The sequence below is a fragment of the Vibrio sp. OPT24 genome, assembly GCF_015163545.1.
In the GTDB taxonomy this organism is placed as follows: Bacteria; Pseudomonadota; Gammaproteobacteria; order Enterobacterales; family Vibrionaceae; genus Vibrio; species Vibrio cyclitrophicus.
In genome coordinates this window covers 834,910-892,580 of the sequence record NZ_JADDYI010000053.1, presented here as the reverse complement: position 1 = coordinate 892,580, position 57,671 = coordinate 834,910, and the positions used below count along the sequence as shown (strand labels likewise).

Annotated in this window: 40 protein-coding genes and 3 pseudogenes (1 of these 43 running past the window's edge); 21 read left to right on the top strand and 22 right to left on the bottom strand. The window is 43.7% G+C overall.

Annotated features, from left to right (window positions below):
* From IQO02_RS17625 to IQO02_RS17615, 3 genes are all read left to right on the top strand, one after another.
* Positions 1 to 493, top strand: partial view of a sensor histidine kinase gene (locus IQO02_RS17625; RefSeq protein WP_102282488.1) — the final stretch only. 1,379 nt of this gene lie to the left of the window's left edge; only the last 493 of its 1,872 coding nucleotides appear in the window; its start codon lies beyond the left edge, outside the window; it ends in the stop codon at positions 491 to 493.
* 11 nt (positions 494 to 504) lie between these two features.
* Positions 505 to 1,107, top strand: coding sequence for a response regulator transcription factor (locus IQO02_RS17620; RefSeq protein WP_016787240.1), 603 nt, complete (start codon positions 505 to 507; stop codon positions 1,105 to 1,107).
* A gap of 319 nt (positions 1,108 to 1,426) precedes the next feature.
* Positions 1,427 to 2,677 (top strand): tetratricopeptide repeat protein, encoded by a 1,251-nt coding sequence (locus IQO02_RS17615; RefSeq protein ID WP_029189544.1) that lies wholly within the window; start codon positions 1,427 to 1,429, stop codon positions 2,675 to 2,677.
* A 184-nt stretch (positions 2,678 to 2,861) separates the two neighbouring features.
* On the opposite strand, the gene sstT is transcribed toward IQO02_RS17615, so the two are convergent.
* The 7 genes and pseudogenes from sstT to malT all read right to left on the bottom strand — a co-directional run bounded on the left by sstT (position 2,862) and on the right by malT (position 10,734).
* A complete protein-coding gene (sstT, locus tag IQO02_RS17610) occupies positions 2,862 to 4,076 on the bottom strand; it encodes a serine/threonine transporter SstT (protein ID WP_010431627.1) in 1,215 nt (404 codons plus the stop codon).
* 381 nt (positions 4,077 to 4,457) lie between these two features.
* Positions 4,458 to 4,582, bottom strand: a pseudogene (locus IQO02_RS22485) (GTPase RsgA); the annotation flags it as partial.
* Positions 4,583 to 4,683: 101 nt separating this feature from the next.
* Positions 4,684 to 5,142 carry a copper chaperone PCu(A)C gene (locus IQO02_RS17605; protein WP_010431625.1) on the bottom strand — a complete coding sequence of 153 codons (459 nt, stop codon included), beginning with the start codon at positions 5,140 to 5,142 and terminating at the stop codon, positions 4,684 to 4,686.
* 87 nt (positions 5,143 to 5,229) lie between these two features.
* Complete coding sequence (locus IQO02_RS17600; protein WP_010431623.1) at positions 5,230 to 5,826, bottom strand: SCO family protein; 597 nt, start codon at positions 5,824 to 5,826, stop codon at positions 5,230 to 5,232.
* The gene (locus IQO02_RS17595; RefSeq protein ID WP_010431620.1) at positions 5,823 to 6,263 is read right to left on the bottom strand and encodes a hypothetical protein; all 441 of its coding nucleotides are present in this window, start codon (positions 6,261 to 6,263) and stop codon (positions 5,823 to 5,825) included. Before IQO02_RS17595 ends, IQO02_RS17600 begins: the two co-directional genes overlap by 4 nt.
* 204 nt (positions 6,264 to 6,467) lie before the next feature.
* Positions 6,468 to 7,388: a DUF368 domain-containing protein gene (locus tag IQO02_RS17590; RefSeq protein ID WP_010431618.1), complete on the bottom strand. Its 921-nt coding sequence runs from the start codon at positions 7,386 to 7,388 to the stop codon at positions 6,468 to 6,470.
* A gap of 637 nt (positions 7,389 to 8,025) precedes the next feature.
* Positions 8,026 to 10,734: an HTH-type transcriptional regulator MalT gene (malT, locus tag IQO02_RS17585; protein ID WP_010431616.1), complete on the bottom strand. Its 2,709-nt coding sequence runs from the start codon at positions 10,732 to 10,734 to the stop codon at positions 8,026 to 8,028.
* Between the two features lie 569 nt (positions 10,735 to 11,303).
* On the opposite strand from malT, the gene IQO02_RS17580 reads away from it, so the two are divergent.
* From IQO02_RS17580 to glgB, 3 genes are all read left to right on the top strand, one after another.
* Positions 11,304 to 13,757: a glycogen/starch/alpha-glucan phosphorylase gene (locus IQO02_RS17580; RefSeq protein WP_010431613.1), complete on the top strand. Its 2,454-nt coding sequence runs from the start codon at positions 11,304 to 11,306 to the stop codon at positions 13,755 to 13,757.
* Between the two features lie 174 nt (positions 13,758 to 13,931).
* On the top strand, positions 13,932 to 16,112 hold the full coding sequence (gene malQ / locus IQO02_RS17575) for a 4-alpha-glucanotransferase (protein ID WP_016784323.1): 2,181 nt from the start codon (positions 13,932 to 13,934) through the stop codon (positions 16,110 to 16,112).
* Positions 16,113 to 16,287: 175 nt separating this feature from the next.
* Positions 16,288 to 18,468, top strand: a complete 2,181-nt coding sequence (gene glgB, locus IQO02_RS17570; protein WP_102282455.1) for a 1,4-alpha-glucan branching protein GlgB — start codon at positions 16,288 to 16,290, stop codon at positions 18,466 to 18,468.
* Positions 18,469 to 18,525: 57 nt separating this feature from the next.
* On the opposite strand, the gene IQO02_RS17565 is transcribed toward glgB, so the two are convergent.
* From IQO02_RS17565 to IQO02_RS17540, 6 genes are all read right to left on the bottom strand, one after another.
* The gene (locus tag IQO02_RS17565; protein ID WP_010431603.1) at positions 18,526 to 19,002 is read right to left on the bottom strand and encodes a TetR/AcrR family transcriptional regulator; all 477 of its coding nucleotides are present in this window, start codon (positions 19,000 to 19,002) and stop codon (positions 18,526 to 18,528) included.
* A gap of 217 nt (positions 19,003 to 19,219) precedes the next feature.
* On the bottom strand, positions 19,220 to 20,059 hold the full coding sequence (locus IQO02_RS17560) for an energy-coupling factor transporter transmembrane component T family protein (protein ID WP_016793217.1): 840 nt from the start codon (positions 20,057 to 20,059) through the stop codon (positions 19,220 to 19,222).
* Entirely contained in the window at positions 20,056 to 21,750 is a 1,695-nt protein-coding gene (locus IQO02_RS17555; RefSeq protein WP_010431598.1) for an ABC transporter ATP-binding protein, read from the bottom strand. The genes IQO02_RS17560 and IQO02_RS17555 overlap by 4 nt, the downstream gene beginning before the upstream one ends.
* Positions 21,751 to 21,756: 6 nt before the next feature.
* The gene (locus IQO02_RS17550) at positions 21,757 to 22,305 is read right to left on the bottom strand and encodes an ECF-type riboflavin transporter substrate-binding protein (RefSeq protein ID WP_010431596.1); all 549 of its coding nucleotides are present in this window, start codon (positions 22,303 to 22,305) and stop codon (positions 21,757 to 21,759) included.
* Positions 22,306 to 22,607: 302 nt separating this feature from the next.
* On the bottom strand, positions 22,608 to 23,738 hold the full coding sequence (locus IQO02_RS17545; RefSeq protein WP_016767392.1) for an HlyD family secretion protein: 1,131 nt from the start codon (positions 23,736 to 23,738) through the stop codon (positions 22,608 to 22,610).
* Entirely contained in the window at positions 23,738 to 24,133 is a 396-nt protein-coding gene (locus IQO02_RS17540; RefSeq protein WP_010431581.1) for a DUF3302 domain-containing protein, read from the bottom strand. The genes IQO02_RS17545 and IQO02_RS17540 overlap by 1 nt, the downstream gene beginning before the upstream one ends.
* Positions 24,134 to 24,446: 313 nt before the next feature.
* Here IQO02_RS17540 and IQO02_RS17535 point away from each other — a divergent pair, with 313 nt between their 5' ends.
* Positions 24,447 to 25,355, top strand: coding sequence for a DMT family transporter (locus tag IQO02_RS17535; protein WP_010431578.1), 909 nt, complete (start codon positions 24,447 to 24,449; stop codon positions 25,353 to 25,355).
* 11 nt (positions 25,356 to 25,366) lie between these two features.
* Here the strand turns inward: IQO02_RS17535 and IQO02_RS17530 are convergent, their stop codons facing one another.
* The 4 genes from IQO02_RS17530 to deoD all read right to left on the bottom strand — a co-directional run bounded on the left by IQO02_RS17530 (position 25,367) and on the right by deoD (position 30,900).
* Positions 25,367 to 26,947, bottom strand: a complete 1,581-nt coding sequence (locus tag IQO02_RS17530) for a GGDEF domain-containing protein (RefSeq protein WP_010431576.1) — start codon at positions 26,945 to 26,947, stop codon at positions 25,367 to 25,369.
* Positions 26,947 to 28,416: a hypothetical protein gene (locus IQO02_RS17525; protein WP_016767394.1), complete on the bottom strand. Its 1,470-nt coding sequence runs from the start codon at positions 28,414 to 28,416 to the stop codon at positions 26,947 to 26,949. Before IQO02_RS17525 ends, IQO02_RS17530 begins: the two co-directional genes overlap by 1 nt.
* Before the next feature lie 186 nt (positions 28,417 to 28,602).
* A complete protein-coding gene (locus IQO02_RS17520) occupies positions 28,603 to 30,072 on the bottom strand; it encodes a hypothetical protein (protein WP_010431571.1) in 1,470 nt (489 codons plus the stop codon).
* Positions 30,073 to 30,189: 117 nt separating this feature from the next.
* A complete protein-coding gene (deoD, locus tag IQO02_RS17515) occupies positions 30,190 to 30,900 on the bottom strand; it encodes a purine-nucleoside phosphorylase (RefSeq protein ID WP_010431568.1) in 711 nt (236 codons plus the stop codon).
* A gap of 347 nt (positions 30,901 to 31,247) precedes the next feature.
* Here deoD and IQO02_RS17510 point away from each other — a divergent pair, with 347 nt between their 5' ends.
* Positions 31,248 to 32,219: a L,D-transpeptidase family protein gene (locus tag IQO02_RS17510; RefSeq protein WP_016789924.1), complete on the top strand. Its 972-nt coding sequence runs from the start codon at positions 31,248 to 31,250 to the stop codon at positions 32,217 to 32,219.
* Positions 32,220 to 32,401: 182 nt separating this feature from the next.
* Here the strand turns inward: IQO02_RS17510 and IQO02_RS17505 are convergent, their stop codons facing one another.
* Entirely contained in the window at positions 32,402 to 32,668 is a 267-nt protein-coding gene (locus IQO02_RS17505) for an Lpp/OprI family alanine-zipper lipoprotein (RefSeq protein WP_016767397.1), read from the bottom strand.
* Between the two features lie 361 nt (positions 32,669 to 33,029).
* On the opposite strand from IQO02_RS17505, the gene IQO02_RS17500 reads away from it, so the two are divergent.
* Positions 33,030 to 34,361 (top strand): DEAD/DEAH box helicase, encoded by a 1,332-nt coding sequence (locus IQO02_RS17500; protein ID WP_010431556.1) that lies wholly within the window; start codon positions 33,030 to 33,032, stop codon positions 34,359 to 34,361.
* A 153-nt stretch (positions 34,362 to 34,514) separates the two neighbouring features.
* Here IQO02_RS17500 and IQO02_RS17495 read toward each other — a convergent pair whose 3' ends face one another.
* Positions 34,515 to 35,765 (bottom strand): SGNH/GDSL hydrolase family protein, encoded by a 1,251-nt coding sequence (locus IQO02_RS17495; RefSeq protein WP_016791062.1) that lies wholly within the window; start codon positions 35,763 to 35,765, stop codon positions 34,515 to 34,517.
* A gap of 523 nt (positions 35,766 to 36,288) precedes the next feature.
* Between IQO02_RS17495 and IQO02_RS17490 the strand changes: the two genes are divergently transcribed.
* The 7 genes and pseudogenes from IQO02_RS17490 to IQO02_RS17460 all read left to right on the top strand — a co-directional run bounded on the left by IQO02_RS17490 (position 36,289) and on the right by IQO02_RS17460 (position 47,046).
* Positions 36,289 to 37,230 carry a lipase family alpha/beta hydrolase gene (locus tag IQO02_RS17490; protein WP_010431550.1) on the top strand — a complete coding sequence of 314 codons (942 nt, stop codon included), beginning with the start codon at positions 36,289 to 36,291 and terminating at the stop codon, positions 37,228 to 37,230.
* A gap of 38 nt (positions 37,231 to 37,268) precedes the next feature.
* Complete coding sequence (locus tag IQO02_RS17485; protein WP_010431547.1) at positions 37,269 to 38,156, top strand: lipase secretion chaperone; 888 nt, start codon at positions 37,269 to 37,271, stop codon at positions 38,154 to 38,156.
* A gap of 341 nt (positions 38,157 to 38,497) precedes the next feature.
* Positions 38,498 to 40,519, top strand: a complete 2,022-nt coding sequence (locus IQO02_RS17480; protein WP_016784318.1) for a prolyl oligopeptidase family serine peptidase — start codon at positions 38,498 to 38,500, stop codon at positions 40,517 to 40,519.
* Positions 40,520 to 42,660: pseudogene (locus tag IQO02_RS17475) on the top strand (TonB-dependent hemoglobin/transferrin/lactoferrin family receptor).
* 9 nt (positions 42,661 to 42,669) lie between these two features.
* On the top strand, positions 42,670 to 44,997 hold the full coding sequence (locus IQO02_RS17470) for a proprotein convertase P-domain-containing protein (RefSeq protein WP_016791064.1): 2,328 nt from the start codon (positions 42,670 to 42,672) through the stop codon (positions 44,995 to 44,997).
* A gap of 4 nt (positions 44,998 to 45,001) precedes the next feature.
* Positions 45,002 to 46,486 (top strand): DUF1566 domain-containing protein, encoded by a 1,485-nt coding sequence (locus IQO02_RS17465; protein WP_016767402.1) that lies wholly within the window; start codon positions 45,002 to 45,004, stop codon positions 46,484 to 46,486.
* 2 nt (positions 46,487 to 46,488) lie between these two features.
* Positions 46,489 to 47,046: a DUF1566 domain-containing protein gene (locus IQO02_RS17460; protein WP_010431524.1), complete on the top strand. Its 558-nt coding sequence runs from the start codon at positions 46,489 to 46,491 to the stop codon at positions 47,044 to 47,046.
* A 115-nt stretch (positions 47,047 to 47,161) separates the two neighbouring features.
* Here IQO02_RS17460 and IQO02_RS17455 read toward each other — a convergent pair whose 3' ends face one another.
* Complete coding sequence (locus tag IQO02_RS17455; protein WP_016784315.1) at positions 47,162 to 48,805, bottom strand: methyl-accepting chemotaxis protein; 1,644 nt, start codon at positions 48,803 to 48,805, stop codon at positions 47,162 to 47,164.
* Positions 48,806 to 49,288: 483 nt separating this feature from the next.
* Here IQO02_RS17455 and IQO02_RS17450 point away from each other — a divergent pair, with 483 nt between their 5' ends.
* From IQO02_RS17450 to IQO02_RS17430, 5 genes are all read left to right on the top strand, one after another.
* On the top strand, positions 49,289 to 50,110 hold the full coding sequence (locus tag IQO02_RS17450; RefSeq protein WP_010431515.1) for a phosphate ABC transporter substrate-binding protein: 822 nt from the start codon (positions 49,289 to 49,291) through the stop codon (positions 50,108 to 50,110).
* Positions 50,111 to 50,221: 111 nt separating this feature from the next.
* Positions 50,222 to 51,151: a phosphate ABC transporter permease subunit PstC gene (pstC, locus tag IQO02_RS17445; protein ID WP_010431512.1), complete on the top strand. Its 930-nt coding sequence runs from the start codon at positions 50,222 to 50,224 to the stop codon at positions 51,149 to 51,151.
* A gap of 65 nt (positions 51,152 to 51,216) precedes the next feature.
* Entirely contained in the window at positions 51,217 to 52,080 is an 864-nt protein-coding gene (gene pstA, locus IQO02_RS17440; protein WP_010431509.1) for a phosphate ABC transporter permease PstA, read from the top strand.
* Positions 52,081 to 52,155: 75 nt separating this feature from the next.
* The gene (pstB, locus tag IQO02_RS17435; protein ID WP_010431506.1) at positions 52,156 to 52,905 is read left to right on the top strand and encodes a phosphate ABC transporter ATP-binding protein PstB; all 750 of its coding nucleotides are present in this window, start codon (positions 52,156 to 52,158) and stop codon (positions 52,903 to 52,905) included.
* Positions 52,906 to 53,252: 347 nt separating this feature from the next.
* Positions 53,253 to 55,397 carry a GGDEF domain-containing protein gene (locus IQO02_RS17430; protein ID WP_010431504.1) on the top strand — a complete coding sequence of 715 codons (2,145 nt, stop codon included), beginning with the start codon at positions 53,253 to 53,255 and terminating at the stop codon, positions 55,395 to 55,397.
* A 174-nt stretch (positions 55,398 to 55,571) separates the two neighbouring features.
* Here IQO02_RS17430 and IQO02_RS17425 read toward each other — a convergent pair whose 3' ends face one another.
* Both IQO02_RS17425 and IQO02_RS17420 read right to left on the bottom strand, forming a co-directional pair.
* Positions 55,572 to 57,254, bottom strand: coding sequence for a BatD family protein (locus tag IQO02_RS17425; protein WP_016767406.1), 1,683 nt, complete (start codon positions 57,252 to 57,254; stop codon positions 55,572 to 55,574).
* Positions 57,255 to 57,256: 2 nt separating this feature from the next.
* A pseudogene (locus tag IQO02_RS17420) lies at positions 57,257 to 57,671 on the bottom strand (hypothetical protein); the annotation flags it as partial.

Sequence of the window (57,671 nt, the reverse complement as noted above, 5' to 3'; positions counted from 1 at the left end):
CATTGAGCAATTACTCACAGACACCATTGAGTTGCTGCAATTTCGATTACAGAAACACAAGATAACCATTGAGCGCCACGCTGTAGGTAAGTCTATCCAACTGCATGTCGATCCTGTGGGATTGCAGCAAGTGATTGTAAACCTGATCAACAATGCGACCGACGCATGTAATGCACAGATGCATCGTGAACAAAGCGCTGCGTCTGATATTGATAACAAAAACAGCGAACCACCAACAATTAAAGTGATTACCGAGTATCAACCGGATAAAATGATGCTGTCGGTTATCGATAACGGCACGGGCTTAGATTTCACCGAGCAACAAGTCACTCAAGCCTTTGTGAGTAGCAAAGAAAACGGCTTGGGTTTAGGGCTTGCGATTTGCCAAGACGTGATTGAAGACCACAGCGGCCAAATGGCCATCAAATCATTGACTCCTCATGGCTGTCACGTCTCAGTGACGTTACCTTTTTCTCTTTCAAATGATTCATAAGGAATCTTGTTATGTCTGAACTTCATCAAATGTTGCCTGTCTATGTGGTTGATGACGATGAATCGATGAGAGACTCATTGGTGTTCCTATTGGAAGAGCATGATTTTACGGTGTTAGCTTATGAAGATGGTCTGAATTTTCTGGATTCAGTGGATTTGAGTGCGCCGGGGTGCGTGGTGTTAGACAGTCGAATGCCTGAAATGAGAGGACAACAAGTTCACGAATTAATGATGAAAGCGCAGAGCCCATTGTCGGTGATCTACCTGACGGGCCATGGTGATGTACCAATGGCGGTCGAAGCCTTACAAGCCGGTGCGGTGAACTTTTTCCAAAAACCGGTGAAAGGCAGCGAGCTGGCTGAGGCAATCAAGCAAGGACTAGAGGCCTCTGAAAAGCATTTACATATGAATGTGTATCGCCAAGCTTATGCTTCGTTAACCGAGCGCGAAGTAGACATCCTCAAGCAGATCATTGATGGCAAGCGCAACCAGAAAATTGCCGATGAACTTTGTATTGCAGTGAGAACGGTGGAAGTACATCGAGCGAGTTTGATGAAGAAATTCTCTGCGAAAACAGTTGCCGAGCTTGCTTACGTTTATGGAAAGTTGAACTAACGATGTGACGACAGTATGTGAAGCTACGAAGAGAAACACACCAAGCTTGCTACCGTTTTACAGATTTTTCTGATACTCGGTTCTTCAATATCACTCTATATTGAAGCAAGATCACACCATTTGGGGAGCGCATAACGATAGGTCTCTGCAGGCTTTTTATCGCTATGTATTCCTGAGATACTGAACTAAGTTCATTTTGGGGCGGAACGTGTCAATAACGACGCTTTTCCCTATAATTCGAAACATTCACTATGGTTGATGACACCTCGATATAGAGATTTGTATCAGCCGAGTTAGGTTAATATATTTTATGAGTACAATGGGAATCGCAATTGGTGCGACGGCTCTTTCGTTAATACTTGTGGCCGTTTGGCTGATTTCTTTATCGCTAAGAAAGCAACGGTTAGAGCAAGAACGAAAAGCGCGAGCAGTTGCTTACCGAAAGGCGATTGAAAAGGCTCGAATACAAGAACAAAAAGAACGCCACTTTAAGGCTGAAACAGGCCATACGCCATCGATTCTGTATTTAGCGAAAGAGGCTGAACGTAACAATATTAAAGAAGCTTTGTATTGGTATGACAAAGCGGCTCATTTAGATAATATCAACGGTATGTATGGCGTTGTGCGACTCAGTATGAAGCGCAAAGAAGACCTGATTTTAAGAGAAAAAGCCAATTTTTGGCAGCTTGCGATATCCGCACTGGATAATGATTTGGTTGCGAAATTTGAGATGGGTAAAGCGCTCGTGTTTGGTCGCGGTACGGATAAGAATATCCCTAAAGGTTACACTTACATCGAAGAGTCAGCTGCAGGTGGAAATACCGAAGCAATGCTGTTTATGGGCGACTGGTGTTTGGATAAAGAAAATTCAGACTATTCAGCAGAAAGTGCCGTTGAGTGGTATCGCAAGGCAGCAGAAAAAAACAGTTTAGATGGCAAGATCAAACTGGGTACATGTTATTTGAACGGCGTTGGTATAGAACCTAATCATGGTGAGGCTGTGTACTGGTTTGAAACCGCAGCTGAAAAAAACAGCGCAGAAGCCATGTTTAGAGCCGGCGAAGCTTGGATAGACCATGGTGAACATGGCAGTGCAATTGCTTATATCTGGCTGTTTTTATCAGCACACTTTGGCTACTCAGATGCGAAACAATTACGAGACAAAGTTGGGGGCGATCTTGGTGTGGATGCGGTCGTGGGTCTACAGGCTCTGACTAAGCCGATAATGACCAAGCTAACGCAAGAGGCGATAACTAAGCATTCAATCGTCAAAGCGCTCAATAAGCTCTACAAGCGTAATGTGCCTATCCCTAAGAAAGTAAAAGAAGCTTCAGATGAAGATATTGATGAGTTAGGTGTAGAGAGTGGTCACCCAAAGACAGAGGCTTCGAGTGAGCATGTTTCTAATATGGATTACAGACAACAGGCGACAGCCAACCATAATGGTGCGATGACAGAACAAGAACTTAACGTGAATCAGCCATCATCAGATAAGCCATCAAGCGTTAACAGTGGTTCTTTGGACTTTAGTCAGTCTGCAGTCGAGCCTAGTTGGAAGAATAACCACTAAGCAAGCTCTAGTGCATCTGTTCAAGAAGTCATCGACAAGATAGGTGTAGATTGAGTGATAAAAATGGTCAACTAGCTAAAGCTTTAACGATAATCTGGAAGATAAGAACAACAAAAAAAGGGAAGCATCTGCTTCCCTTTTTGTTTATGTGCTATTTACTTTAGAGCTTAGAGCTTAGAGCTTATTACGCTTTGTTTTGCTCTGCTTTACATACAGCAGCAGTGAACACAACGTCTGTTGAGCTGTTAAGTGCTGTTTCAGCAGAATCTTGAATCACACCAATAATGAAACCAACCGCTACAACCTGCATCGCTACATCGTTCGAAATACCGAATAGGCCACATGCTAGCGGGATAAGCAGTAGTGAACCGCCAGCAACACCCGATGCACCACACGCTGAAATCGCAGCAACTAGGCTTAGTAGGATTGCTGTGAAGATATCAATCTCGATACCCATAGTGTGCACAGCTGCAAGTGTTAACACAGTGATAGTGATTGCAGCACCCGCCATGTTGATCGTTGCGCCTAGAGGGATAGATACAGAGTAAGTATCTTCATCTAGGTTTAGCTTCTTACAAAGGTTCATGTTAACTGGAATGTTTGCAGCACTTGAACGAGTGAAGAATGCTGTTACGCCTGATTCACGGATACATTGAAGTACAAGTGGGTATGGGTTCTGCTTTGTCTTGATAAATACAAGTAGTGGGTTAACCACAAGCGCAATAATCAGCATTGAGCTTAGTAGAACAGCTAGCAATTGACCGTAGCTTGCTAGAGCATCGAAACCCGTTGTTGCGAAAGTAGTCGAAACAAGGCCAAAGATACCGAATGGTGCAAGACGGATAATGAAGCGAACAATGTGCGAAACACTGTGGCTTAGGTCTTCGAAAACCGCTTTAGTTGTTGCAGATGCGTGGTGCAGAGCAAGACCAAGGCCGATTGCCCAAGCTAGAATACCAATGTAGTTTGCGTTCATTAGCGCGCTTACTGGGTTATCTACAAGCTTGAATAGAAGAGTATGAAGAACTTCAGCAATACCTTGTGGAGGGTTCGCACCTTCAGCGCCAGCAACCAGTGTCAAAGTGGTTGGGAACATGAAGCTTAGAACGACTGCCGTTAAGGCTGCAGAGAAAGTACCAATCAGGTAAAGCACAATGATTGGACGCATATGAGTATGCTGACCTTTCTTTTGGTTTGCGATAGAAGCTGCAACAAGAATGAATACTAAAATTGGGGCAACAGCTTTCAGAGCACCAACAAACAGACTACCGAGTAGGCCTGCGTCTTGAGCTGCTGAAGGAGAAACCATGGCGAGAACGACACCGAAAACAATACCAGCAAGGATCTGTAGGACTAGATTCCCACGAGCGATGCGGGCGAGTATGTTGTTGTTTTGCATAAAATACCTGCAATTGTTAAATTATTATAGTGATGTATCTTTTTATAAAGTTGTACCAAATCCAACTATACACTAGTGGAATGGGCGGTAATATTAGCGAGATCTAAGAGAGTGTCTAGGAATAGTTTACTTTTAGGGTGATTGTTTGCGTCCAGTGGCGTTTTTGGAGCTAAATGTTAAATAAATGTGTTAATGTTGGTCTATAAGTCTACATGTTTATGTTTGTAAGGGGCAATATTCTGGTTGTTGGGGTATGTAAACTGTTATTGGCAAAATCATTGTATTCAGAAATAGTTATACAGATACCAAATTGAAATAAAAAAGCCCCACCTGATTAACAGGGTAGGGCTAAGTCGTCTTATAGTCGTTAACCTAAAAGGCTTAATCGGAGGCTTTCTTAAGGTTGCGGCTCTCTGATTGTACAGTTTATATATCTTAGAAAGCGGATTTCTATTAGCGCGTTGTTCGGCTAACGAAGCGCCATTTCTAGCTTGTTCCTTCAACAACTATTGATTTTTGGCGAGATCAAAAAGCGAGCTCAGTTTAAAAAAGCCACGATGGCAAAAAGTCATCGTGGCTTAAATTATTCCATCAATTGTGAATGCGATTAATGATGGTCGTGGTTCATCTTTTTCATGCCGCTCATCACTTTCTTCACTGGTGCATCGAAGGTTTGTGTTTCACCGTTGGCGAAGGTTAATGTCATCTCGATTTGATCACCTTCTTTTAAGCTGCTTTTTAGGTCGAACAACATGATGTGTAGGCTACCTGGTTTCAGTATCGCTTCCCCATTCGCAGGGATTGTGATCTCTTGAACTTGGCGCATCTTCATTACGTCGCCATCAACGATAACATCATGAAGCTCTACCTTTCCTGCTGCTGGTGTTGCTGCAGAAACAATAGCGCGATCTTTATCGCTGTGGTTCATCAGAGTCGTGAATACCGCGCTGTTCACTGCTGAAGGCGGTGTTGCACGAGCGTACGCATCATGAACCATAATATCGCTATTAGCGTGAGCAAGAGGAGTGAGCAATAAGCCTGCTAGAGCGAGTGCTTTTAACTTCATGTTGTTGTCCTTATTTTTTATGTTCTTTGGTCTGGGACCTGACTTTTTTGATCGAACTTTATTCATTAAGTTCTTTGTTTTTACGTTTTATTGCGTCAATTTGTTGATGGCCTCAACAATTGGCGCTGGCGTTAACGTATGCGGCACTTTGGTAATCAGTGTGCCATCGGGCTTTAAAAAATAAAAATATGAGCTGTGGTCTAGGGTGTATTCCAACTCTGAACCTTCCAGCTTTGTTTTTCTAAAAATAACACCGTAATTGTGTGCAAGCGTTGTTGTCACATCCAATGGACCACTTAGCCCTTCCATCATTGGGTGGAAGTATTGTGCGTATTCGTACGATGCTTCTGCAGCATCACGTTCAGGATCAAGTGAAACAAACATCGGCCGAATTTTGGCTTTTGCTTCGTCAGAGACTTGGTTAAGTGCACCGGCTAGCATCGCTAAAGAAGTCGGGCAGACATCTGGGCAACGAGTGAAACCGAAGTAAACGATGCGAATTCTGTCATCGGTTTGGTCAAAGATTTCCGTTGGCTGGTTATCTTTACCGAAAAGCGTGGTCATTGAAAACTCTTGCTTTGCTGCGTGTTGTTCTTGAGCTTCGTTTTGCCCATCAAGATAGCTTTTGACACCAAAACCAAGTACAAACGCTACCACTAATGCTAACGACCAATTCTTACTCATCTTGCCATCCTTATTGCAGGGTTTACGGTTTCAACACCATCGGTGAGTTCGCCAAGCCAAGTCATTTTATCCATGGTGCACACAGGTAAAATCACATCCCCTTCGTAGATATTATTACCAATATTTTTTAACTGAAAACGTGCTGAACCCATGTCCATTTCTAAGCCCGTGAGTGACAACATTAATGTTTCAGATGCCGCTCCTTCCCAAACTACTTTCATTTTAGTAGGAACGAGTGGTTGGGCGGTCTCGCTATCAAGAGACATAGAAATCTCCTGTTGCTTACACGACGCTGTTGAAAGCATGCAATAGTCGTCTAAGTTAACGTCAGCTGAGGTGTGTTCCATGGTTGTTTTAAATTGCTGGATCGCTTGTGGTCCATAAAAGCCTGCCACGAGAGCGACTCCAAGAGCTGCCACCTTTAATGCCGGGTGCATGTCGTGTTCTCATTTAATTTTATAAGAGCGGCGATGTTATCATACCCGTCAATACGTGCTTGTATCAAAAAGCAATTTTGTGCGTATGGTAGAAGTAAAAAAGCGAAGCCACAGGCTTCGCTTTTGTCTATATAAGAGGGTCGTTGAGTTTAGTATTTCTTACACTCATCGGTTTGTCATGCTAAACAAAGGTTCGCTGAATGATTAGTCAGCATTGCACTCTGCAAACTTTTCCAACCCGAGAACCAATGCAATGGCAACAAGCATCATCACAATCGCCATAACCAGTTGAGATGGTTGAGAAGTGACCGCTTCGAAATCGAAAGGCGATAGATTTTCCTGAATCAAAGGAACTTGCTCACCTTTGGAGTTTGTACGCCAGCTGATGGTCTCTTTCCAAGGCCAGATCTTTGGTAGCGTACCAATCATCAAGCCAGTTAAGAATACTAATGTGAAATCGCGGAATGAGCGCAATAACCAAGAGAGAATGTGTGAGAAAGTCAGTAGACCGATCACACAGCCACCTAAAAATAGGGCAAGCACATCAATTTGAAACTCTTTGACCGCGCCAAGTACTGGGCCATACATCCCAATCAATAGCAGGATAAAGCTACCTGAGATACCTGGTAGGATCATCGCACAGATCGCAATCGCACCCGCAATGAGAACATTGATACTAGTAGGTTCCATCTGCAGTGGCTTAAGCACGGTAATACTATAAGCGAAGGCAATACCGAGCAGTAAAAATACGAAGCGAATTACATCGCGTTTCTCTACTTGTTTAAGAATATGGAAAACAGATACCAAGATAAGGCCAAAGAAGAAAGACCATAAAGGGATTGGATGTGTAACCAATAACCAAGAGATGAGTTTCGCGAATGTTGCAATGCTGGTGAACACGCCCGCGAACAGTGAAATTAGGAAAAACCCATTGATATGGCTAAACGCAGCCTTGAAGCCTTCACGTTTCCATAAGCCAAGCACGCTAGGGTTAATTCTTCGAATGCTTTCTAGCAAGGTATCGTAGATACCTGTGATGAATGCGATGGTTCCGCCAGACACACCAGGAACAACGTCGGCTGCGCCCATTGCCATGCCTTTGAAAAAAGTACTTAAGTAATTCATTGCTTCATAGAGTTGAGGATGATTTTGTGCAGTATACAAACTTTAGTGTAAAAAAAGTATGAATATGCCATCAATGAAAGGGCTTTTATCCCCTTTTAAATTGTAAGGCAATAAGTTGAAGTGAACATGTGCCTAATATTTAGAATACAACCACTTAGTGTTTTATCACTAGTGCTTAATGATGAAACTGATCTCTTATCAATATTGCATCTTAGTTGCATTATGCAAGTGCACTTTGCAATTCGCATGATGAATTAGCAGTTTTTATGCGATGCAGGGCTTATAAAACGTCTTTTTAAAGTTGGCACGCTAACTGCATTGTAGTACTTGACCCTTCTTAAGCCGAGGGTCACCTAGCCAACTGACGTTGTTAGTGAACCTATTGATTTGTTCACAAATATATAGAGCCAATCGCGATTATTGCGGTTGGCTATTTTTTTATCTGTCGTTTGGTTATCTGTGATTTCTTCCTGCTATTTCCTTCATGCCAAGAAAAAAAAGCCAGCCACTATGGGTGACTAGCTTATGCTTTATCTCGAATCTCGAATCTCGAATCTCGAATCTCGAATCTCGAATCTCGAATCTCGAATCTCGAATCTCGAATCTCGAATCTCGAATCTCGAATCTCGAATCCGCTTTAATACCCCATTAACTGCAGCAAGTTCTCGGCAGTACTGATTGCTTCTTTACGGTTGGCAATATTGAGCTTTTGATAAAGATTTCGAATGTGTGTTTTGATGGTGGTCCCTGCTACATCGAGCTCTTGAGCGATCTGTTCATTACTGAATCCAGAATAGATCAGGCCAAGCACCTGCCATTCACGTTGAGTGAGTGGGCTAGTACGCACAAGCTCCGGGATATTAGGGTGATTAACCAAATTCTCAACAAAGTCTTCATCGAAGTGAACCGATCGGCTACGCTGAGTCGTCGAGATATCTTTCATAATCTGCTGCGCACGATGACGTTCTAAATCACCTAAGCCCGGCTTGTTGCTCAACTTATCTAAGATATGACCAATTGTGCCACCGTCTACTAAGAAGTTACCAACCATACCGGTTTGGTTAGTCATGTGTAAGGCTTCTTCAAGAAGTACGCGAGCACTGTCTTCGTCGTTAATTTGGGTGCGCAGTACCGCTTCCACGATTAAGTTTCGGTTGGTATCCGTCACAAGGTGAGAGCGTTGAGCTTCACTCTTCAAGAATGCCAATGCTTCTTCTGCGTCTTCGTATTGCTCAAGGATGATATGAGCGCGAACAATGTTTCTCCATTGAAGCTGACAGAAGTGGTTACTCGCTGATTCAGGTCGAACCGCCACATTTAACCAATCACGAATGGCTTCTTTATCGCCTTTTACTTGCCAAAATAGGATCAGAGAAAGAGAAGCGTTCGCCGTCCAGTCTACATGGTAGGTGGATTGGCGTAATAGGTGTTGAATTTGGTCGATAAACTTTGATGCTTTATCAATCTCTCCACGGCTCAGTGAAATACGAGCCAGCATTGAATAGCTGTGCAGGTGCTTACTTGGTGAATGGTGACCAAGAATATCTAAACCTTTGTAGCAACACTCTTCTGCTTCATCTAATCGGTTCCAACACCAGAATATCTGGGCACGTACACGCAATAGAAACTCATGTAGAGGTACGTATTGTAATTGATGCTCTTCGATCAATTTGAACGCACTGTCTTGCAGTTCGAACGCCGCTTGAACGTAGCCTTGAGCAATCAAAATTTCACTCTGTTGCAGAATGGCCCACAAGGCTTGATGGTAAACCTGATATTGGCGCGCGAGTTTCTCTGTTTGTTGCATCATTGGTAACGCACGACTGAGGTTGCCCATTACGTGATTCACTTCACCAACAACCGAGGTTGCTACAATGCGGCTACGATAAACTGTTGTGTTTAACTGACTCAACGAAAGTTCAGCAAGTTCTAATGCTTTTTCAGGTTCATTACTGTTGATGGCGACTTGGGCGCGCAAGGCATTGTATTGGCCTTGTTGTTGAGTATCGAGCTCGATGTTTCGATCTTGATATTGAGTTTCAGCCTCTTCCAACAAAGTACCCACTTGATCATAGCGGTGCTGGCTTTGTGCAAGCCACGCGCGCAGCATTGATAGCTTAGGCTCGCTGTAAAGCTGATCGGTGGTCAGTTGCTTGATCGCCATTTCTAACGAAGACAACTCACCTTGGTTGAACATCGGCCAGCCGTGCTCTGTAAGAATTTGAATGATCAGGTCCGGGTCTTCAGCACGTTGTGCATGTCGTAGTGCTTGGTGAGGCGTTTTCTGTTTGATCCACGCTTTAGCGGCACTTCGATGCAATTCAGCTTCTTGCTGAGGAATTCGCGCCTGACGTTCGTGTGCTAGAAATTCACCAAACAGATTATGGAAGCGGTACCAGTTTTTTTCGCCCTCAAGCGGGTAGATGAATAAGCCAAAACGGTTGAGTGATTCAATCATTCCGAGTGCGTCTTCACGTTGTGTCAGTGCGCAGACTAATTCGTCATTGAAGTGATCAAGCACAGAACATTGCATTAAGAAGTGTCGAGTTTCTTTGTCTAATAGATCGAACACTTCTTCAACCAAATAGTCCCAAAGGTGGGCATGGTTAAAGTGAGAGAACGACTCGGCTGACTGGGCAAGTGTGCGTTTTTGGTGTTGTGCTTGAAGCGCGATAAGTTGCAGTGCAGAAGGCCAACCTTCTACATAGCTACAAATACTGTCTGCCGTTGTGTCATCAATGCCATCGGCAACACGTTGATTGAAAAAGCGTGTGGTTTCTTCGGTATCAAACGCCAGCGAGTCATTACCTAATTCGATCATTAAGTCACGAACGCGCAGGTTTGCTGTGCCAAGTGGTGGTGTACCACGACTGGTTACCACAAGCGTTAAATTGTCGGGCATGTGTTTGAGGAAAAAGCGCATCGCTTCATGAATGTCATCATTATTAACCAAGTGATAGTCATCCAACACAAGGAAACATTCGTGATGGAATTCAGACATCTCAGCAAACACTTCACTTAATAAAGAATGCAGTGATGAAAACTGTCGTTTTTCTGCCAATTTTTGGGCGTTAGGACAGGCATTTTGAGTCGCTTTATTGAGTGATTGTAGGAGGTAGTTGATGAACCGGAATGCATCGTTGTCACTATCATCGATGCTGTACCAACCTACATTGGGTTTATCTACCAGCCACTGCGCAGCCATGGTGGTTTTGCCGTATCCCGCTGGAGAGCGAAACAATACTAGCTTATAGCAATCTGCATGTTGTAGCAGATCGAGAACTCTCGGTCGCAAGATTGCGTTATGTAGGCGGCCGGGACGAGTCAGTTTCGAAGGGATCCACATGTTTAAGTTTTTCACCTATTCCGTGGCTTATGCTATGGATTATCTCAATCTATCGTTGAGTACATGTCCAATGACATTCGCCTGATTACTTAAGTCTTCAGTCATAGTACGTGATGCCAAACGATACCGACTATGATCCTCCTCAGAAACCTTGCACTCCTGCAGGTTTTTGATGTTCTACGCCCTTTATTTGTGACATATCTCACTTAGTGGGGCGTTTTTTTAATGTGACCTTGTCCTCCCCTGTACAAGGTTTTATGTAAAAGATGAGACGAGAGAAATTTTTTCGTGATCTAAATATCAGATTTGGCAATAACTTCAAATGGGTTAAATAAAAGTCACATCAATTGAAGTTAAGTTATCGAACGGGACCTTGTGATCTCAGTCACTCCAAGTTTTTGTTCTAAGTCAGAACATGAGAGTCAGATCACTAACCCCATGTCGGTACGCCCCCTACGCCCTCTCATCTACTCCTAGTTAGTCGTACGGGCGGGAGGATGTTTAGTTAATGGTGACCATGCACGATATGTCACAGATGAATTAGAACTATTAAAAGCGAGATTTCTGAAATGAAACCAACTCAGCAAAAAACTTTCGATAAAGTGTCGTTCCAAGAAAGCGTTAAGAAGCATTTATCTGCAACCTACGCAACAACGATTGAAAACGCAGATAGCCGCGCATGGTACCTAGCAATGGGGCGTGCGCTAGCAGAACTCACAACATTTGATCTGTTAGAAACTGAAAATGACGAAAAAATTAAGAACGCGAAGAGCGTTAACTACCTTTCACTAGAGTTTTTGATTGGTCGTTTAACCGGTAATAACCTGATCAGCATGGGTCTGTACGAACAGATCACTCATGCAATGGAAGAGCTAGGTCAAAACCTAACGGATCTTCTAGAAGAAGAACGCGATCCATCACTAGGTAATGGTGGCCTTGGTCGTCTAGCTGCTTGTTTCATGGATTCTTGTGCCGCTCAAGAATACCCAACAGTAGGCTACGGTCTTCACTACGAATATGGTCTATTCAAACAGTCTTTCCAAGACGGTCGTCAACAAGAAGCACCTGACGCATGGCGTGGTGTTGAAGGTTACCCATGGGAAGTGGCTCGTCCAGAACTAGCACAACACATTGGTTTTTACGGTCATGTAGAAGTTGAATACATCGACGGTAAAGAAGTTCGTACTTGGGTTCCGGGTATGGAAGTAAAAGCAATGCCTTGGGATCTACCTATCGTAGGTTACGAGTCAAACACGGTTTACCCGCTGCGTCTTTGGGAATGTCAGGCAATTGCACCATTCTCACTAGCAAGCTTTAACAACGGTGACTACTTCGAAGCGCAACACTCGCTAATCGATGCAGGTAACATCACTAAAGTACTTTACCCGAATGACAACCACGAGAAAGGTAAGACTCTGCGTCTAATGCAGCAGTACTTCCACTCAGCAGCGTCTGTTCGCGATATTCTACGTCGTCACGAAGCAGCAGGTTTCTCTCTAGAAGACCTTCCTAAACAAGAAACGATTCAACTGAACGATACGCACCCAACTATCGCTATCCCTGAATTGATGCGCATCCTGATCGATGAGAAAGGTTTAACTTGGGACCAAGCTTGGGAAATCAGTGCTCACACGTTCGCGTACACGAACCACACACTGCTTCCAGAAGCACTAGAGACTTGGTCTGAATCTTTGATCAATCGTCTTCTTCCACGTCACATGGAAATTATTTTTGAAATTAACCACCGCTTCATGCAAGAAGTTCGCAAGATGTGGCCTGGTGATGGTGAGAAACAAGCGAAGCTTTCTATCATTCAAGAAGGTTTCCACCGTATGGTTCGCATGGCAAACCTATGTGTGATTGGTTCTTACAAAGTAAACGGTGTAGCTGCACTTCACTCACAACTGGTTAAGAAAGACTTGTTCCCTGAGTTCAACGAAATCTTCCCTGGCAAATTGACTAACGTAACGAATGGCATCACGCCACGTCGTTGGTTGAAGTTCTGTAACCCAGGTCTATCTACGTTAATCACAGGTAAGATCGGTACTGAGTGGCCTGCAAAACTTGAGCAGCTAGAAGGCATCGCTAAGTTTGCAACAGACGCGAAATTCCAAAAAGAATTCATGGCTGTTAAGAAAGAAAACAAACAGCGTCTTGCTGATTGGGTTCAAGAAAACATGGGTATCGAGCTAGATACTAACGCTATCTTCGACGTGCAAATCAAGCGTCTACACGAATACAAGCGTCAGCACCTAGACTTGCTACACATTCTATCTCTGTACCACCGTATTCTAAACGAACCTGGTTTCGAGTGTGAGCCACGTGTATGTTTCTTCGCAGCGAAAGCAGCTCCAGGTTATCACCTAGCCAAAGAAATCATCTTTGCGGTTAACAAGATTGCAGAGAAGATTAACAACGATCCTCGTATCGGCAACAAGTTGAAAGTGGTATTCATCCCTGACTACCGAGTGAGCATGGCTGAAATCATCATTCCAGCAGCAGACGTTTCTCAGCAAATTTCATTAGCTGGTAAAGAAGCATCAGGTACGGGCAACATGAAGATGGCTCTAAACGGTGCTCTAACTATCGGTACGATGGATGGTGCAAACGTTGAGATTCGTGAAGAAGTTGGCGATGAAAATATCTACATCTTCGGCCTAGACGTTGATGGTGTTGTGGCGTTGCAAGCTCAAGGTTATAACCCTTACGACTACTACAATGCTGACCCACTACTGAAAGCTTCTCTAGACCTACTGACAGGCGATGAGTTCTCTCCAGGTCAACCAGGCCTCCTGCGTGCAACGTTTGATAGCCTGCTAGACGGTGGTGACCCATACCTATGTCTTGCTGACTTCGCATCTTATGTGAAAGCACATGAAGACATGGGCAAGCAGTACAAAGACCAAGCCGGTTGGGCTAAGAAAGCAATTCTTAACACAGCATTGGTTGGTAAGTTCACATCAGACCGCTCAATCCGCGACTACGTGAATAATATTTGGAAACTTGAAGCGGTTAACCGTTAATAAACCCAAAAGCAGCCAAGGCAGTTTCTGCCTTGGCTCAATTGACTTGTGCACAAGCCAGTAGTTTCAAATTAACGGCTTATAAACTGAATCGTTCACAAGCTGATTGATGAACAACAGATTAAATAACAACCCTACAAAATTGAAAGCGTTAGAACGTTTTCGGAGAGAGCGATGAAAGAACAGACCGTATTAAAACAAGTCGCAGAAATGGCAAATATTGCCGACAGTTACGTTAGTGCGTGGGGCGATGAAGCACAAGTATCAGACGAGACGATTACGTCTCTATTGGCTTCATTGGGCTACGATACAAGCAGCGATGATGCACTGCTAAAATCAGCAGAAAGAAAACACAAAAAAGATGTACTAGACCCAGTTCTTGTCTTGCGTGACGGTGAGCCAGTAGAAGTGGCGCTTAATCTAGGTGTAAGTGCTCGTGAAAGTGAGTTCAGCTGGCGCTTAGAAACCGAGCAAGGAGAGGTACTTGAAGGCTATCTTCAATCTCAAGTCGTTCGTGATGAGCGTGCAGAGGGTGGCCCTTTAGTGTTTGCATTGCCAAGTGATTTGGCATGGGGTTACCACAAGCTAATTGTGAGCCGTAAGCGCCGTAAGAAGCCTTACGAGATGACATTAATCATTACGCCAAAAGCGTGTTTCAAGCAATCACCAATCGAGCAAGGCAAAAAGCTTTGGGGACCAAGCGTTCAACTCTACACTCTCAGAACTCAGCACAACTGGGGCATTGGTGATTTTGGCGATCTAAAACAACTTGTTGCCGATATCGCGTCTCGCGGTGGTGATTTTGTTGGTCTAAACCCAATCCACTCATTATTCCCAGCGAACCCAGAAGGCGCGAGCCCATACAGCCCGTCCTCACGTCGTTGGTTGAACATATTATACATTGATGTGAGCTCAGTACCTGAATTCGCGTTAAGTGCTGAAGCACAACAAACGGTAGGCAGTGCTGAATTCCAACAGCGCCTACAGAAAGCTCGTGAAGCACACTGGGTGAATTACACTGAAGTGTCCGAGCTTAAGATGAGCATCTTGCCTCTGTTATTCGCAGAATTTAAGACTCGTCATTTAGATAAAAACAGCGATCGTGCACAAGCGTTCTTAGCGTTTGTTGAAGAAGGCGGTGAAAGCCTGATGCATCAAGCGGCGTTTGATGCTCTGCATGGTGAGTTACATGCTGAAGATTCAGGTATGTGGGGCTGGCCTGTATTCCCTGAGAAATACCGCACATTCGAAAGCCCAGCAACACAGAAATACATCAAAGAGAACCTAGAAAACGTTCATCTGTACATGTACCTGCAATGGTTAGCGGATTGCCAAATCAACGATGCCCAGTCTCTTGCAGAAGAGAAGGGGATGGCTGTTGGCCTGTACCGTGACTTAGCGGTAGGCGTTGCGGATTCAGGTAGCGAAACGTGGGCAGATGAAGGCAACCTAGTGATGGATGCGAGTATCGGTGCTCCACCGGATGTTCTTGGTCCTTTAGGTCAAAACTGGGGTTTACCACCGCTGAACCCTGAAGTACTTCAAGAAACCAGCTACGACGCGTACATTAAATTGCTTCGTGCCAACATGAAACATTGTGGTGCACTTCGTATTGATCACGTTTTAGGTCTGCTGCGTTTATGGTGGATTCCAAAAGGTGAGAACGCAACCCAAGGCGCGTACATCTACTACCCAGTGCAAGATATGCTTTCGATTCTGGCGCTTGAATCTCACCGTTACCAATGCAGCGTTATCGGTGAAGATTTAGGCACCGTGCCAGACGAAATCGTTGATATCCTAGCGGATGCGGGCGTACATTCTTACAAAGTGTTCTTCTTCGAAACATCGGAAGACGATGGTGGTTTCATTTCACCGAAACACTACGCACCACAATCGATGGCAGCATTGTGTACTCACGATATGCCAACGCTTCGCGGCTTCTGGCACTGTGATGACTTGAAAATGGGTCAAGAGATTGGTTTATACCCAGATGCAGAACAGCTAGAAACCTTGTTCGATGACCGTCTGGAGTGCAAACAAGGTATCTTAGATTCAGTGGCATGGCATGGCTTCTTACCTGAAGGTGTTGGTCGTGATGCAAGCCAAGTACCGATGGACTCTTATCTTGCTGAAGCACTTCAACTACACGTTGCGGCTGGTGGTTCAACATTATTGAGTGTTCAGTTGGAAGATTGGTTAGAGATGGACAAGCCAGTAAACATCCCTGGCACTGTAGATGAATACCCGAACTGGCGTCGTAAACTATCCATGAACTTGGACGAAATTTTCGCTCATGAAGGCGTCAATCGTATCGCTTCTAAGCTGACAGACGTTCGAGAAAAAGCAGGTAAGTAATGACGTTGAGTGACTTGAAAATAAGTGGTTTTTTGCTTACGGCGTACGAAACTACAACCTCGGTCACTCAATAATGAATGCTCATCTGGTAGAATAAATTGTCGTTATATTGCCCGCACTAATAGCGGGCATTTTTGTATTATATTTTTTGGATGTTTGGTTAGGGAGAAACGTTTTGGAACTAAGTTCGATTTCAAAGCAAAAACAAATATATACCCAACTATCACAGGCTTGTTTCACTGACCCGTTTGCGTTTTTAGGGCCGTACTTACCTGCAGATCAAGGTGCATTAAGAGTATGGATTCCAGGGGCAGATAAAGTAGAGTTGATCGTTGGAAAGGAACCTCGTATTGAGTTAGCGCGAGAGGGTGAAAGTGGCTTCATCCTTAAGCAAAAAAGAGACCTACGTTTCACTCACTATAAACTTGCGGTTGATTGGGCTGGGGTAGAGCAGATCATCGATGATCCATACCAGTACCACGATCTGTACGCGAGTTATGAAGATCTTCATACACCTAAAGATATGTATCATCACATGGGGGCTCAGTTTATTACGCTAGAGCGTGATGAACAGACGATTTCAGGTACGCGTTTCTTGGTGTATGCACCGCATGCAACGGCGGCAAGTTTGGTGGGTAACTTCAACGCTTGGGATGGTCGTCGCCACCCAATGCAACGCCTAGATTACGGTATGTGGGGCCTATTTATTCCTGAACTGGAAGAAGGCGCTCAATACAAGTTTGAATTAAAAGGGCCAAATGGTGAAGGCTTACCACATAAAGCTGACCCATGGGGCTTCTACTCAGAGCAATACCCATCGTTCTCATCAGTGACTTACGACCACGCTCGTTACGAGTGGCAAGATAGTCAATGGCAGAATCGCCCTGTTACGCAAAAGCGCAAAGAAGCACTTTCGTTCTATGAACTGCATGCAGGTTCTTGGAAGCGTAACGCCGAAGGAGAGTTCTTAAATTATCGCGAGCTTGCTGCAGAGCTAATTCCATACTTGACGGATCTTGGCTACACACACGTTGAGCTAATGCCAGTTTCAGAGCACCCATTCTACGGTTCTTGGGGTTATCAACCTGTTGGTCTATTTGCACCGACTAGTCGTTTTGGATCTCCTGATGATTTCAAATACTTTGTCGACCAATGTCACCAAGCTGGCTTAGGTGTGGTACTAGATTGGGTTCCTGCTCACTTCCCAAGTGATGATCACGGCCTAGCAAACTTCGATGGTACGCCATTGTTCCACGATCCAGATCCACGTCGTGGTTGGCATCAAGACTGGAACTCGTACATTTATGATTTAGGCAAAGAGCATGTTCGTCGTTTCTTGGTAGCAAACGCTTTGTACTGGTTCGAACAATTCCATATCGATGGCATCCGTGTTGATGCGGTTGCTTCGATGCTGTATCTCGATTATTCGCGTAGCCATGACCAATGGATTCCGAACGCAGATGGCGGCAACGAAAACTATGACGCTATTGCTACCCTTAAGTGGATGAACGAAGAAGTTTATAAACACTTCCCGAATGCGATGACGATTGCTGAAGAATCGACTGCTTTCCCTGGTGTTTCGGCACCGACCTTTATGGGCGGCTTAGGCTTCGGCTTTAAGTGGAATATGGGCTGGATGCACGACAGTTTATCTTACATCCAAGAGGACCCGATTAACCGTAAATATCACCACGATACGATTACTTTCCCGCTGGTCTACGCACACAGTGAAAATTATGTATTATCTTTGTCACACGATGAGGTGGTTTACGGTAAGGGGTCTATCCACAACAAGATGCCTGGTGATGAATGGCAACAAACAGCCAACTTACGTGCTTATATGGGTTACATGTATGCACAGCCAGGTAAGAAGTTGAATTTCATGGGTGCTGAATTTGGTCAGACGGCTGAATGGAACCACGATGATCAACTGCAATGGTTCTTGCTGGATTACGATCGTCATCAAGGTGTTCAGCGCTTAACCAGAGACCTGAATAACCTATACCGCTCTGAAGCTGCAATGCATGACCTTGATTTTGACCCGAAAGGCTTTGAATGGCGTCTACAAGATTCTGCAGAAGCGAGCATTCTTGCGCATGAGCGTATCAGTGAGTCAGGTGAGCGTGTATTGGTAGTTTCTAACTTTACACCAGTCCCTCACGAGCATTTCCGATTAGGTGTTCCAGCAAAAGGGAAGTATTCACTATTGTTGAATACAGACTCGGTTGATTACGCAGGTAGCGGTTTTGAAGTGAAGAAAGTCGCTGAGATTGAATCAGTAGAAAGCGAAGGGCTAGACACATCGATTGAGCTACGCCTACCACCGTTATCGACGGTTTTTTATAAACTGAATTAACCGATTGTTAAAATAAAAAAATGGGAGCTTTAAGCTCCCATTTTTATTGCTTCGAAACTAATTTGATGGTGTTCCAAGGTTAGTTAGGTAGAACATTGAACGTCCTATTACCGTTTCAAGGATGCGAGCAGAGTCGGTCCCGAAGCTATTCAGCATTTTTTCGCGAAACAGACCATCTGAACTGACATTGAATGCTTCGGGACTTTTGACCTGTGAGGCATGAAAAAACATCAGTTTGATAACGTATCGGAATTGTTCATTGTCTAAAGCATTTTGCCATGATTGAAGAAAGACCTCTTCCGAAGCGAAGTCTAGGTTTTCTATAACAATCGATAACATGTGCTTGTGAAGCACTGTTCGGATAGCACGTGTCGATGGATAATAGCCCTGAAGCGTTGTTAAACTAATGCCAATTTCCTGAGCAATCCTTGCATAAGTTAGAGCTTCATGTCCTTCAGCCAGAAAAAGGTTCAATACGATTTCATCGTAGTTTTTTTGATTTTCTAGTTTCTGTAATTGAGTTATTCGAGCCATTATAAATCCCACATTAGGTGTGACATTCTGTATAGAAATTACGGATTGAGGATGTTAACAAAATATTCCGTAATAGACCTTAAAAAACAAAAAATTACGCATAAAAAGATATAATTAATCGATAATTTATACATAAACTACTGTTTAGTGTGAAAAAAGGCCACTTAACTAAGTGGCCTTTGATTTTTTAACAGTGTTATCTTATGACTTTGCAAGGCTAGAAAGGGTACCAGAACAGCTGCTCTTCAAGTACTCGCTTTGTGATGGCGAGTATTACGACTAATGCGATAACGGCTAAACAAACAAAATCGACACGTTTCAAAGGTGCATAGCTATACCAAGTACGCGCTTTGTGTCGACCAAAACCTCGCAACGTCATTGCATTAGATATCTCGTCTGCGCGGTCCAAGCTAGAGAAAATAAGCGGGCCTAGGACCTTAGCTACATTTTTGATTCGAGTAATTAGGGGCGCTTTCTTCGAAAGCTCTACACCACGAGCCTGTTGGGCGTGCATGATATTGACGAAATCTTTCTTAACTTCTGGCAAGTAACGTAGCGTTAAGCTCACCGCATAAGCTATTTTGTAAGGAACACCGATACGGTTGAGGCTGGCAGCAAATTCAGTTGGATGCGTAGTAAATACGAATATCAACGCAACCGGGAACATGCTCATGTATTTAAGCGTTACCGTGACTAAGTAAAACAGGGTCTCTTGGCTTAACGAGTAGTTGCCAGGTAGCGTTAACAATATGTTCTCGCTACCGATAAGCTCAGTACCTTGCTGTGGCGCAAGGAGGTACATGAATAAAGCATTTAGGCTTAATACACTCGCCGTACCCAATAACAAAGGCTTATACACGCGTACAGGGACATTGGTAAGCTTCAACAGGTATAAACCAGTCACAATAAGCAGCGTAATCAATCTTAGGTCAAACGTAGTTAACACCACGGTTACCCAAGCCAAGAAGAGTGCAAATTTGGTGATGCCGTTGAGTGCGTGAAGCGGTGATTTTGTATCAATGTAATTGATGCCGAATTTTACTTTTGATGCGTTCATTGAGCACTTCTCTCGTAGTCGATGAAGTATTGCATGAACGCATTAGTATCGTCGATTTTCATCATGGTCGCGAGTTCATAAATGCTGGTGGTACAAAGATTTGCGCGTTCTAGAAGTGATGGTTGGCTAAATACTTCTGTCATCGCCGCATTAGCGATGAGTCTGCTGTCTGCAATCACAATTGAACGCGTGGTGTATTCTAAAACGAGGTGCATGTCGTGTGAAATGATCACAACGGTGATACCTAGGTCGCGGTTGAGTTTTTGGATGAACGCTAACATTGACGTGTAGTTTCGGTAATCTTGGCCAGCTGTTGGTTCATCCAAGATGAGAAGTTCAGGTTCCAACACTAAGATAGAAGCGATGGTTACACGTTTTTTCTGGCCGTAGCTTAGTGCTTCGATCGGCCAATGGCGGAACTTACTCAGCCCACACAACTCAAGAACATGCTCTACTTTTTCTGTGATCAGTTCTTCTGCAATGTTGCGGTTACGAAGACCAAAAGCAATCTCATCAAAAATCATATGATGCGAGATCATATGATTTGGGTTCTGCATCACGACACCAACTTTCTGGCTTCTTTCAAAGATAGAAAGTTCAGATAGGTCTTCACCATTTAGATAGGAAGAGCCTGAATCGGCATCGATCACACCCATGATGAGTTTGGTTATGGTAGATTTACCCGAACCGTTTTTGCCTAGAATCGAAACAAACTCACCTTTGCCAATCTTGAAGCTCACATCTTCGAGTGCGTTTTTCTCGCCGTCGTAAGAATAAGTCAGACCATGAACTTCAAGTAAAGGTGGATATTGCTTATCTGCTACTGGGGCAGGGCGCTCAGCAAACCAAGCTTGAACAGCAGGGCGGAACCTTTTGTAGTCTAAAGCTTTGAGGTTTGACAGCTTATCTTCGCAGGTTAGTGGGGCTTTCGCCGCCTTAAGCGCCGACAAGTAAAGCGGTTCACGAATACCGTGTGTATCAAGTAATTCAGAAGCTAAGATTTCATCGGGTGTCGTGTCAGCGACGATTTCACCACGTTCCATTAAGATCACGCGATCGATATCGCGATGCAGGACATCCTCAAGGCGGTGCTCGATAATCACGATGGTCTTGTTGGTTTCTTTATGCAGCTGATCAATGATCTCAATCGTTGCCTTACCTGTTTTCGGGTCAAGGCTTGCTAGAGGTTCATCGAACAGCAATATATCAACGTCATCAACTAAGATACCCGCTAAGGACACTCGCTGTTTTTGACCACCTGAAAGGTCATGAGGTGAACGTTCAAGCATGTCCGCTAGATCGACCATTTTTGCAGTCGACTTAACTAACGGGTACATGTCAATGTTCGACATCAACTGGTTTTCGAGTGCGAAAGCGATGTCTTCACCGATACTCAAACCTACAAACTGGCTGTCAGTATCTTGTAATACCGTGCCGACTTGCTCGGTATAATCGTGCATCGAAAACTCAGAGATATTCTTGCCGTTTATCTCTAAAGAGCCGGTTACCTCACCTTTGATTGCATGAGGTATCAAGCCATTGAGACACTGACCTAGGGTAGATTTACCACTACCACTTGGCCCAATAATGACGATTTTCTCTCCTTTCTCTATCCTTAGATTGATATTTTTTAGCGTCGGTTTGTCCAGCGACTCATATCTAAAAGAGAAGTTCGAAAATGCTATAGTCATTATCGCTTATGCCTCAGTCAGGTTGCGGCTTTGTTTGTTGCGTTTAGCGACTGATTTTAGGATCAGGAAGCCCACAACAGCGATCAGAACTGTGTTACCCGCTGCGATGATAGACAGTTGAGTGAAGACTTTAGTAAACGGTTCAGCGTATAGGATGGTGTCTAGGAACGCAGAGCAGCCATAGCCTACAACGTTACCTGCAAGGGCAAGTATCACGAACAATACAAAATCTTTCATTGGAAGCTCGCCTTGCTGAAGGCGATTTTTGGTTATTATTGGGAAAAGACCGATAACCATACCTACGATACCTGAGCCTAATACCCAAGTTAGCCATACGCCCCAACCTGCAAATAAGTCGGTAACCCAGTGGCCAATAAAACCAACCAAGAAGCCAACAATAGGGCCAAATAGAACCGAAAACAGTGCAAGGACGGCCATTGCTGGTTTCAATGTCGTGTTCGCAAACACTGGGACACCAAACATAGGTAAACCACCAATGCCGTACAGCGCCGCGCCAATGGCAATAACGACGACTGTTTTAGCTGAAAAGTTCATAGATAACCTCGAATACAGAAAGATAAAGCATGATAAAGAACGAATATTCGCCATTAGTAATATGCGTCTCAATGAGAACATTTTTTGGGCAAATATAAAAAATAAGGCGCGCATTATACAGTAGAACCCTTCCATAAGGGAAGATAAGTGTCTAGATGTCTAAAATTCCACCTTAGTAGGCTAATGTGGCGTAAAAAGCACAACTTTATGGTTAATCAAGCAACAAAAAAGCCAGAACAGATCTGGCTTTTTCATTCATATTAACAATGTGTTAAGTAGTTTTCTCTTTGTTCCACTACAGTTTAGTGGTCAAGGTATAGATAATTTTGCCAACTTTTCATACGAATAAGCACTTTACGCATAATAGATACATGAGTGAAACTGTCAGAATAAACGGCAACTTCAACCGCGGTACCCATAGGTAAATGGTATTCCGATAGATCATCGGTGATGCTTAATTTAACAAACACACGACCACTGGTACGCAATGCATCAGTACCTAGAAGCGCGCCTCTAGCTTGGAATTGGCTCTCACCGATAGCTGGAATCACCTCATCAATGCGCCCTTTGAATACTTCCCCTGGTAGCGCTCTAAACAAAAATTCTGCTTCGTAACCAGGTTGTAGGCGTTGTAAGGAGTTTTGTCTGAATGCTGCAGTATAGAACTGTTCTTCGGTGTGAACAAAAGTCATAACGGGTGCTAGTGGAAGTGGCACAGCCATTACACCAGGGCGCAGAGCAAGTTGAGTTACGTAACCATCGGTCGGTGCTCGTACCACGGTTTGCTCTAGATCGAACTGAGCTTTACGCAATTCGGCCAATAAACTCAAAACCGCGGTATTCTCGCCACCAATTTCAGAGTCCAAGGCGATTTTTGCTTGTTCTAGATTTGCATCTGCCACTTTCACGGCGGCTTCCGATGCTTTGTAAGCTTGTCTGCGAGTGTCTAATTGTTGCTCAGTAAAGGCGCCACTGTCATAACCACGTTTATAACGAGAGAATTCACGTTGGGCTTTATCTCGCTCTGCGATGGCTTTGATTCTTGCGGCTTCGGCTTCGGTTACTTCCGATTCCATACCGAGAGCGCCTTGGCTCGCCTCTTTTACTTTCGCCTCTAATCGTGCGACTTCAGCTTCAAATGGAATAGGGTCGATCTTGAAAAGAATATCCCCTTGCTTAAGAGGTTTATTTGCCTCTACAGGCACTTCTATAACTTTACCTCTTACACCAGAAACAACCGGCGTTGTTGAGTAAACTTGGTTACCAATTTGAGTAAAAGGGTGGTTGTAGTTCATCAATAGGATCAATGTACCTATGATGATAACACCACCAAGAACGGCGGTAGGTACAGTCCATTTGTTTAGCGGGATATTAAACACTTTGAAAATAGTGATACAAAGTGCCGCGTAGGTCATTATCAGCAGTAAATCCATTACTTAACCTCCTGATCTTGATCGTTGTTTTGAACTTTGTCTGTATTCACTTCTACGGAATTTGCCTGTTTGAGTTGAGCAATTTCTTCCTGAAGCGTGCTAACCTGGTCGATCAAAATATCAACACGATGATGAATGTCGTGTTGTTCTTCTTCTAATTTAGCGAAGCCCCAGCCACGATCTTTACGCCATAGCGTTGCCCAGATCCAAAGGAAGGGCCAAATAGCATGTAAGGTGAATAGGCTAACCCAGCCTGAGACGTGAATAGCATCTTGATGAGGGTGATTGCGTTCTTTTGCTATTTCGTAGGGAATATCGTGAATAACGATGATGCCGTAAAAGATTACTAATGCTACGAAAATAAGTAGGCCGAGCGCAAAGTAGTCTAAAAACATAACAGATCCTTGTAATGTTAGATATTAGTTATAAATATACTACGCTATCATCCAAGTAATTGTTATAAAAATGATTTATCGAGTTGAAAATAATGTGTGTTCGCTTCTAATGTGAGCATAATAGTTATTGGTTTTTATAAAATCCAGTTAGAGGCAAGGTGAGTCGGTGGCTAATTTTAGGTTCGATTAACGCCAAAAAGTGGGTGTTAATATGAAATTTTCAGAATGACAAACCGTAATTAGCCGAATCATCGTAACAGAAATCATGCAGGCTAGGTTGAAATGGCATACATATCACTGAGGATAAATACGGATGTATATAGGTGAACTTGCCGCGATAGGTGCGGCTATTGTGTGGGCGTGTGCGACATGGATTTACGGACAGTTCGGTCATCGCTTCTCTGCGATGCAGTTGAATATTGTTAAAGGCGTCGTGGCTTCTGGCATGATGTTACTTGTGATGCCCCTTATTCCAATGCCAGAGTTTGAAATGAGTGCGAATCACTTTTGGATACTGGCCATTTCTGGTGTCATTGGCATCGCGATTGGAGATAGCGCGTATTTTGCGGCATTAAAAAGAATTGGCGCGAATAAAACCTTGTTGCTTGAATCTTTGGCTCCACCTCTTTCTGGTGTATTGGCATTAATGTTTTTAGGTGCTGCATTGACGTTGCAAAGTTGGCTCGGTGTTGTTATCACGACTTTAGCCGTGACATTTGTCGTTTTTCAGCCGTCTCAGTCTGTGAATGGGGAGGCCGATTCTAAAAACAAAGCACAATGGAGTGGTATTGGATTTGGGCTTGTGGCGAGTGTTTGTCAGGCTTCTGGAGTAGTGATTTCCCATTATGCTTTGGTGGCTGGTGATATTCCCCCATTGTTAGGAGCGCTGATTCGCCTCACGATAGGTGTGTTTGTCGTGATGCTGATTATCCCTTTTGTTGAGAGTAAGCCTTACTCGTCTATGAAAAAAGATTTATGGGAGATGACCAAATTCGACAAGCTGTGGCTTTTAGGGGCAATATTTGTCGGAACATTTTTGGCGCTGTGGCTTCAGCAGGTTGCGTTGAAAAATGCCAACCCAGCAATTGCACAAACATTAATAGCGACCAGCCCTGTCTTTATTTTGGTGATCTATGTGCTCAAAGGGGAAAAGATCTCGAAGCAAAGTGTCATCGGGACACTTGCTGCGTTAGGTGGAATCTCTCTTTTTTTCTATCAGTAGTTTGGCTTAAATTATTCGGTACAAGTTTGATTACGACCGTTAGCTTTAGCTCGGTACAAGGCTTTGTCTGCTCGGTAGAAGGTACGTTGAGTATTCTCTCCCTCGCGGTGTATTGTGATACCAATACTTACGGTTAGACCGCGCTCTCCTAAGATCTCATGCCAGCCGAATTGGAAAATACGTTCTCGATAATTCTCAGAGTGCATTTCCGCTTTATCAAGGTTAGTGTTTTCAAGGATAACTAAGAATTCTTCTCCACCAAACCTAACACATGAAGCTCCTCTAAATTTAAAGTAAGAACGCAGCTCTTGAGAAACGCTAACAATCGCTTTATCACCCACTAAGTGACTGAGTTCGTCATTGATTGATTTAAAGTGGTCAATATCGACAACCATCAATGCGAAAGGTGTCTCGTGTAGGAGCAAGTCTTTGAGTTTTACGTCTAGCCAACGACGGTTGTGTAAACCTGTCAGTGGGTCGGTGAAAACATCTTGTTGTAGTTGAGCCACTGCGTTTTTGTGCTGTTCGGTGGTTTCTTTCAACTCACGATTTTCTTGTTCAGAGAGAATTAGCTTCAGTTGTAGTTCAAATCGCGAAAGACGACGTAGTTGGCTCGAGCCCAGTTCGCTGATAGGGATCTGTTTCATGAGATCCGTTTCAATGCGGTAGCCCTTTTTCTCATAGTTCAATGCTTCTTGAAAGCGGCCTTGGTTCATACACACATCACTCAAGGAGTCGTAGAAGCGCTTTGCGAGAACGGGGGATGAGTATTCATTCACACGTTTGTCTGTGCTCGATAAGATCATGCTTGCGTATTCTTGTTTACCAATAGCACTTAAACAATATGCCGTCTCTAAGCGAGTCATCGTAGCAAGCCAATTTGCTTGAGTATTATTGACTGGATACTGAATCTTAGTCAGACAACGCAGTGCGTCGTGATGTTTCTTCTTAGCGCGAAGCACTTTTGCTTGGTAAAGCAGTATTTGAGCTGTGAGTTGTTTGTCGCTGACGAGAATACTGAGTTCATCACACTCGTTAAGCAAATCACTGGCCGCAGTAATACGATTAAGCAACAGCAAACTTGCCACCATATGAAGCTTAAACTTGAGTCGAAGTGAGCGACTACTTATGGCATGGTCAATACTGTTGATTTTCTGGTAGTAGCGAAGGGCTCTACTGTGATCTCCGTAGGCATCACAGAGGTTGCCCATACCCAAAATAGCCATGACGTATTCATCAATGTAACCGTGTTCAACGGCGATTGACGATGAGCTCACGAATTCATTCAATGCTGAGGTATAATCGCCAATTTCAACCAAGCGGTCACTTAAGCTGGTTTTTACCGTAAGAATGTCTTCGATATCAACAGGCAAGTGCAGAAGGTTTAGTGCATGCCTTAATTCTTCGATACTGGTTTGATTTTGTTGTAATTCAGCGCGATATTCAGAACTGATGATATAACAGTGCGCTTGCTCCGTTTTGGTTGTCGAAACGTGTTGGCGAATATGGTTCCAGAAGATGATCGCTTCTTCACCTGAGACCGATGAAGGATCTAAACCGGCATCGGTGATCTTGCTTAATAGAGTTTCCATCAATTTAGCACCTCGGCATCGTCTTCTTCTAGTTGTTCAAGAGTGAACGGGAACGTCAATATGTCATTGAGGCTGACGGTTGGCTTCGAACCTTTTAGTCCTTTTCTATGCCACGGATAAATTTCAAGCATGGTGCTGAGAGTTTGGAAAGTTTTCTCTGCAGCTTCCCCTTTTTCAGAAAGCATAAGAGCGACTCGCTCTGAACTCAGTCTTGAAATGAAGTCATTCTGATTACACAAGGTATGAGCAATCTCGGTGCAGACATCTAAGTAATCGGTATCGATGTGCTGAAACATAATAATGCTGTGGTTTGAACGTTTGAGCTCTGTTTTAAAGAGCACCAGTTGTTCCCACCAAAAGGTTTCGGAAACGACATGAGAGAGGTGCTTTTCAGGGTCGTATTCGTGTTGGCCACGGATACGGTTAATCAATTTTCTTGCTCGCTGTTCAAGTTGGCGCTTTGAATTGCGTGCTTTATCTAGGCCAACGCGGTTGGTTTGCTCTCGAAGCATACCGATAGAATATTGGCGGTATTTTTTAAAGGCGATTAAAGCTGCGTTAAAATCTTGGTTTTCTTCAGCGACTAACGATTGTTGATAACAAATTTGACTGAGTAGTTCACCGTTATCGAATTCGTTTGCAGATTGTTCAGCGAGTTTAAGCAATTCAGCGGCATGTTCGGGCCTTTTTCTCAGAAGCTCTAATCGAGCTCGACTGATATAGGAATGCGCTTTCATCCATACGAGGTTATGCTCAACAGCTAGGCTGTGCGCTTTGGCTGTTGCCTTTTCTGCATCATCTAAACGCTCTAAACCAAGAAGCGCAAGACCTCTGAAATCCCACACCTCGGCATGCCAGGTATTATCTTTATGATCTTTTAAGGCTTCTTCCGCACCATCGAGTACCGACAGCATTTCAACATAGTTATTGAGTAAGTAGTAATCCCACGCGAGCAATATTCTTGCTTTGCCTTCTAACCAACCGATACGACTGTTGTTTGCAACTTTTACGGCAAGTTGGTGTGTAGAGCGCGCTAGCTTGTATTCGTGGGTCATTCGCCAAATGTTGCCAAGACCAATGAGGCATTCGATTTGTATCTCTACCTCATCAACTAGCGCAGATTGTTCTAAGGCGTTGATCCAGAATTGTTGGGCAGAGTAATACTTGGCTTGCCCCCAGAATTGGAGTGCGTGCAGGTGGAGAATTTCAGGGAGAAAAAGATCGGTGTCTAATCGGCTTTGTCGCTTGTAGGCTTCCTTGATGTATTTTAAACCTTTTTGGTAGTCCATTAGGTTCCAGCAACATCTGGCCATCAACATTAATGACTGGATCGCCCCCTCTTCAAACAAAACTTGTTCTGACCTGACGAGACATTGTTGAGTAATCTCAAGGATCACTAACGGTTCAGAATCGACGCGAGTTTTGAGTTGTTCTAATTCTGTTTCAAGAAGGTACTGATTTTTGTCCAAGGCTTAGATCCATAATTATCGAGCATATTGATAACACAATCATTATAAGAGTGTGATTTAGGATAAGCACCAATTATCTTTCCTAGAGCGTCAAAGAAACATCTATCTTTTCCAATTATGGGTGTTACCTCATGTTGTTGCTTTAAAATCAATGAGTTCCCGAATAAATATCTATATGCTTCGCTGCTATGAAAGTAGTTGCTTTAGGGTTAATGGCTGCTCCGCGACACCTAAGCGCTGCGCGGCTGTAAGGCCCTGCTTATCTTGGTAGCACAGATTGTGCCAAGCTCTGAATATATCGAGCAATGGAAGGATGCCCCCAGGACGAAGCTTACGTCTAGGTTCATTGATAAAGCTATCAAATAGCAGTTGAAACCGCTGCTGATAAAACTTAGTTTGCTGAATTGAAGCAGTGTTAAACCACTGTTTTGGCTCTGGATTATTACCTGTTAGGTAGCATATGCCTTTCTGGTTGTCACCTTGATTTGCGATAGCCCAGCGATCACGCCACCAACTCATATGGACGATATCGATTTTTTCAAAACTTTGATCGTCTTGCCAGCCTGAATCTTCCTCAACATACATCAGGTCAATATTTTGACTCTGAATGCGCGGCAAACAAACGCTGAGAGCGGCAGATCTTAGTAATGGATCTTGTGGCATATAAATAGCGACGTGTTTGTTTTCGTCACACATATCAAGCACATGCAAGAAATGAGCATAAGAGGTATAGGGTGGTCGAACTAGCGCGCCTTTAGAAGGGTAGCTGAATGCGGTGAGGTTCCCCATTGGGTCTTCAACGTTACCTCTGGCAAGAATCACTTGGTACTTTTGTTCAATACGCTCTTTTAGCTTATCTGATGGCTGGGGAAGCTCTAGATTCGCTTCTGACGAATGCTCCTTTGATACAAAGCGTGCAACGTCGTCGTAAGGGTTATGATCGACATTCCCAGACGGTTCTTCGTTCTGAGAGTAATTGACGTGCTGACAAAGGATATAACCAGAATGTGCCTCGCCCGTTGCTATCCAAAGGACACCATTATTACTTTGCGGCTGTAGACGCTGATAATGCGAAGCAAATTGGTAATTTTTTGCATGATTAACCCATCGTGCATCGATCATTGCCAACTTACGACGACAACGACTCGCGATATGGTCAACATGATCATAGAAAGTCTTTGGGTTGATCTCTAATTTTCTGCAGATCTCACGTACGGAATAACCCATGAACAATAAGCCCATGAGGTTCTCTTGAAACTGAAGTTTTTTATTGGATCCAGACCACTTATCAACGAAGGTTGATTGGCAGTCTTTGCATCGATAGCGTTGCCTGTCACCACTATAGCCAAAGGCATGGTAAAGATGTTTATGGGTATGAACCGATAGGCCAAAGTTCTCGCAATCATCATTACGACAAGCAGGGAGGCCATCGCTGTGAAGTTGTCTTAGGCGATGAAGTTCGCTTAACACTTCACGATTGTTAAGTAAGGGGGGGAAAGCTCCACACTCACGACAAACCATCGCTGGACGCTTAGGATTCGCATGTTGCAAAACATATCGTTTTGCATCGCTCAAGCCAAAGTTGTCACACGCCAATGTTTTACAAAAGTTGAGTTGTAATCCATCCGCATCTTTTGGCAGCTTGTCGTTGGACACGATCGCCCCCTCGGGGTTATTTAGGCAGCCAAGCGAACTTGGCTGCGAGGTATTGCGTTTCAATCTATGTATTGTCAAAAACTAGCTAGTGTAAAAGAGATAGCTATTTTCTTTTAATTAGATGTTGATTGCTGTTTCAAGAGCAACGGTCATCATGTCGTTGAATGATTTTTGACGATCTTCTGAACTTAGTTTCTCACCACGGATGATGTGATCAGATACTGTAAGAATTGTTAGGGCTTTAGCTCCTAAGTCTGCAGCAACACCGTAGATACCAGCCGCTTCCATATCAACACCAAGGATGCCTAGTTTTTCCATTTTTTCGAAAAGGTCAGCTTCTGGAGTGTAGAAAAGGTCAGCAGAGAATACGTTACCAACTTTAACTGGAACTTCTTGTGAACGCGCTTGTTTTACTGCTTCTTCTAGCAGACCGAAATCAGCGATAGCAGCGAAGTCGTGGTTGTTGAAACGAATACGGTTTACTTTTGAGTCAGTTGAAGCACCCATACCGATAACAACGTCCATTAGTTTAACGTCGTCACGTACCGCGCCACAGCTACCTACACGAATAACGTTTTTCACACCGTACTCAGCGATAAGCTCATGTACGTAGATGCAGCATGATGGGATACCCATACCGTGGCCCATTACAGAAACTTTCTTGCCTTTGTAAGTGCCTGTGTAACCAAACATGTTGCGAACGTCACAAACTTGCTTCACGTCATCAAGGAATGTTTCCGCAATGTATTTTGCGCGAAGCGGGTCGCCCGGCATAAGTACTGTTTCTGCGAAATCACCAGCTTGAGCATTAATATGAGGTGTAGCCATGGTCGTTCTCCAAAGTTTATGCGGTAATGATAGGAACAGGATTTAATCAATTACCGATTCTGTTGAATTGAATTCGTTTTGTTGAGGCAATATTAGCGAGTTGGAACGAGGCTCCATGAGACTTTAGTCACAAAACAGGTCTACCATTATAGTTTTATTAATATTGATAACCAAATCTGTTGAAAGCTTAAAGGCAATCGATTTTGTTTGGTAAGATCGTTGTATATAAAGAGAAGAACGCGCTGATTGGCTCAAAACAGATTGGCTTTTTAGTTGTAACTAACCGTTGTAGAGACATTTGATCAGCGATAATCTAAACTTTGATAAAAGACAAACCAAGGAATTGTATGTCGTATTGCGCTAACACTACGCCTTTGCACTCTATGAGAACACAGATACGTAAGGTAGCTTTGCCTCTAGTGAGGGTCACCTTGCTTGTGGCGGCGATGGCTTCGTCGTGTGTGTCTGCGGCGACCTTTGAACTGCCTCCGGCGGAAAGCCGCATCGTCGGTAGGATACAACAACACGAAGTGGCTGCTGGCGAAACGTTAGCCAACATTGCGAAACAATACGATATTGGCTTTCTCTCTTTAATGGCAGCAAACAAAGGGGTGGATCCTTTTCTTCCTGCAGAAGGCTACGTGTTAAGTATTCCTAGCCGTTTCATTTTGCCCGACACCCCAAGAGAAGGGATTGTCATCAATCTTGCTGAGTTAAGGTTGTACTTTTTTGAGCCGGATAAGAACCAGGTTCATGTTTTTCCTGTAGGCATTGGTCGAGTAGGGCGTGATACACCCGAGATGATCACCAAGATAAGTCAGAAAAGACCTAATCCAACTTGGACTCCTCCCAATTCAATTCGTAAAGAGTATTTAGAGAAAGGTATTGAGTTACCACGAGTGGTCCCTGCGGGTCCTGAGAATCCTCTAGGTGAGTATGCATTGCGACTTGCTTATGGTGCGGGTGATTATCTTATACACGGCACTAATAAAGATTTTGGTATAGGCTTGCGAGTCAGCTCCGGATGTATTCGCATGGAACCGAAAGATATCGAATGGCTTTTTGAACAGGTTAACCGCGGTGAGCAAGTCACAATCATCGATGAGCCGATCAAAGTCTCTTTAGAACCCGATAGAAGCGTGTTTGTTGAAGCGCATGAACCATTGACGCGAAGTGATGGTTCTAAGAAGGCGTTGCAGATTCCGGTTGAACTAAAATGGTGGCTTGAAGATGCTGATTTGCCAAATTCAAAGGCTAAAGCGGTTATTTTTGCTCAAAATGGTGTGCCGGTTGAGATAGCACCACCGCACCATTTGTGACTAAGTTTTAGTTCGAAAGGTTCTTTGAAAAGCATCACTGCTGTTCACTTTCTCTCACTCTTTTTACCCTTTCTTTTTTCTTTATTCCAAATAAAAAACACCACCTCTATTCGGAGGTGGTGCTATCAATTTACTGCATTTTGCGACTGATATAATCTACAGCTTAATTGCGTATGTCTTTATTACTTAGTGTAAGACTCTGCAATGTTGTCGATACGGTCGTTAGCACGATCCGCTTCTTCTTTTGCTGCCATAGCGGCTGCAGATGCTTCTTGAGCCTTCATTTCAGCGGCAGCTTTGTCACTCTTAAGCGCTTCAACTTCGCTGCTTAGTTCAGCAACTTGGTTAGTCAATTGATCCATTTCTGACATTGCAGCTTCTTCTGGCTCAGAAGAACAACCAGCTAAAATGAAAACTGAGGCTGCAGCTGCGATTAACGTCTTATTCATAAGAACTCCTTGCTTATTTATCATCAAAAGATGCGCTATACATTCTTTATCATATAGTCGCTTCATTAATGATTGTAGCGACTAATTTTTTAACTGCAAAAACAATAACTAAAGAAATTGCTAAATTTTTGAGGTAATTAGCTAAGCATCACGTTCTGTCTCATTTATGAGATGGAGAGATTAGAATCGATTTTTGTCTTATTTGGAAGGACTATCCCTTTAGTGTCAATGCATACAATATACTAGGCAACTTGAGATATAAGGATAAATTTACTGTGATCTCTATCCTTATAAAGTACTTTCGCGGTATCATGTCACGTTAAATTAATTTTATTCAATACCATCAAGACTGGAGAGTCCTTTGCACTTTAAAGATTTAGGCTTAGACAACCGCTTACTGAAGAACTTAAAACATTACGACTTCAAGAAAGCGACAGAGATCCAATCAAAAGCGATCCCTGTTGCTATTGCCGGTAAGGATCTATTGGCTTCATCAAAAACGGGATCAGGAAAAACGTTGGCGTTTGTGTTGCCAATGATACACAAAGCATTAAAAACCAAAGCGTTTTCTGCTAAAGATCCTCGTGGTGTAATTTTGGCTCCTACTCGTGAGCTAGCTAAGCAAGTTTATGGCGAACTCCGTAGTATGCTTGGTGGTTTGTCTTACGAAGCCGCACTTATCTTAGGTGGTGAAAACTTTAACGACCAAGTTAAAGCTCTGCGTAAGTACCCTCGCTTTATTGTAGCGACTCCAGGCCGTCTTGCGGATCACCTTGAGCACCGCTCCCTATTTTTAGATGGTGTTGAGACGCTAATCCTTGATGAAGCTGACCGTATGCTTGATTTAGGCTTTGCTCCTGAACTACGTCGTATTGCGAATGCCGCTAAACACCGTCGACGTCAGACTCTAATGTTCTCTGCAACGCTCGATCACGCGGAAGTGAATGGTATTGCAAATGAGATGTTAGACGCGCCGAAGCGTATCTCGGTGGGTGTTTCTAACGAGCAACACTTAGATATCACACAAAAGTTCTACTTGTGTGATCATCTAGACCACAAAGAGGCGATTCTTGACCGTGTATTAGAAGAAGCTGAATACCGTCAGGTTATGATCTTCACGGCAACTCGCGCAGATACCGACCGTCTAACGGAAAAGCTGAACGAGAAGAAGCTTAAAGCGGTTGCACTAAGTGGTAACCTAAACCAAACGCAACGTAACGCGATCATGAGCCAATTTGAGCGCGCGGTATACAAGATCTTGGTAACAACAGACGTTGCTTCTCGTGGTATTGATATTCCAAACGTAAGCCACGTTATCAACTTTGATATGCCTAAGCACACGGAAGAGTACGTTCACCGTGTTGGTCGTACTGGCCGTGCTGGTAATAAAGGTGATGCGATTTCATTGGTTGGTCCAAAAGACTGGGACAGCTTCAAGCGCGTTGAACTTTACCTTCAGCAAGATCTTACTTTCTCTATTTTAGAAGGTTTGAAAGGTAAGTTTAAGGGCATTAAGCCGCGTAAACCCGCTGTTGCTAAAGGCGGTCCAGCGAAGAAGAAAACCAATACTCAAGCTAAGAAAACGCCTAAGAAACCGGTTAAGCGCGATAAAAGCTTCCACAAGAATGTGGCAGTGGGTGATACCGTGTTTATCCCTAAGAAGAAAGTTGCTCCAAAAGCGGACGACGAGTAATCAACTTGCGTGACCTAAAAGCTTAGCTTTGAAAGGTTGATGCAAATAAAAAACCGCCGATGATGGCGGTTTTTTTGTATCTGTACCTTGTGTAAGCCTTAACTTTCGGTACTTACAGGCGGCAACTCATGAGGCTCGATGAGCTCTTCCTCGCTAGAAATTGAACGTTGAGAACGAGTACGCCAAGATATGGTCTGCGATGTATTTATGAGTTGCTGTCGTTGGGTGTGTCACGCCCCAAAATACATAACTATCCGAGCCATATGTCGCGCAGTCGCTGGTTAAACTGTGGCTTCGTAAATAGTCGGTCGATGAGCTTCTTTTGATATTTAGGCAGGCATCACTCGCATTCCTAAAGCCATGCTGCTCAGGATTATTAGTGATACTGGCAAAGAGTGCGTTTGCATCGAACAACACCACGTTTTTCCCCATGCCTTGATAATATTCGGCTTGAGCTTTGATGAATTGGTTGAACTCTAAAATCTTGCCACGAACTTTAATGATCTCTTGCTCGGTCGAATATTTAAATTGCGGAGCCTTGGTCGCATCGGGCAATGTGAATAGTAAGATATTGTTCGCTCCAGATTCTGTTAAGCGGATCAAAGCGCTACTGAAGTCGGCTTTTACATCGGCGACCTCTCTGCCGTAATTCATGAAATCATTGAGGCCAAATTCTAACGTAAATAACGAATTTTCCGGGCGGTAGTTTTTCGCAACTTTCATGTAGGTCAAGTAAGACGTAACTTGGTCATAAACACCAGTCAGTGCGACGTATTGATTGGTACCTGCTGCGCCACCCACGGCCCAGTTATAAAGAGGAACGTCTTTGGCTTTAGCTAAATATTCGGTCCAAACCAAACCGTTTGAAAAGTGCCCTAGAAACCATGAGTTTGCATTTGGGAAAACCCATTGAGAGCCATTAAATAGGTTGCCAGTATCAGAAAGGCTATCACCAAAGGTAACAATACGATTGATACTATTGGCTTGCACAGCGTTATCGTTGGTCCAGATTGAGTGATTGTAAGAGAAGCGATTGTCTGCGGCAAAATAGGTGATGTCTCCGACATCATGTTGGAGGCCGAGAGTCTGTTCACAACGCTGTTTGATTTCAGATTGTGGGGCGTCACTGTAAAACATATTCTTGAATGAGACTGAAGACCACCAGTATCCATTTATCGTGTAATAATCTCCATTTTCCTTCTTTGCCCATTGCCAATCTGTGGCTGGAGAATCATGTGATGCGTCGGTTCGATACCAACATCGAACATAGGAATAGGTTTGTTCTCCTTGTGTTTTTAGAACCTGTGCAGACGTAATCGATTCAGGAGTGGGTATAGAATTTTCTTCAGATGCATAAGCACCAAAAGGGATGGTTAACGCGAGCATCAAAGCCGTATTTTTCATCACTGCAATCTCTTATTGTATTTAGGTAAGCCAAATAAAGACGTTGTTTTGTGTTGCTTGTTATTCTTAATAACTGAATAGCGAATAACTGGTACGACCTATATCTAATGTCAATAATTCTCGTCAACATATTCAACCTCTGGTTGTCCCATAACTGGCATAAGCATCAAATTTTCAACGGCTTTTCTATTGTTCGAACAATCAAATATAAGACGAAGTTTGCCATTGGATTTTGGTTAGTATTTGTTCCTTAGTAGGCTTTCATTGGTGAGTACTCACGAGTAACCTGGACGTGAGCCACTATTGTGGAATCGAATTCGATTTTTCTAAGTCATGTAATAATGTATTTAAATCAGTTATTTACTGTTGGGCATGTTGTTAGGAGACATAGGTTGAATGTTAATCACCGCTGTTTAATTCAAGTTCATCATCACAAATATCAATCTCCAATTTTCTTTTTTATAAAATTCTAACCTAGGGTTCCTTTACTCATCAGAGGTCTAATCTGTTTAAGGAAAGAGCATTGAAAAAGATATTAATTTGGACGATCGCCTGTCTATCCAGTTTTGGAGCCTACGCAGGCACAAGCGCATCGGCATTAGAAGCCAGTGGATACACAGAAACGAAATATCCCATTATGTTAGTACATGGTCTGTTTGGCTTCGATACATTAGCGGGTGTGGATTACTTCTATGGCGTACCTGAATCTCTAACCAAAGATGGTGCGAGCGTCTATGTAGCGCAAGTATCAGCGACCAACAGCTCTGAAGTCCGTGGCGAGCAGTTGTTGGCTCAAGTTGAGACACTGTTAGCCGCGACAGGGGCAAGTAAGGTGAACCTTGTCGGTCACAGCCACGGGGGACCGACAGCGCGTTATGTCGCATCAGTTCGTCCTGATCTGGTTGCCTCTGTGACAAGTATTGGTGGCGTCCATAAAGGATCTAAAGTTGCCGATCTCGTGCGTGGAAGCGTGTCAGAAGGTTCTCCCGCAGAAGGTATCGCGGTTAAGTTGGCTGGTGGATTAACTACGCTCATTAACCTGTTATCTGGTGGAACGGATCTTGACCAAGACGGTCTCGCATCTCTTGAAGCTTTAACGACGGAAGGCTCACTTGCATTCAATCAGTTTTACCCTGAAGGCGTTCCGACGTCTGAGTGCGGTGATGGTGAATGGCAAGCCAATAACGGTGTTTATTACTATTCATGGACAGGGTCATCCACTTTTACCAACCTTCTTGATCCTACCGACGGAGCGATGACAATCCTTGGCTTAGCCTTCAATGAACCGAATGACGGACTAGTGGGGGCATGCAGCGCGCACTTAGGCAAAGTGATTGGCGACGATTATAAAATGAATCACCTAGACGAAATTAATGGTTTGCTGGGGATTCACCATCTCTTTGAGACCGACCCTGTGACGCTCTATCGTCAACACGCCAATCGATTGAAGCTGGCTGGCCTTTAGGTTGCCTACCCATTTATTAAGACCTTAAGGAACACATAATGAAAAAGACCGCCATTTTGTCGATAACCACGATAGCCCTGATGAGCACAGCGGCGGTCTTTTTATATCTAAAAAAGGAAGACCCAGATTTACATAATGACGAAAAACGAAGCGCTTCTTCATTAAAGGTCGCCTCTCAACAAGATACCGACATCGATAACGCATCAGCCAAAGACATGATGGAATATTTCGTGTCAGGCAATACAGAATTAACCCTTGAAGATATTCGTGACAATGTCGCAAGGCACCACGAACAATCACCAACAGTCATTGTCGATGAGGCACTGTTTACCAAATATCTTGAATACAAATCAGCGTTGACATCTATAGATGTTCAATTCGATACGATCTCAGCAGAAGATTTGCGTTTGCTCAATCAAACGTTACTCGATCTCCAGGCTCAATTTTTTAGTCAGAGTGAGATAAGTATTCTGTTTACCCATGACAATAAAATGAGGGAAATAGCCTTAGAGAAATTGCTTCTGAGACAGGAAGGTTTAGCCGAGCAAGATTACCAACAAAGGTTCGAATCGTATTTGTCTGAACAGCCCAATTACGTTCAGTCGAGTTATCAGAACCAGGTGTTACTCCAACAGCTTTCTAGCTCTGAAGGTCTAGATGAACAAGCGAAATATTTGAAGAGAAACGAATTGGTCGGTGAAGAAGCAACCCAAAGGCTTGAATCTCTGGATCAGCAAAGAGCCGAATTTGAAGAAAATTTGAAGGTTTACTTTGCCGAGCGAAATGACATTTTGAACGACTCCGCCCTCTCAGAAAGCGAACTACAAGAAACAATTGCTCAACTTAGGGCGGCGCGCTTCGCGCCAGAACAGGTTCGAAGGGTTCAAGCAATTGAACGAATCAGAGCTGCGAGTCTGGGACTGTGAATTTAGTTCGCAAAATCAACCATGCGAACCGGCCACACTAGTTAAGTCGATGATGCCTACTAACTCAAAAGCTCTAGATTTAAGTCATTTTATCAAAGATAAGAAAACGATTGCTTTCTTTAATTAATGCCGACAAATCCAATATAATCAATATTATTGACTGATTTGTTATTCATATACAAATTTAAATAACACCTGATATTGCAATGGTAACGCATCATAAATTAGCGTTCTTCTCGTGACTGGCATCACACATCTATGTAAATGATAATTGATCTCATTATCGTTTGGGTGCATCATGCGCGAAATTTATTAATTTAGCGTATGGATTTGTTTTGTTTATGAAAGCATTTGTGTTGTTAGCTTTTGTTTTGGTCTTGTCGGCAGGAGTTGGTGCTTCGGATCAGTTCTCTTGGCTCAGAGGTGATTCCCGTAGTGAGAGTAAAGTACTTAGTTACCTTCATCAACAAAATGAAAAGACACTGCTGTACAAAAAAAACATTCAAACTTTGAGTGAATCCCTACAACAGAATTGGCAAGACAATCGTCCAGATCAAGCTGAAAAGCCATGGAAAGAAATAGGTGGATTCGAGTATGCGATCCTAAATCAAAATGGTGAAAGGACCTTACTATCCCGACAAGTTGGGAGTGACGATTCAACAGAGTTACTTAATCTTGATACCCGCTCTGCCGAGCATGATTATTACCAATTAGGCGGTTGGGCATTAGACTCAACTAAAACTAAGCTCGCGATAGCAGAAGATATTACGGGTACTGAGCAGTTTCGAGTGAGTGTTGTTGATCTTAAAACTCAGCAAGTTACATTACTAGCTCAAAATGTAGACAGCTCGCTAGCATGGTCGAAAGACAGTAAATCTCTGTATTTAATTCCACTTGAAGAACACACTTCGAGACCATATGCGCTAACAAAATACTTCTTAAATGAGTCAAAGCCAATTCAGTTAATGGAAGAACCGGACTCCGCTTGGTTGCTTTCGTATTACCTTTCAAGTGATAAGCAATTTGCTGTCGTTCAGGCAAACAGTGAAAACTCTAGCGAGCAACGTTTGTTAAACCTCGATAACGGTGAAATCTCCAAACCACTATTACCACGAAAAACTGGGGTGGAATACTACGTTGATGTTTCGGATTCTATGTTGTTTGCAAACAGCAATCACGACCGCAATGATTTTGCTTTTTACTCTGCACCACTTACTCAGGCTCCACATATCAACCTCTGGCGAGCGGTTTTTGAACCAACGGACGAGTCTAGAATCAGTAACTTCTATTTGTTTGAATCCGGCGCTGTGGTTGTTAGCCAAAGTGGTGCGTCTCAGTCTCTAAATTTTCTCGACAAAGATAACCGCTATCGTTCAAGCCAGTTATTGGCTGACGCAGGCCAAGTTGCTTGGGTAAGCCAAGTGGGCGACTACCAAAGTAACAAATTGCATATTCGCAGCATGTCTTTGACTCAGCCAGCAAAGTGGGACCGGTTAAATACTGATACTTTACAACGAGAACGCTTCTCTCAAGACCATTACCCTCAATACCAACAATCAGCGTATCAAACCGAGCAAGTTATGGTGAATTCTGGTGGGGTAACAATTCCAGTCACACTGGCTTATCGCAAAGACAAATTGACTAAGACCACACCAGTGTTTTTGTATGGATACGGAGCTTATGGCATGGCGATGAAGCCCTATTTCATGCCACAAATTATTAGCTTACTTGATGAAGGTGTTATTTATGCAATTGCACATGTTCGTGGGGGCGGGTTTTATGGTGAGTCTTGGTATCAAGCCGGTAAGGGGATTAAAAAAGAAAATGCCATCTTGGATTTCATCGCAGTTGCTCGTGATTTGACAGCATACAATCTTGGTAAGCGCCCTATTTATGCGATGGGTGGAAGTGCTGGTGGCACTCTTGTTGCTGCAGCTTTAAATCAAGCTCCTGACTTGTTTGATGGTGCTGTCCTTAAAGCGCCATTTGTTGATGTTGTTAATAGCATGTCTGATTCTGCATTACCTCTAACAGCTCAGCAGTACGGTGAGTGGGGCAATCCAAACATTGCCGATGAATTGAAGCTCATGCAGCAATATGACCCTTATCTGAATCTTAGCGAACAAAATTACCCACCGATATTGATTCAAGTTGGCCTCAACGATCGCCGCGTTCCCTATTGGGAAGGGGCTAAGTATTACGCAAAATTAAGCGAGCTAACGACTGGAAGTGGGCCCTATTTATTGTCGACAAACTTTACTCAAGGACATTCGACAGATAGACGAAAATCCTTAGCGCAACAAGCGTTTGAATACGCATTCCTTTTATCACTTACCCTGAAAGACATTAAAGCGGAGCAGTAAATGAAGCTTTCCCCCCTATCAGCGGCAGTACTGAGTGTACTTGCTGCCAACGTCGTGCACGCCGAATCTGAGGTTTACCACTTTGAAGAGGTGCTCGTAACGGCGAACAAAATAGAGCAACCGTTATCTGAAGTAGCAGGTTCAGTTGCTGTGATCACGGGTGAAGACCTAGAAAAAAAGGCGCAACAGAACTCTACGACGCAATAAAAAGTGAACCTGGAGTCAGTGTTTCTGGGGGGGCAGGCCGACCGCAAAACATTACTATTCGCGGTATGACAGGTAACCGGATTTTGATTGTTAAAGACGGGATAAAATCTGCTGATGGTTTTGGGGCTAATGACATCAACGACAAAATAGGGCGCAACTCATTCGATATGTCGAACCTCGACAGTATTGAAGTCATCAAAGGTGCGAGCTCGTCTGTGTATGGGTCCGGTGCGATTGGTGGTGTTGTGGTTGTGAGATCTAAAAAGCCGGGAGACTACCTCGACGATAAAGATTTCTATAGCGACGTCTCTGCAACCTATACCGGTATCAGTAATAAATACAAAGGTGCGACAAACCTTGCTTTCCGTTCGGGGAAATTCGAAAGCTTGGTTAATCTTTCTTATTGGGAAGGTGAAGAAACCCGTAATTTTGATGAAGACCTATATAACCGAAGTATCGATGGCGTCGGTGGTGGTTACACCCTGAACTACTGGTCAAGTGACGCTCTGATGCTCAAAGGCAATGTCGAGTATTACAAAGAGAATTCAAGTCGTAAAGAAGGGTCTTCTAAGATCCAAAAGGACGGTAAATGGGACACTGAAGATTTTGACCAACAGTCTTATACCGAGACGTTCTCTGCGTATGCGGGGTTTGAGTATCTACCTGCCAATACTTGGTTTGAGGAATTAGATGCCAAGATCTATTGGCGTGATATGACTAATGAAGATACCACTAATCGTTTGATGTCTCGAAACAACAATAACGTTTCTGAGTTACGTAGAACGATTGATATTCGTGGTTTTACGGATCAGCTTCTCGGTGTAAACGCCGATTTTATTAGCGCATTCCAACATCAAAACATGAACCATACCTTGTCTTATGGTGTGAATATGGAGACCAACCTCCATGAGCGTCCAAGTCAATCTTCTGTTTTAGATTGGAACGGAGTGTCACTTAACGCGGATGTCCCTTTTGCTCCAGCCCGCTCGTACAATTTTGCTGCTTTTATTCGTGACGCGATTGAAATTGACCATTGGACTGTGACGGCTGGAGCCCGTGTTGATTTACACCAGTTGAAACCTGAATCACAGAGCACAATCAATGACTATGAAGTGAAGGAACAAAATTCGAGTGAGTTTTCTCCTAGCTTATCGGTGAGTTATCAGTTAACAGACTCGCTAAATACATACCTTTCGTACAACCACGGCTTTAGAGCACCGGGTTATGACAAAATTTATGGTTATCAGAACCATGATTTTGTCCCAATTACCCCATTTGTCATTGTGCCTAATATGGACCTAGAGGCCGAAACCAGTGATTCGTTTGAATTAGGCAGTAAGTTTGATAATGGACAAACACAGCTATATGCGGCCGTTTTCTATCAAAAGTTCGATAATTTTATCGACGTTAAACAGATCTCATTTGTGCCGGATCCAAATACAGGTAACTACTACAAGCAGTATCAAAACGTAAATGGAGTCGAGACATATGGCATTGAAGCTTCTCTTGCACACCGTTTAAGCGATTTTTGGAGTGTGAGTACTAAAGTCGGCTACGTTGATGGAGAAGATGAGGACGGAGAAAAAGTTCGTACGCTAACACCTTGGGAAGGTAATGCCGAGGTGACTTATGACGATAACGCCTTCTCCGCTTATGCGCAGGTTAATTGGGCGCAAGCGATGGATAACGTCCCTCAATGTGAAGATGATTTAGGTATCGTTACTGACTGTGCGACTACTTCTGGCTGGGCGAGTGTTGACCTTGGCGTAAGTTACTCTTGGACCTTCGGTTTGGATGTCAGCGCTAACGTTATCAACCTTTTCGACAAAGAATACATCCGTTACCAAGATGTCGCGGGCATAGCTGATAGTAATAAAGTTTACTCTACAGAGCCTGGTCGTTACTTCACCGTTAACGCCAAGTATGCGTTTTAAGGAGGACATATGAAAAAGAGTCCTCTATACATCGCTTTGTTGTTGGTTTCAGCAACAAGCAGTGCTGCCGAATGGGATTACCCTCTCGGTAATATTGTTGTAACAACGCAGCAGGAAGCCAAAGCGTATTTAGAACAAGCTTATCCTGACGTTGGTACGCTGAGGTTTCGCTATGAAACACAGTCTAAGTTGGGACACCACTATAACTTCGACTTATTGATCAAAGGTGAGTACCAACAACAGAAATCTGTGGTTCTATCCACTAACTCTGACGAGCAGGTTTCACGCGTTTTCAGAAGCTTAGAAAATACCGTGTTACTCAACGGAAATCCGACAACGGCTGCTGAGCTAGAAGTTCCTCGCTTATTAGAAGCAGAGCGTGCGCCGAGCTTAAGCAGTGGCCAAGTGGTTGCGACGCATGTGAATGTGTTCAGTCCTGATTTAAGAACCATGGATAGAGCTGCGCCACCAGAAAGTTTGCTCACCGATGTGAGTCAATATCCAAGCCTCCCACACTACGTGCAAGCGGATGTGGAGGTATTGAACCACAGCGATGGTATCTACCTTACCAATGCTCGTATATCTCAGGTTGATGCAACAGCCTTGTATTCACTTGACCCAGACTCAGGTGCTGTAACGAACCGTGACACTTCAAGTTTTCTCGCAGCTGAGGGGCTCACAAAGTTTGCGGATCTGAACGAGCTGCAAAATGTGGATTGGCAAGATGTACGATTCCTACAATTGATGGTATTTGCCCATCTAGATCAGTCCTTAAGCTATATCAGTAGCTTGGGCTTTGATCTGTTTGATGCCCCGCTTGAGTTCGATGGCAGAGGCTTATCTGCAGATAACTCGACATACTATTATGGCCCCAAAGCGGCTTTGTTTGGTATCGGCGGTGGCTCTCCAGATGCATTAGATGGTGACGTAATTCTGCATGAGCTTGGACATGGAATTCATTATCACATAGTAAAAGATTGGGCTTATGGTCATACAGGTGCCATCGGCGAAGGGTTTGGAGACTACTGGGCGGGCAGCTTTAGTTTTCGTACTCAATATGAAAATGCACAGATTCGCGGGCAAGAGTTCGAGATAGATACTGTCTTTAACTGGGATGGTTACTTTGGCGTCAGGAATACTACTCGTAGCCTATGGAACCAAAGAGCACGTTACTTTAGACAAGCGGAATATCGCCCTCATGAAAGTGTTGCTGGCGAACTAGGTGATGAGCTTTGGTCAACGCCTTTATTCCAGGCCCTGAAAGCCTCGGTTGAGCAGCATGGTGAGATCGCTTTTAAAGAGTTTGATTCAATCATACTCGAGTCTATGTACGGGCTAGGTCGTGGATTGAAAATGCACGACCTAGCTGAGAGCACACTGTTTGTGGCTCAAAAGCTGTATCCGAATCGAGATTATGCAGAAATATTGAAGCAAAAGTTCGATGTGCATGGATTGATCATTGAGCCATTTAAAGTAGAGGTTCCTGATCGTTATGTTAATCCAAAGAAGCCGTTGACGATCGAATTGTACCCGACGTTAAGACAGGCTCAAGTGGATGGCCAAATTAATATTTCAGGATTGATGAAGTCGTTTGTTAGTCCTCCGGTTAACCAACTAACGATTGAAGCGACACTTCCGACAGGTGAGATGTGTGGTTCTTCAGTCGCGATGAATACGAGTGTCGATTACCGATACAACGACGCCCTCAAATCACAAAATTGGCAACATGATTTGTCTCTTGTATATGGCTTACCTGTACTCGAATCCGATATCAAAGAAGTGAACAGTTACCTTCCTGATAGCCGGTTTAGCTCAACTAATCAGCCGATCGTTGGCTTTAAAACATTCAATTTCACTCTAAATGGCACGGCTCAGACCGCAGACGAAAATTTCGGTCTGTATTTAGATATCGATCACCCTCGGTTGAGTGATTTAGTGGTGACCCTTATTTCCCCGAAGGGAACACGAGTCGATTTACTTAACCATAAATCGACGCGATTTTCTGGCTTTGATGGTTACTTCACACTTAAGCATGACTCGGTTCTTGATTCGTTTAAGGGTGAGCCTACTAACGGGTCTTGGCGTTTAGAAATTGCCGATTACGTAAATGGTGAAACTGGGCACTTAAAACGGTGGGGGCTTGGCACGATTTCGAAATACGAATGTGGAGAAACAACGACTTCACCAGAAGAACCAACAGTTACCAGTGGCTCTTCTGGTGGTTCAGCTTCACTCATATCAATTATATTCATGTCCTTGCTCTCGTTCGGCAGGTCATTTGGTACGCGTTACTTGTCTCTAATGGCAAGGCTCTTTAAAAACAAAACAAGAAGATAACTCTATGAAACCTCAATTGACAATTTTGGCCATCTCTTTGGCTCTTGCTGGCTGCGGTGGTTCGGGCGGTTCCGATACCTCTGCATCAGCAGCACCAACCTATACAGTGTCAGGTACAGTGACAGCACAGAATGTAGATTTACAAAGTAAGGTCTGTGCAGACATAAATCAAAACTACATGTGTGATAGTGGAGAACCAAGCTCGGCGGCTAACGCGAATGGCGAATTTAGTATTACTAGTACTAAGAAGTCGATTTTATCGGTTCCTTTGTTAGCTCAGGTGGATACGGGGATTGCAGCCAATAGCACGAGCGCTTCTGCATCTTCTTACGCTTATATTGCCGCTCCCGGTCTTCAAAAAAATACGGGAAATGAGATTAATGGTATCAGTTCACTATTGGCGGGTTATGTCGCGGACGGATTGACAGTTGCTGAGGCTAACAACAAATTAAAAGCGCAGTTGGCGAAAAGTGGCATCACTATATCTGGCGATATTCAAGACGATTTATCTGCATCTGAACTCGCGAGTCTGGAACAAAATATCGTATCAACAATTAAGGCGTTTAAGCACTCTAATCGTGCGTTCATGCTGGCTCAATTGAGTGCGAAATTTGATAAGAGTGCGGCCGATTATGTAGGTGGAGTACTCACTAATGACCAAGTTACTGCTTTTGCAAATTTCCTCGAAGGAGAGCTAAAAGCTGCGACAGCATTGAATGATACGGGTGTTTTACGCTATTTCTCAGACATCGATGACACACAAAATGTCGTTGAACCACAGAGTTCATTCCCAGGTCAAGATGCAGAATACGGCTTTGATAAAACAGAGCTGAATGACAATACCGGCAATGGTTTCCAGTTCGCAAAGTTAGATTCAAGTGGTCAGGTGCTTGCTGATGATGCTGCGGAGTGGTCTTGTGTTTTGGATCAACGCAGTGGCTTGATTTGGGAATCGAAAACGGATGACGAAAGCTCTATTCAATATAAAGATCGCATATTAGCGCTTGAGCTACCCGGACTAGTAACGCCTTACGATCAAGATGTTGATTTAGCGACGTGTAAAACGAAAGGCGATGCGATATGTACTACTCAAGATTACGTTGAACATATCAATGCAATGAACTTATGCGGCAAGTCAGATTGGCGCTTGCCAACATTCAATGAATTCTACAACGTGCTCGACTTCGGTGAGACAGAAACCAACTCGGATGGTGAAGTTTATGGTTTAACTTACAAGTACTTCCCACATCAAACCCTTGGTATTGACTATACGGCTTACACTGGTTCGGTATGGACTCAATCCATTACTTATAGCCAATATACAAACACAGCTGTTGAAGGTGGCTTCTATTACAACGAGATTGGAACCCAGGGTTCAGACAGAGGGGTTGTTGGTTCTATAGAGATCTATTCAGGTGATGTTGATTCTTCGGATAATTATGACTCGTTCCAATTCCCAATTCGTTTAGTTTCACTACAAGGTCAATAGATATGAAAAATTTACTCTCCATCACTTTAATGGCTCTGTTTTCTGCGGGTGCAATGGCACAAGAGTGCAGTTTAGATATGGAAAAATCGGCTCCGAGCACGCGTTATGTTGCGAATGATAATGGGACGTTTAGCGATGAACTGACAGGGTTAACTTGGATGCGTTGCCAACTGGGTAAAACTTGGGATACGAAGACATTAGCTTGTAGTGGGCCTGCTGAAACGTATCACTGGCAGAGTGCGCTCTCTATGGTTGAATCAATCAATGATCAGAGTGGCAGTCATGCGTTGCATAAGTTCGGTGGTGAAAAAGAGTGGCGCATGCCAAACATCAAAGAATTAGTGTCATTAAAAGAAGTGGCTTGTCACTCTCCAGCAATGAGTCACAAGGTGTTTGGTGATACGTTTAACGTTGAAGCTGGAAACTTAGCCGTTTATATATGGAGTTCAACTCCTGCGAGTGATGGTCAGAGCGTGATGACGTTTGATTCGATTAATGGTGAGGTTTACCAGTACAACGCCGCACAATATAAATTTAGCGTCTTGTTAGTTGCAGAATGATTTAGTTCTTAATGCGTAAATAAAAAGGCCGTGGTTTTCCACGGCCTTTTAGGTTCTGGCATATAGGTCTTAACTTAGATCTGAAGCTTAGACCTTGAAGCTTAGACTTTAAACCCTATACCTTAAAATAATCCAACTGCTGCTTTTGCTGCTCGGCTAAGTTAGATAGCTCGTGGCTCGCTGCTGCGGCTTGAGTAATACCGGTTACGTTTTGGCTTACTAGGCTGTAGATGTTTGAGATATTACGGTTGATGTCTGCAGTCACTTGGCTTTGTTCTTCTGCGGCAGAGGCAACCTGAGTGTTAATTTCTGTCATGTCGGTTACTGAGTTAGCAATACCAGAAAGGGCTGCACTCACCTCACCTGAGAGCGTTTGGTTGTGCTCTAACATAGACAGTGAACTGCTCATGCTCTCATTGGCGTTACCCGATTGAACCTGCAAGCCTTCGATAATTGCTTGGATCTCTTTGGTTGAATCTTGCGTACGAGCAGCCAGCATTCGAACTTCATCGGCTACCACTGCGAAACCACGGCCACTCTCACCAGCTCGTGCGGCTTCGATTGCTGCATTAAGTGCAAGAAGGTTAGTTTGCTCAGAGATGCTTTGAATTACTTCAATTACCTTACCAATCTGCTCGGAGTGCTCTTTTAACGTGCCTACAACGTTTGCCGCTTCGCTCAGCTGAGTCGCCATTTGCTCATTAGCTTGGTTGCTCTCATTAAACAAGCTCATGCTGTGTGTTGCCATTTCGTCGGCTTGCTTGGAAGCTGAGTCGGCTTGTACTGCATTCTCGTTTACGTGCGATGCTGTGCTCTCAAGTTGGTTTACAGCAGAAGCAACTTGCTCCACTTCTTGCTTCTCTTGATCTGAGTTTGCGCTTGATTGTGTCATTACAGCCGCGAGCTCTGTCGATGCTGACGCCACTTCGATACTGATCCGAGATAGTGAACTTACGGTGTCTCGCAGTTGTTCAACAGATTGGTTTACGTCTTGTGCAAGACGTGAAATTTCATTGTTACCTTGTTCATCTGCTTTAACTAACAGGTTGCCCTTTGCCACTTCACGCATGGTTTCCTGAATATTACTGATTGGTGTAACGATGACGCCAGCCAGTGTCCAACTAATAAGCAGAGCAGCAGAAAGGATGACTAAAAGTGCGATCGTCGCTGTATTGAGCGTGCTGGTATGTTGTTGACCGTTGATGTGGACTTCTTGGGTAGCAATGTGATTCAGCTTTTTAGAAAGAGTATTGATAGCTTGTACCATTTCATTTCCCGCGTGACGGTATTGGTCGATAGCGGTTTGGTAACTGGCATCAAAATTAGAGGGAAGCGCTGTATTGCCGTGTTTTGCGGTCAAGAGAGGGAGCATGGTGATACGAGAAAAATCGACATAGTGATTCATCGCTTTACGCATTGCAGTGACTTCTTCCTGCATCCCTGTAACGGTGTTCAATGAATCTAATAGACGCGCATTTTGGTCACGTTTTTGGTTTAGTGTCTCAACTAAGGTTTTCACATCGTCTGCATTAAATAAGCTGTAAATCGCTTTGATACGCATACCGTAACTGTTGTCGACGATTTCACTGAGTTCTTCTTTATGTAGGATCAACTCATCGGTTGAAACTGACACATCTTTAAAAGCACTTTCGAGTTTATCCCCACCGATAATGACGCCAGCCAATAATAAGACGACGGAAAATAGAACCGGAATAAGGATCTGTATTTTTATAGATAAGCCACTGAGAAGTTGGCGCATTTAATGTCCCTCTTTGAATAATTTAGTAGATGAGAATTATTATTATTAAAATTGATTGGGGATTCTAACTAATGAGACTGACAATTCAATCAGTAAAGGTATTCATTTTGTTATATGCGATAGGTATTTGATATACATGATTGTTTATTGCTCAAAATTGCGATTTAGCTGCACATTACTCTCAATTGTGTTACGCCTATTTGATTGAAAAACATAGAAATATATTGGTTGTCGTTCGATATAAATAGAAGGGAGGTTGGTTGTTTGGCGTCTGAATTCTGCACAAATAAGTGTGGAGATAAGCAAACCTGATGGATGTGTAACTACCGATTCATTAAAAAGAGGAAAAATGAGCCATTAATTTGCAGTTGTCATATAGGCTTCAATTAAGTGAAACACAACTGTCATATTTGGATTCTAAAGTGGGCACCGTTCAAGCAAAACACAACATTACGGCAATAACGCCATTAAAGGAAATTTGTGATGAAAAAGACAGTTATCGGTGCAATCGCTCTTTTAGGTGCACTAACAGTGACTCCAGCTTCAGCTAAAGAAACTATTTCAGCAGTTGGTTCAAGCAGCGTGACTCCACTGATGGAAGTTTTCTCTGAAACATACATGAAAACGAATTCAAACGTATTTGTTGAAGTACAAGGCCCAGGTTCTTCTGCTGGTGTAAAAGCAGCTAAGAACGGTAGTGCAGATTTAGGTATGTCTTCTCGTAATCTTAAAGATAGCGAGAAAGAAGCAACACTCGTTGAAGAAGTGGTTGCTCGTGACGGTATCGCAGTTGTTGTTAACCCTAAGAATGGTCTTGACGGACTAACAGCTGAGCAAGTAACGGCTATCTACAAAGGTGAAGTAACAAACTGGAAAGACGTTGGTGGTGCAGACAAGCCAATCGTAGCAATCACTCGTGATACGGCATCTGGTACTCGTGGTGCATTCGAAGACATCATGGCTCTTAAAATGGAAATTTCTGGTACAAAGGTATCGGCAATCTCTCAACGTGCTCAAGTTGCGAACGGCAATGGCGCACTAAAAACAATGGTTGCATCTAACCCTTACGCAATCGGCTACATCTCTCTAGGTACAGTGGATAGCTCAGTTAACGCACTTGCTATCGACGGTACTGAAGCATCAGTAGACAACGTTAAGAACGGCTCTTACAAAGTGGCTCGTCCTTTCCTAGTGCTTTACAAAGAAGGTCAACCTTCTGCTGAAACTCAAAAGTTCCTAGATTGGATGCTAACTGACGAAGCTCAGTCTCTTGTTGAGAGCAAAGGCTACATCGCAGTTAACTAATCTAAACCCAAATTAATAATATTGCTCAGCCTACCTTTTCAGGCTGAGCCTTTTCTATCCCACTTCGAGTTAATCCAGCGTGTTAAGGATTATCGATATGTGAGACTTGTTATGACCATCGCAACGAATAGTGAACAGCTTATGAATAGCGAAGCGACTCAACTGAAACGCAGCTTACGTCAAAAGAAGCGTGTAGATTGGAAAGAGCGTATTTTTCACGGCTTATTTCTTACAAGCGCAATTATCGGCATCGTATCTCTTGCTGTTATTGCTTACTTCATCGTTAGAGAAAGTATCCCAGCATTCCGTGAAGCGGGCCTATCAGGTATCGTTTTAGGGCAAAACTGGCTACCACCAGCACTTTACGGTGTTGCTACCATGATTGTAGCTTCTGTCGTATCGACATTGGGTGCGGTAGTAGTTGGGGTGCCTATTGGTGTATTAACGGCAATCTTCATTGCTGAAATCGCGCCAAAGCGTCTAGCAGACATCATTCGTCCTGCTGTTGAATTGCTAGCGGGCATCCCTTCGGTAGTTTATGGCTTCTTTGGCCTCGTTATTATCGTTCCCCTGATTCAAAATGTGTTTCAAGTGCCTGCGGGTAACACGATCTTGGCTGGTATTATTGTATTGGGTGTAATGATCCTTCCTACGGTAATCACAGTTTCTGAAACATCAATTCGCGCGGTGCCAAGAACGTATAAAGAAGGCTCTTTAGCGTTAGGTGCTTCAAAAATCTTTACCATCTTCAAGCTTCTCGTTCCTGCTGCTCGTTCAGGCATCATGACTGGTGTGATTCTTGGTATTGGTCGTGCATTAGGTGAAACGATGGCAATCATTATGGTGATGGGTAATGCACCAGCGATGCCTGAAGGTATTTTAGATTCAGCTCGTACACTGACGGCGAATATTGCGATTGAAATGTCTTACGCAAGTGGTATTCACGCAAGTGCGCTGTACGCAACGGGTGTTGTTCTCCTTGTGTTCATCATGTCTCTGAACGCGATTCTACTTTACTTGAACCGTGAGAAGGCGAGGTAAACATCATGTCTTTAGAAAATAACGTAACACCTCAAGCTAACCCTACGAAGTCGCAAGGTAAAACGATGAATAAAGTTGCGCTAAAGAAAGCTCGCGCACGTAAAGATGCGGTATTGAGTGGCTTTATCTGGGCTGCTGCTGCTCTTACTGTGGGCTTCTTATTCTGGATAATGTGGTACATCCTTTCTAACGGTCTACAGCACGTTGATTGGAAGTTCATTACTGACGATTACACTCGTACTGGTGATGAGCACGGTATTTTCCCGATGATCATCTCTACGATTTACATGGTTATCGCTTCGATCGCGGTTGCGGCGCCGCTTGGCATCATGACAGCAATCTATCTGACTGAATACGCAAAAGTAGGCAGCCGTTTAGTTAAAATCATTCGTTTTTGTACCGAGTCATTAGCGGGCATACCGTCGATTATCTTTGGCTTGTTTGGTATGACATTCTTCGTGGCTATTTTAGGTTTAGGTTTCTCTATCCTATCGGGTGCGTTGACATTGAGTATCCTGATTCTTCCAGTGATTATTCGTACCACTGAAGAAGCGTTGATGGCAGTCTCTCAAACTTACCGTGAAGGTTCGTATGGGTTGGGTGCTTCTAAAATCTACACAATCTGGCGTTTGATTCTTCCAAGTGCAATGCCAGGTATCATCACTTCAGTTATTCTGAGTATTGGTCGTGTTATTGGTGAATCAGCACCCGTATTCTTGACCGCTGGTATGGTTGCTCGTATCCCAGATTCATTGATGGACTCTGGCCGTACACTAACTGTTCACTTATATAAGTTAACGACGGAACTGTTTACCATTGAAGAATGGAATCAAGCATACGGCACAGCAACAGTACTGATTGTTCTTGTACTGCTGATCAACACACTCACTAAGTTGATCGCAAGACGTTTTAACACTGCAACTTACTAAGCAGAGCTTTCTTGAGCCAAATGAGCTCATAAAACAAACGCAGTACAGACTTTGACGAATTACGAGATTACGAATATGAACAAATTTAATATTAAAGATTTAGACCTTTTTTACGGCGACAACCAAGCACTTAAATCAATTAATTTACCAGTGCCAGAGCGTCAAGTGACGGCTTTGATCGGTCCGTCGGGTTGTGGTAAATCAACATTATTGCGTTGCCTTAACCGAATGAATGACCTTATCGAGGGTGTGAAAATCACAGGCCTTCTTGAAATGGACGGTACCAACATCTACGGCAATATCGATGTTGCAGACCTACGTATCAAAGTGGGCATGGTTTTCCAAAAGCCCAATCCATTCCCAATGAGCATTTACGAAAATGTCGCTTACGGCTTACGTGCTCAGGGTATTAAAGACAAAAAGCATATTGATGAAGTGGTTGAAAGTTCACTTCGTGGTGCTGCGCTGTGGGATGAAGTGAAAGACCGTTTGAAAGCACACGCATTCGGCCTGTCGGGTGGTCAACAACAACGTTTGTGTATTGCTCGTACAATCGCGATGCAACCTGATGTGATTTTGATGGATGAACCTACATCAGCACTCGACCCAATTGCGACTCATAAAATTGAAGAGTTGATGGAAGACCTGAAGAAGAATTTCACTATCGTTATCGTAACGCACTCTATGCAGCAAGCGCGTCGTATTTCAGACCGCACAGCTTTCTTCCTAATGGGAGAGCTTGTAGAGCACAACGAAACAAGTGTTATCTTCAGCGAACCCAAAGATGATCGTACCAAAGGTTACGTAAACGGTGACTTTGGTTAATTGATTATTTAAGTGTTGTTATGACCTTTTGTTTCCGCTGTCAAATACCAAAGCACGCTAACTGAAACGCAGGTTAGATAATCGAATCGATCGACAGAATTATCACTATAACTATAAGCGATGGAAGTTTTGCCCCACTTTATGTGGGGCTTTTTTATGCCTTTAAAAAACCTCTAACGTCGATTGAAAATTGGGCAGGAAATCCCATTTTTGTCGCCCTTCTCATGCTTGTGATAATGTTAAAAGCGAAATTGCGACTCGCTTAACATCTCATTTTTACTTACATTGATTGCATATCAAGGCTTCTGTATTTTTGCTTTATTCTTTTTAGCCAATGGACGGAAGTTGTGCCTGTTAAAGCCTTTGCAAAACAAATATCTGCAACACGCGACCACCGTTTATTAGCTGAATCTCTTTTTGATTATCTTGAGGAGGTGCTGACTCCCAAAGGAATTGGCATATTCTCGGAACCAACACCGCAAAGTGATTCATTACCTCTATTTTCTTGTGGCGAGTTAACTGCTCTTGTTCATTACCCTTCAACCTTTTGGCCTTGGATTTCCCAGTTCGATACCGCTGACGGTGTGCTGCCTATGGCTATCAATACGTGCAAGTGGGAACATATCGACGTGTTGGGTGGCGAGTCATTTATCATGATGCTTGATAATGCGCCTGCCTGTAGAACTTATTTAATTGTTCAAAATTGCGATACAGAAAAGGTCAATCAAACCTTTAACCAAGGGCTTGATGTCCTACAGTTAGCAGCAGCTCGTTGGCAATGTATTCGTGCTGAAAAGAACGCAGCCACTGAGATAAAACACAGAGACACACGAGAAGCTCAATATCTTGATGAAATTAAGCTCCGTGAATTGTTCGTAGAGAACATGAAATTGGTTCACCAGGTGGCGTTAGAACTTTCTAACCCAGAATCTTTGGATGCCTTGTATAAAGCTTCTGTTGAGGCTGTTCGAGATAGGCTTGGTTTTGACCGAGCTATTTTCATGCTACTGGATATGAAAAAGCGCTGTTTTAGTGGAACGTATGGCACTGATGAAGCGGGTAAAACAAACAGTGAGCATCATACTCAGTATGATTTACATCAGTTAGAATCAGAGTACATTGAGGCATTGTCGGATAATCACACCAATTTAGTTATCATTGAGCAAGCTCCGTTATACACCGCTGGGCAAGTGGTTGGGCAGGGCTGGAATGGTATGCTTATCTTGCGTGAAGGAGAGAAACCGGTGGGTTGGATCGCGATGGACAATTACATTCACCGCTCGCCAATTACCAACTATCAAAAGCAAATGCTCGAGTCATTTGGTTCACTTCTTTCTCAGATCTACATTCGTAAACGGCAGGAGCAGAATATACGCATGCTTCATTCAAGCATGGTTGAGCTATCTCGCTGTGATACTGTTAGCGAAGTGTGCAAGTCAGCGGTAAGTTTTGCTATTCAACACCTAGGGATCGATCGACTGGCGGTTTTCCTTACTGATAAAAATTGCAGCTACATGCAAGGTACGTGGGGCACGGATATTAAAGGCGATATTGTCGATGAGTCTTACTACCGTTCTGAGCTGGTGGAGCGCGATATTGTTGCTGCCGCTCGGGCTTGTCCGAATCAAGTCGCCTTTGAAGAGTCAGTACCTATCTATCATGACTTCAATATTGTGGGTGTCGGTTGGACAGCCATGACGATGCTCACCACCAATACGGGTGAGCCTATTGCGTTTATTGCTGCAGATAACTTGTTAACTCGTAGCCCTTTAACCTCACAATTACGTGAAGTGATTCGTATCTTTGCCTCAAGTCTTGCTGAAGTGCTGCAAAGAACCATGGCACAAGAAGAGCTCAAAAAGCTTAACGAAACATTGGAACAAGAAGTCAGCAAGCGAACTAAAGAATTAGAACTGGCGAACCAACAGTTGGAAGTGATATCTAAGCTCGATCCGCTGACCCGCCTTGGTAATCGCCGTATGTTGACTCAGGTTTTAGATGATCTAAATTGTGACGGCCAAGGGGCGTTCGTCACACAACATGAAGTCACTTTCGGGCTGATCCTAGTCGACCTCGATCATTTTGGTTTGTACAACAGTGTTTATGGTCACACGGAAGGTGACGCAGCTTTGCGCACGATAGGTAAAATATTAAACGATCATGTTTACAATGACAAAGAAACCTTCTGCCGCATTGGTGGTGAGGAGTTCATGTTATTGATGATCGGTACCAATCACTCCAAAACCAAGCAACGTGCGGAGTCGATTCGAAAATGTATTGAAGAGGCTAAGATCCTCCATTGTGAAAGCAGCACTAGCCAATATCTAACTGCGTCTGTCGGTTATGCGTCAATCACCTCTGATCAACGCCAATTCGACTTCGATTTATTGTATGGCAAGGCCGATAAAGCCTTATATCAAGCCAAAGACTCAGGTCGAAATCGAATTGTTTCTGCACTCAAGAGAAGAAAGGTTTCGGCAACGCTTTCTTAGCTCTTAGTCTCGATCCTAGCTTTCAAATTCTAACGAAATCGAACGGATTTGGTTTTCTCGTTATTTCTATTTTCTTAAAACGAAGCCTAAGAAAACAAGAAGCCGTGGTAGTCAAATGGTGACCATCATGGCTCCGGGTTGTTGTCTATGTACTTTAGTTAGAGTTACGTATAGTTAGAGCTTCTCTAGTGTGCTCTTCTGAGTTTTACTAGAAAGTCGCTTTGGCTTTTTAATCGTATTGATCGCCAATCTAGGATCCCATGACTGATTTGGTGAATCTGCTTCAGCGTAGAGACTCTGATTTAGCTTGGCGAGCTCGGCTTCGATTGTTTCCAACGTTTCACCACTCAAGTCTGGGTTTTCTGTTTTCCACTGTTCGAACAAAGTTCTCGTCTTCACACCGTCTTTCATTTTCAGAGCGGCAATAAGCGCTTCTGCCGTATCGGATTGACGTTCATCTTTTTGCTTTGGTTTTACTACTGTACCGCGGCGTGACCAGAAGTAGAAAGCAAACGCTGAGCTGATTAACCATAATGCTGCAAACAGCGCGGTTAGATAAGGCCACATTCCTGGGTTTTCAACGGTAACAATCGTCGGGCTGGCTTGCTGAGTTGGTGTCTCCATAACAGGCGTTGGCGAGCTTGAGCTAGCGCGTTCACTTGCCTGAACCGACAACTCAAGACCAAGAGCGTTACTGGTTTCTTGTGATTGTGAGTCTGTGTTAAACCAAGCTTGAGAAACATCAGGAAGAGAGATGCTTCCTGATTCCTTAGGGATTAGTACCTGCTTATAGACAACGACAGCATCACCGGATTGGGTGGTGCCAAATTTCGGTTTTTCTTCATAAACACGTACCGTTTTAGGGTAGGTGATATTCAGTTTCGGCAGTTGGTGCTGCGTTAAGTTGCTAGCCGTCATAGTAATGGTACGAGTTAACGAATCACCCGCTTCCATTTCAATTTTCTGCTTGTCGTCACCTAAAGCATTGCTACTCCCCAGTTCATTGCCTTGGCTATCTGACCATTGTTGTATCAGTTTGAAGTTTGATGTTGGTAACCACTCACCTTGGTAGCCTTTTGGCACCTCTTTGACGGCTACATCTAAGGTTTTAACAGGCGTGTCGAGCTGGAAAAGGCGCGTTGTGCTTGAGTTGTTGGTTGAGTAAACAACGGCTCCTGTCAGCTTTGGTCCGTTGAGCTTAAACTGTCCGGGCTTTTGGGACGAGATATGGAACGACTGTTGGACCACCGTGACTTCTTGTCCGTTGATAACATCTTGAAATTGCTTAGACTCTCCAATCGGTTCCACGTCTAATTGCGCTGAACTTGGTGGCGCAATTTTAGGATCTTGCAGTCTTCTAGGATCAGCTTTAATGATGAGTTTTACATCAAGCTCCGCGACCTCTTGAGGGTATAGCGAGTCTTTACTCAGATTAAGTTGAAACTCGGCCATATCACTCTGCTTTGGAGCGGCTTTGTTAACCGCAACGTTGATGGTGATCGGCTTAGTTTTAGCGCCTTCAATATCAAAGCTAGGAATCTCTAATCGGCCTAATCGAAGTGGGGCAAGGGTAATGTTCCACTCGCTAGACACAGTGCGGCTGCCATTTACGATTCTCATCGACGACCCAAAGCTTGGGGTACCGACATAGAAATCCTTTTGAAGGGGGGCTAGATCTAAAGCACCAGACGATACTTTTTCATCGGTCGTCACTCTAAGTAGGAAGACTTCATCTTTGGTAACACTGTTTTGCGAAACGCTCGCAACAGCGGTCGCTGCGAATACAGAATGTGACGAGAAAACACCGATTAGTAGTGTCAGTAGCATTGATAAAAATGGCTTGTTTAAAAATCGCATGGTTACCACTTTTTGTTTTGGTTGTTAGGAGCACTTTTTTGTCGTGCTTGTAGAATCATTTGCGCTTTAAGCAGTTGGCTCGGGTCACGAGCGCTTTCTACTTGCTCAAGTTTTCGCATATCAGGATCGCTCGATTGCGGCTGATCTGAGGTTTGCGCTAAAGCTTGTCGACCATCGCCTTCACCTTTTTCGTTTGAAGCTTGCTGTGCGCTCGCACTTTGAGGTTTTGAATCCTTTTGGTCTTGCTCTTCGGACTGATCGGATTTACCTGACTGCTTAGATTGCGCTGCTCGCTTACTGTCTTCTTCACCTACTTTTTCATCCGGTTGATTTTTGGCTTGCCGTTGGTTTGCACTTTGAGTTTGGCTATTCGTTTGGTTCTGCGAGCTTTCATTGTTTGCAGAGCTTTGTTGTTGA

Bases quoted from the DNA above. Each gene is read 5' to 3' on its own strand.
- IQO02_RS17595 (WP_010431620.1), bottom strand. From the start codon at position 6,263: ATGCACCCGGCATTAAAGGTGGCAGCTCTTGGAGTCGCTCTCGTGGCA.
- IQO02_RS17455 (WP_016784315.1), bottom strand. From the start codon at position 48,805: ATGCGCCAACTTCTCAGTGGCTTATCTATAAAAATACAGATCCTTATT.
- IQO02_RS17620 (WP_016787240.1), top strand. From the start codon at position 505: ATGTCTGAACTTCATCAAATGTTGCCTGTCTATGTGGTTGATGACGAT.
- IQO02_RS17535 (WP_010431578.1), top strand. From the start codon at position 24,447: ATGTATATAGGTGAACTTGCCGCGATAGGTGCGGCTATTGTGTGGGCG.
- IQO02_RS17425 (WP_016767406.1), bottom strand. From the start codon at position 57,254: ATGCGATTTTTAAACAAGCCATTTTTATCAATGCTACTGACACTACTA.
- sstT (WP_010431627.1), bottom strand. From the start codon at position 4,076: ATGCAAAACAACAACATACTCGCCCGCATCGCTCGTGGGAATCTAGTC.
- IQO02_RS17580 (WP_010431613.1), top strand. From the start codon at position 11,304: ATGAAACCAACTCAGCAAAAAACTTTCGATAAAGTGTCGTTCCAAGAA.
- IQO02_RS17555 (WP_010431598.1), bottom strand. From the start codon at position 21,750: ATGACTATAGCATTTTCGAACTTCTCTTTTAGATATGAGTCGCTGGAC.
- IQO02_RS17615 (WP_029189544.1), top strand. From the start codon at position 1,427: ATGGGAATCGCAATTGGTGCGACGGCTCTTTCGTTAATACTTGTGGCC.
- IQO02_RS17505 (WP_016767397.1), bottom strand. From the start codon at position 32,668: ATGAATAAGACGTTAATCGCAGCTGCAGCCTCAGTTTTCATTTTAGCT.
- IQO02_RS17460 (WP_010431524.1), top strand. From the start codon at position 46,489: ATGAAAAATTTACTCTCCATCACTTTAATGGCTCTGTTTTCTGCGGGT.
- IQO02_RS17550 (WP_010431596.1), bottom strand. From the start codon at position 22,305: ATGAACTTTTCAGCTAAAACAGTCGTCGTTATTGCCATTGGCGCGGCG.
- IQO02_RS17485 (WP_010431547.1), top strand. From the start codon at position 37,269: ATGAAAAAGACCGCCATTTTGTCGATAACCACGATAGCCCTGATGAGC.
- IQO02_RS17560 (WP_016793217.1), bottom strand. From the start codon at position 20,059: ATGAACGCATCAAAAGTAAAATTCGGCATCAATTACATTGATACAAAA.
- malT (WP_010431616.1), bottom strand. From the start codon at position 10,734: ATGTGGATCCCTTCGAAACTGACTCGTCCCGGCCGCCTACATAACGCA.
- IQO02_RS17465 (WP_016767402.1), top strand. From the start codon at position 45,002: ATGAAACCTCAATTGACAATTTTGGCCATCTCTTTGGCTCTTGCTGGC.
- deoD (WP_010431568.1), bottom strand. From the start codon at position 30,900: ATGGCTACACCTCATATTAATGCTCAAGCTGGTGATTTCGCAGAAACA.
- IQO02_RS17470 (WP_016791064.1), top strand. From the start codon at position 42,670: ATGAAAAAGAGTCCTCTATACATCGCTTTGTTGTTGGTTTCAGCAACA.
- pstB (WP_010431506.1), top strand. From the start codon at position 52,156: ATGAACAAATTTAATATTAAAGATTTAGACCTTTTTTACGGCGACAAC.
- IQO02_RS17480 (WP_016784318.1), top strand. From the start codon at position 38,498: ATGAAAGCATTTGTGTTGTTAGCTTTTGTTTTGGTCTTGTCGGCAGGA.
- IQO02_RS17495 (WP_016791062.1), bottom strand. From the start codon at position 35,765: ATGAAAAATACGGCTTTGATGCTCGCGTTAACCATCCCTTTTGGTGCT.
- IQO02_RS17510 (WP_016789924.1), top strand. From the start codon at position 31,248: ATGTCGTATTGCGCTAACACTACGCCTTTGCACTCTATGAGAACACAG.
- IQO02_RS17565 (WP_010431603.1), bottom strand. From the start codon at position 19,002: ATGGCTCGAATAACTCAATTACAGAAACTAGAAAATCAAAAAAACTAC.
- IQO02_RS17590 (WP_010431618.1), bottom strand. From the start codon at position 7,388: ATGAATTACTTAAGTACTTTTTTCAAAGGCATGGCAATGGGCGCAGCC.
- IQO02_RS17450 (WP_010431515.1), top strand. From the start codon at position 49,289: ATGAAAAAGACAGTTATCGGTGCAATCGCTCTTTTAGGTGCACTAACA.
- malQ (WP_016784323.1), top strand. From the start codon at position 13,932: ATGAAAGAACAGACCGTATTAAAACAAGTCGCAGAAATGGCAAATATT.
- IQO02_RS17545 (WP_016767392.1), bottom strand. From the start codon at position 23,738: ATGGATTTACTGCTGATAATGACCTACGCGGCACTTTGTATCACTATT.
- IQO02_RS17605 (WP_010431625.1), bottom strand. From the start codon at position 5,142: ATGAAGTTAAAAGCACTCGCTCTAGCAGGCTTATTGCTCACTCCTCTT.
- pstA (WP_010431509.1), top strand. From the start codon at position 51,217: ATGAATAAAGTTGCGCTAAAGAAAGCTCGCGCACGTAAAGATGCGGTA.
- IQO02_RS17530 (WP_010431576.1), bottom strand. From the start codon at position 26,947: ATGGAAACTCTATTAAGCAAGATCACCGATGCCGGTTTAGATCCTTCA.
- pstC (WP_010431512.1), top strand. From the start codon at position 50,222: ATGACCATCGCAACGAATAGTGAACAGCTTATGAATAGCGAAGCGACT.
- IQO02_RS17600 (WP_010431623.1), bottom strand. From the start codon at position 5,826: ATGAGTAAGAATTGGTCGTTAGCATTAGTGGTAGCGTTTGTACTTGGT.
- IQO02_RS17540 (WP_010431581.1), bottom strand. From the start codon at position 24,133: ATGTTTTTAGACTACTTTGCGCTCGGCCTACTTATTTTCGTAGCATTA.